The organism is Vibrio sp. M260121 (assembly GCF_036533715.1).
In the GTDB taxonomy this organism is placed as follows: Bacteria; Pseudomonadota; Gammaproteobacteria; order Enterobacterales; family Vibrionaceae; genus Vibrio.
Genome location: NZ_JATABF010000010.1, coordinates 1 through 57,671 on the forward strand (window position 1 = coordinate 1; position 57,671 = coordinate 57,671).

The 57,671-nt window shown below is 43.7% G+C and carries 55 protein-coding genes (1 of these 55 running past the window's edge); 25 read left to right on the forward strand and 30 right to left on the reverse strand.

Annotated features, from left to right (window positions below; genetic code table 11):
- Nucleotides 1-184: 184 nt before the first annotated feature.
- The 4 genes from QTO06_RS07900 to tesA form a co-directional block, all read right to left on the reverse strand.
- Entirely contained in the window at nt 185-1,840 is a 1,656-nt protein-coding gene (locus QTO06_RS07900) for an ABC-ATPase domain-containing protein (protein ID WP_331407362.1), read from the reverse strand.
- A gap of 72 nt (nt 1,841-1,912) precedes the next feature.
- Entirely contained in the window at nt 1,913-3,823 is a 1,911-nt protein-coding gene (locus QTO06_RS07905) for a bifunctional diguanylate cyclase/phosphodiesterase (RefSeq protein WP_331407363.1), read from the reverse strand.
- A gap of 189 nt (nt 3,824-4,012) precedes the next feature.
- A complete protein-coding gene (gene fabV, locus QTO06_RS07910; RefSeq protein ID WP_331407364.1) occupies nt 4,013-5,212 on the reverse strand; it encodes an enoyl-ACP reductase FabV in 1,200 nt (399 codons plus the stop codon).
- A gap of 83 nt (nt 5,213-5,295) precedes the next feature.
- Nucleotides 5,296-5,898, reverse strand: a complete 603-nt coding sequence (gene tesA, locus QTO06_RS07915; protein WP_032802023.1) for a multifunctional acyl-CoA thioesterase I/protease I/lysophospholipase L1 — start codon at nt 5,896-5,898, stop codon at nt 5,296-5,298.
- Between tesA and QTO06_RS07920 the strand changes: the two genes are divergently transcribed.
- From QTO06_RS07920 to QTO06_RS07930, 3 genes are all read left to right on the forward strand, one after another.
- Nucleotides 5,897-6,598: an ABC transporter ATP-binding protein gene (locus tag QTO06_RS07920; RefSeq protein ID WP_005435141.1), complete on the forward strand. Its 702-nt coding sequence runs from the start codon at nt 5,897-5,899 to the stop codon at nt 6,596-6,598. The genes tesA and QTO06_RS07920 overlap by 2 nt on opposite strands.
- Complete coding sequence (locus QTO06_RS07925) at nt 6,589-9,042, forward strand: ABC transporter permease (protein WP_331407365.1); 2,454 nt, start codon at nt 6,589-6,591, stop codon at nt 9,040-9,042. The genes QTO06_RS07920 and QTO06_RS07925 overlap by 10 nt, the downstream gene beginning before the upstream one ends.
- Nucleotides 9,043-9,395: 353 nt before the next feature.
- Nucleotides 9,396-10,829: an FAD-dependent oxidoreductase gene (locus QTO06_RS07930; RefSeq protein ID WP_331407366.1), complete on the forward strand. Its 1,434-nt coding sequence runs from the start codon at nt 9,396-9,398 to the stop codon at nt 10,827-10,829.
- A 32-nt stretch (nt 10,830-10,861) separates the two neighbouring features.
- Here QTO06_RS07930 and QTO06_RS07935 read toward each other — a convergent pair whose 3' ends face one another.
- From QTO06_RS07935 to QTO06_RS07945, 3 genes are read right to left on the reverse strand one after another with little or no spacing between them, the layout of a single operon-like run.
- On the reverse strand, nt 10,862-11,797 hold the full coding sequence (locus QTO06_RS07935; protein WP_331407367.1) for a biotin-dependent carboxyltransferase family protein: 936 nt from the start codon (nt 11,795-11,797) through the stop codon (nt 10,862-10,864).
- Nucleotides 11,794-12,477, reverse strand: coding sequence for a 5-oxoprolinase subunit B family protein (locus QTO06_RS07940; protein WP_331407368.1), 684 nt, complete (start codon nt 12,475-12,477; stop codon nt 11,794-11,796). Before QTO06_RS07940 ends, QTO06_RS07935 begins: the two co-directional genes overlap by 4 nt.
- The gene (locus tag QTO06_RS07945) at nt 12,477-13,232 is read right to left on the reverse strand and encodes a 5-oxoprolinase subunit PxpA (protein ID WP_039839311.1); all 756 of its coding nucleotides are present in this window, start codon (nt 13,230-13,232) and stop codon (nt 12,477-12,479) included. Before QTO06_RS07945 ends, QTO06_RS07940 begins: the two co-directional genes overlap by 1 nt.
- 286 nt (nt 13,233-13,518) lie before the next feature.
- Between QTO06_RS07945 and QTO06_RS07950 the strand changes: the two genes are divergently transcribed.
- Together QTO06_RS07950 and galE are read left to right on the forward strand one after the other, a co-directional pair.
- Nucleotides 13,519-15,477 (forward strand): sensor domain-containing diguanylate cyclase, encoded by a 1,959-nt coding sequence (locus QTO06_RS07950; RefSeq protein WP_331407427.1) that lies wholly within the window; start codon nt 13,519-13,521, stop codon nt 15,475-15,477.
- Nucleotides 15,478-15,531: 54 nt separating this feature from the next.
- Nucleotides 15,532-16,548 carry a UDP-glucose 4-epimerase GalE gene (gene galE, locus QTO06_RS07955; RefSeq protein ID WP_331407369.1) on the forward strand — a complete coding sequence of 339 codons (1,017 nt, stop codon included), beginning with the start codon at nt 15,532-15,534 and terminating at the stop codon, nt 16,546-16,548.
- Nucleotides 16,549-16,889: 341 nt separating this feature from the next.
- Here galE and QTO06_RS07960 read toward each other — a convergent pair whose 3' ends face one another.
- On the reverse strand, nt 16,890-19,028 hold the full coding sequence (locus QTO06_RS07960) for a TonB-dependent hemoglobin/transferrin/lactoferrin family receptor (protein ID WP_331407370.1): 2,139 nt from the start codon (nt 19,026-19,028) through the stop codon (nt 16,890-16,892).
- Between the two features lie 236 nt (nt 19,029-19,264).
- On the opposite strand from QTO06_RS07960, the gene QTO06_RS07965 reads away from it, so the two are divergent.
- The gene (locus tag QTO06_RS07965) at nt 19,265-20,152 is read left to right on the forward strand and encodes a LysR family transcriptional regulator (RefSeq protein ID WP_331407371.1); all 888 of its coding nucleotides are present in this window, start codon (nt 19,265-19,267) and stop codon (nt 20,150-20,152) included.
- 85 nt (nt 20,153-20,237) lie between these two features.
- On the opposite strand, the gene QTO06_RS07970 is transcribed toward QTO06_RS07965, so the two are convergent.
- Nucleotides 20,238-22,871, reverse strand: a complete 2,634-nt coding sequence (locus QTO06_RS07970) for a bifunctional acetate--CoA ligase family protein/GNAT family N-acetyltransferase (protein ID WP_331407372.1) — start codon at nt 22,869-22,871, stop codon at nt 20,238-20,240.
- Nucleotides 22,872-23,107: 236 nt separating this feature from the next.
- Here QTO06_RS07970 and QTO06_RS07975 point away from each other — a divergent pair, with 236 nt between their 5' ends.
- The 4 genes from QTO06_RS07975 to yciH all read left to right on the forward strand — a co-directional run bounded on the left by QTO06_RS07975 (nt 23,108) and on the right by yciH (nt 25,645).
- Nucleotides 23,108-23,677, forward strand: coding sequence for an SPOR domain-containing protein (locus QTO06_RS07975; protein ID WP_009704436.1), 570 nt, complete (start codon nt 23,108-23,110; stop codon nt 23,675-23,677).
- Nucleotides 23,678-23,827: 150 nt separating this feature from the next.
- A complete protein-coding gene (locus QTO06_RS07980) occupies nt 23,828-24,817 on the forward strand; it encodes a D-alanine--D-alanine ligase (RefSeq protein WP_331407373.1) in 990 nt (329 codons plus the stop codon).
- A gap of 128 nt (nt 24,818-24,945) precedes the next feature.
- Nucleotides 24,946-25,329 carry a DUF3319 domain-containing protein gene (locus QTO06_RS07985; RefSeq protein ID WP_331407374.1) on the forward strand — a complete coding sequence of 128 codons (384 nt, stop codon included), beginning with the start codon at nt 24,946-24,948 and terminating at the stop codon, nt 25,327-25,329.
- A gap of 4 nt (nt 25,330-25,333) precedes the next feature.
- Nucleotides 25,334-25,645, forward strand: a complete 312-nt coding sequence (gene yciH, locus QTO06_RS07990) for a stress response translation initiation inhibitor YciH (protein WP_005435166.1) — start codon at nt 25,334-25,336, stop codon at nt 25,643-25,645.
- 294 nt (nt 25,646-25,939) lie between these two features.
- On the opposite strand, the gene QTO06_RS07995 is transcribed toward yciH, so the two are convergent.
- Complete coding sequence (locus QTO06_RS07995) at nt 25,940-26,308, reverse strand: DUF3693 domain-containing protein (RefSeq protein WP_047477210.1); 369 nt, start codon at nt 26,306-26,308, stop codon at nt 25,940-25,942.
- 191 nt (nt 26,309-26,499) lie between these two features.
- On the opposite strand from QTO06_RS07995, the gene QTO06_RS08000 reads away from it, so the two are divergent.
- From QTO06_RS08000 to QTO06_RS08050, 11 genes are all read left to right on the forward strand, one after another.
- Nucleotides 26,500-27,120 carry a hypothetical protein gene (locus QTO06_RS08000; protein ID WP_331407375.1) on the forward strand — a complete coding sequence of 207 codons (621 nt, stop codon included), beginning with the start codon at nt 26,500-26,502 and terminating at the stop codon, nt 27,118-27,120.
- On the forward strand, nt 27,117-27,332 hold the full coding sequence (locus tag QTO06_RS08005; protein WP_045457082.1) for a hypothetical protein: 216 nt from the start codon (nt 27,117-27,119) through the stop codon (nt 27,330-27,332). The genes QTO06_RS08000 and QTO06_RS08005 overlap by 4 nt, the downstream gene beginning before the upstream one ends.
- Nucleotides 27,316-28,461: a replication initiation factor domain-containing protein gene (locus tag QTO06_RS08010; RefSeq protein WP_331407376.1), complete on the forward strand. Its 1,146-nt coding sequence runs from the start codon at nt 27,316-27,318 to the stop codon at nt 28,459-28,461. Before QTO06_RS08005 ends, QTO06_RS08010 begins: the two co-directional genes overlap by 17 nt.
- A 3-nt stretch (nt 28,462-28,464) precedes the next feature.
- Entirely contained in the window at nt 28,465-28,818 is a 354-nt protein-coding gene (locus QTO06_RS08015) for a DUF1293 family protein (protein ID WP_045373564.1), read from the forward strand.
- Between the two features lie 8 nt (nt 28,819-28,826).
- Nucleotides 28,827-29,057: a transcriptional regulator gene (locus tag QTO06_RS08020; RefSeq protein ID WP_331407377.1), complete on the forward strand. Its 231-nt coding sequence runs from the start codon at nt 28,827-28,829 to the stop codon at nt 29,055-29,057.
- Nucleotides 29,058-29,070: 13 nt separating this feature from the next.
- Entirely contained in the window at nt 29,071-29,301 is a 231-nt protein-coding gene (locus tag QTO06_RS08025) for a hypothetical protein (protein WP_042605493.1), read from the forward strand.
- A 127-nt stretch (nt 29,302-29,428) separates the two neighbouring features.
- On the forward strand, nt 29,429-31,093 hold the full coding sequence (locus QTO06_RS08030; protein ID WP_331407378.1) for a hypothetical protein: 1,665 nt from the start codon (nt 29,429-29,431) through the stop codon (nt 31,091-31,093).
- Nucleotide 31,094: 1 nt separating this feature from the next.
- Entirely contained in the window at nt 31,095-31,439 is a 345-nt protein-coding gene (locus tag QTO06_RS08035; protein WP_331407379.1) for a hypothetical protein, read from the forward strand.
- Nucleotides 31,440-31,441: 2 nt separating this feature from the next.
- A complete protein-coding gene (locus QTO06_RS08040; protein ID WP_331407380.1) occupies nt 31,442-32,842 on the forward strand; it encodes a zonular occludens toxin domain-containing protein in 1,401 nt (466 codons plus the stop codon).
- 498 nt (nt 32,843-33,340) lie between these two features.
- Nucleotides 33,341-33,889 carry a hypothetical protein gene (locus QTO06_RS08045; RefSeq protein ID WP_331407381.1) on the forward strand — a complete coding sequence of 183 codons (549 nt, stop codon included), beginning with the start codon at nt 33,341-33,343 and terminating at the stop codon, nt 33,887-33,889.
- Entirely contained in the window at nt 33,886-35,046 is a 1,161-nt protein-coding gene (locus QTO06_RS08050; protein ID WP_331407382.1) for a DGQHR domain-containing protein, read from the forward strand. The genes QTO06_RS08045 and QTO06_RS08050 overlap by 4 nt, the downstream gene beginning before the upstream one ends.
- Nucleotides 35,047-35,162: 116 nt before the next feature.
- On the opposite strand, the gene QTO06_RS08055 is transcribed toward QTO06_RS08050, so the two are convergent.
- Together QTO06_RS08055 and QTO06_RS08060 are read right to left on the reverse strand one after the other, a co-directional pair.
- Nucleotides 35,163-36,548 carry a class I SAM-dependent methyltransferase gene (locus tag QTO06_RS08055; RefSeq protein WP_331407383.1) on the reverse strand — a complete coding sequence of 462 codons (1,386 nt, stop codon included), beginning with the start codon at nt 36,546-36,548 and terminating at the stop codon, nt 35,163-35,165.
- Nucleotides 36,549-36,680: 132 nt separating this feature from the next.
- Nucleotides 36,681-37,046, reverse strand: a complete 366-nt coding sequence (locus QTO06_RS08060) for a regulator (protein WP_331407384.1) — start codon at nt 37,044-37,046, stop codon at nt 36,681-36,683.
- A gap of 238 nt (nt 37,047-37,284) precedes the next feature.
- On the opposite strand from QTO06_RS08060, the gene QTO06_RS08065 reads away from it, so the two are divergent.
- Nucleotides 37,285-37,707 (forward strand): phage protein, encoded by a 423-nt coding sequence (locus QTO06_RS08065; RefSeq protein ID WP_331407385.1) that lies wholly within the window; start codon nt 37,285-37,287, stop codon nt 37,705-37,707.
- Nucleotides 37,708-37,716: 9 nt separating this feature from the next.
- Here QTO06_RS08065 and QTO06_RS08070 read toward each other — a convergent pair whose 3' ends face one another.
- Both QTO06_RS08070 and QTO06_RS08075 read right to left on the reverse strand, forming a co-directional pair.
- Nucleotides 37,717-38,136, reverse strand: coding sequence for a hypothetical protein (locus tag QTO06_RS08070; RefSeq protein WP_331407386.1), 420 nt, complete (start codon nt 38,134-38,136; stop codon nt 37,717-37,719).
- Complete coding sequence (locus QTO06_RS08075; protein WP_331407387.1) at nt 38,121-38,720, reverse strand: TIR domain-containing protein; 600 nt, start codon at nt 38,718-38,720, stop codon at nt 38,121-38,123. Before QTO06_RS08075 ends, QTO06_RS08070 begins: the two co-directional genes overlap by 16 nt.
- A gap of 185 nt (nt 38,721-38,905) precedes the next feature.
- On the opposite strand from QTO06_RS08075, the gene QTO06_RS08080 reads away from it, so the two are divergent.
- Complete coding sequence (locus tag QTO06_RS08080) at nt 38,906-39,640, forward strand: hypothetical protein (protein WP_331407388.1); 735 nt, start codon at nt 38,906-38,908, stop codon at nt 39,638-39,640.
- Between the two features lie 1,020 nt (nt 39,641-40,660).
- Here the strand turns inward: QTO06_RS08080 and QTO06_RS08085 are convergent.
- The 9 genes from QTO06_RS08085 to QTO06_RS08125 form a co-directional block, all read right to left on the reverse strand.
- Nucleotides 40,661-40,816 (reverse strand): YoaH family protein, encoded by a 156-nt coding sequence (locus QTO06_RS08085; RefSeq protein ID WP_005427041.1) that lies wholly within the window; start codon nt 40,814-40,816, stop codon nt 40,661-40,663.
- A 42-nt stretch (nt 40,817-40,858) separates the two neighbouring features.
- Nucleotides 40,859-41,980, reverse strand: coding sequence for a conjugal transfer protein TraF (locus QTO06_RS08090; RefSeq protein ID WP_331407389.1), 1,122 nt, complete (start codon nt 41,978-41,980; stop codon nt 40,859-40,861).
- A gap of 59 nt (nt 41,981-42,039) precedes the next feature.
- Nucleotides 42,040-42,921, reverse strand: coding sequence for a DUF2861 family protein (locus tag QTO06_RS08095; protein WP_331407390.1), 882 nt, complete (start codon nt 42,919-42,921; stop codon nt 42,040-42,042).
- 8 nt (nt 42,922-42,929) lie between these two features.
- Nucleotides 42,930-43,592, reverse strand: coding sequence for a response regulator transcription factor VxrB (gene vxrB, locus QTO06_RS08100; RefSeq protein WP_005427102.1), 663 nt, complete (start codon nt 43,590-43,592; stop codon nt 42,930-42,932).
- The gene (vxrA, locus tag QTO06_RS08105) at nt 43,567-44,988 is read right to left on the reverse strand and encodes a sensor histidine kinase VxrA (protein WP_301335920.1); all 1,422 of its coding nucleotides are present in this window, start codon (nt 44,986-44,988) and stop codon (nt 43,567-43,569) included. The genes vxrB and vxrA overlap by 26 nt, the downstream gene beginning before the upstream one ends.
- A 188-nt stretch (nt 44,989-45,176) precedes the next feature.
- Nucleotides 45,177-46,571, reverse strand: coding sequence for a Re/Si-specific NAD(P)(+) transhydrogenase subunit beta (gene pntB, locus QTO06_RS08110; protein WP_005435174.1), 1,395 nt, complete (start codon nt 46,569-46,571; stop codon nt 45,177-45,179).
- A gap of 12 nt (nt 46,572-46,583) precedes the next feature.
- Nucleotides 46,584-48,140 carry a Re/Si-specific NAD(P)(+) transhydrogenase subunit alpha gene (locus tag QTO06_RS08115; RefSeq protein ID WP_331407391.1) on the reverse strand — a complete coding sequence of 519 codons (1,557 nt, stop codon included), beginning with the start codon at nt 48,138-48,140 and terminating at the stop codon, nt 46,584-46,586.
- 436 nt (nt 48,141-48,576) lie between these two features.
- Nucleotides 48,577-48,858: an HlyU family transcriptional regulator gene (locus QTO06_RS08120; RefSeq protein ID WP_331407392.1), complete on the reverse strand. Its 282-nt coding sequence runs from the start codon at nt 48,856-48,858 to the stop codon at nt 48,577-48,579.
- Between the two features lie 62 nt (nt 48,859-48,920).
- Nucleotides 48,921-49,289 (reverse strand): late competence development ComFB family protein, encoded by a 369-nt coding sequence (locus tag QTO06_RS08125; protein WP_009705391.1) that lies wholly within the window; start codon nt 49,287-49,289, stop codon nt 48,921-48,923.
- Between the two features lie 255 nt (nt 49,290-49,544).
- On the opposite strand from QTO06_RS08125, the gene QTO06_RS08130 reads away from it, so the two are divergent.
- Nucleotides 49,545-50,789 (forward strand): GGDEF domain-containing protein, encoded by a 1,245-nt coding sequence (locus tag QTO06_RS08130; RefSeq protein ID WP_331407393.1) that lies wholly within the window; start codon nt 49,545-49,547, stop codon nt 50,787-50,789.
- A 25-nt stretch (nt 50,790-50,814) separates the two neighbouring features.
- On the opposite strand, the gene QTO06_RS08135 is transcribed toward QTO06_RS08130, so the two are convergent.
- The 3 genes from QTO06_RS08135 to QTO06_RS08145 form a co-directional block, all read right to left on the reverse strand.
- Complete coding sequence (locus tag QTO06_RS08135; RefSeq protein WP_331407394.1) at nt 50,815-51,789, reverse strand: Solitary outer membrane autotransporter beta-barrel domain; 975 nt, start codon at nt 51,787-51,789, stop codon at nt 50,815-50,817.
- 278 nt (nt 51,790-52,067) lie between these two features.
- On the reverse strand, nt 52,068-53,039 hold the full coding sequence (locus QTO06_RS08140; protein WP_331407395.1) for a Solitary outer membrane autotransporter beta-barrel domain: 972 nt from the start codon (nt 53,037-53,039) through the stop codon (nt 52,068-52,070).
- A 14-nt stretch (nt 53,040-53,053) separates the two neighbouring features.
- Entirely contained in the window at nt 53,054-54,013 is a 960-nt protein-coding gene (locus tag QTO06_RS08145) for a diguanylate cyclase (protein ID WP_331407396.1), read from the reverse strand.
- A gap of 245 nt (nt 54,014-54,258) precedes the next feature.
- Between QTO06_RS08145 and QTO06_RS08150 the strand changes: the two genes are divergently transcribed.
- On the forward strand, nt 54,259-54,696 hold the full coding sequence (locus QTO06_RS08150; protein ID WP_045367757.1) for a DUF3069 domain-containing protein: 438 nt from the start codon (nt 54,259-54,261) through the stop codon (nt 54,694-54,696).
- A gap of 67 nt (nt 54,697-54,763) precedes the next feature.
- Here the strand turns inward: QTO06_RS08150 and modC are convergent, their stop codons facing one another.
- The 4 genes from modC to QTO06_RS08170 all read right to left on the reverse strand — a co-directional run.
- Complete coding sequence (gene modC, locus QTO06_RS08155) at nt 54,764-55,870, reverse strand: molybdenum ABC transporter ATP-binding protein ModC (protein WP_331407397.1); 1,107 nt, start codon at nt 55,868-55,870, stop codon at nt 54,764-54,766.
- Complete coding sequence (gene modB, locus QTO06_RS08160) at nt 55,867-56,556, reverse strand: molybdate ABC transporter permease subunit (RefSeq protein ID WP_331407398.1); 690 nt, start codon at nt 56,554-56,556, stop codon at nt 55,867-55,869. The genes modC and modB overlap by 4 nt, the downstream gene beginning before the upstream one ends.
- A gap of 12 nt (nt 56,557-56,568) precedes the next feature.
- The gene (gene modA, locus QTO06_RS08165) at nt 56,569-57,321 is read right to left on the reverse strand and encodes a molybdate ABC transporter substrate-binding protein (RefSeq protein WP_005435200.1); all 753 of its coding nucleotides are present in this window, start codon (nt 57,319-57,321) and stop codon (nt 56,569-56,571) included.
- A gap of 90 nt (nt 57,322-57,411) precedes the next feature.
- Nucleotides 57,412-57,671, reverse strand: partial view of a cobyric acid synthase gene (locus tag QTO06_RS08170; protein WP_331407399.1) — the end only. It continues 1,192 nt past the right edge of the window; only the last 260 of its 1,452 coding nucleotides appear in the window; its start codon lies off the right edge, out of view — the gene reads right to left on this strand; its stop codon occupies nt 57,412-57,414.

Consider the following 57,671-nt stretch of genomic DNA (forward strand, 5'->3'; position numbering starts at 1 on the left):
GAGGCAACTCCAACACTTCTACTCAATGAGTGAGAGCTTAATACTTGAACCTAGGAGAGAAAGATCCTTCCCTAGAGTCGTTAAGAAAAAGCCAAGCCGATACCCTAGAAAAAACAATGCCGATCACCTTAAGTGAACGGCATTAGCGTTCATCGCTGCCTTTTGCTATTTGTCTTGTACAGTACTAACGAGAAGGTTTGAACTGAGACTTACGCATGCGGTTTAGGGCTGCCATTACATCCAATGTGCGTGGTTTTGCTAAGTCACCTTGTTTAGGTAGTGTCGCGTGCCATTCGCCAGAAAGCATATCTTCGATTTCTTTTGCTGGGTGGTTACACCAACCCGGAAGTTGGGCAATTTGGAACCACAACCAACCAATCGCGTTTACTTCATCCGCGGATTCTAGTTGTTCAAGTGCACTTAGGTCCGCGAACTCTTTACCAAATCGAAGAGAATCTTTGCCTTTCGCGTTCACGCGGAACTTACCGTCTGTCAGAATGTTCATCAGTGCTACTCGGTTCAATGCACGAGGGCGGAACGTTTGCAGACTCTCTTCAGATTCGTTATGACGCTGAGTAGGGTGTTGAGCAATCACTTGTTTTGCTTTTTCCGTTACATCAACCGCTTGGTAGTCGTGCATTTGGATTACGGTATCCGCAACGTCTAGGTAGTCACCTGAACCGCCCATAACGATGATGGTCGAGATCTCTAGTTCATCACGTAACTGGCCGATACGATCAACTAACGGTGTAATTGGCTCATCACCTTTTGCTACCAACGCCTGCATGCGCTCATCACGGATCATAAAGTTGGTTGCTGAAGTATCTTCATCGATAAGTAACGAACTTGCGCCTGCTTCAATAGACTCTTGTAGCCAAGCCGCTTGAGAGGTAGAACCTGATGCGTCTTGTGTAGAGAAATCAGCCGTGTCTTTGTCCATTGGCAAGTGATTGATGTAGTTCGATAGGTTCAAGTGATGAACACAACGACCATCTTCCGCACGAATCTTCATCGCATTTCCATCTGTCACGATGTATTCGCGGCCATCGCCTGGAATGTGATCGTAGATAGAGCGTTCAACGGCGTTCAACAACGTCGATTTACCATGGAAACCACCACCAACAATCAAAGTGATACCTTTAGGGATGCCCAAGCCCGTTACGTAGCCTTTGTTAGGCGCGTGTAGTGTAACTTGAAGTGATTCTGGCGCTTTGAACTCAACCGCGTCTTTCATCGGCAAGTCACAGTTACCTGCAATGCGTGGAAGGATGCTGCCATTCGCTACAAAAGCAACCAAGTTGTTTGCTTCTAGCTGCTCACGCAGAGATGCTTGGTCTTCAATCACTTTACAGTGCTCAATCAACGCATCTTTATTCAGCTCACGCTCTAGCGTCGCGCGACGGATAAACTTCGGCAAGTAGAAAGTAAGGATGTTGTTGGCTTTCTTACCAAGAACAGAACGACCTTCAGCTGGCAAGTTAACGCGGAAGCGAAGTTCAATGCCTTCTTCAGTGAAAAGCACAGCTGTGTTGTCTAGAACGGTTTGGCCGCTTAAAGAGATAGATACAGCGTTCTCTTGTTTCGCAAACTCGTCAAAGCTTCGAGCAATAAAGTCACGAGCCGCACGCTGATATGCAGGTGATTCATCTTTTAGCCATTCAAGACCGGTTAAAGACCAAGCGCGCGTTGCACGTAGGCGAGAAGCAGATGCGTATGGGTCGCCTTGAACGTAATCAATGTACAAGTCGAAATCACCGAAGTCGTATTGACCCTTGATTTGTTGGTATGCGCGGTAGTTCTGCTTTTCGATTTTCTTAAGCGTGGCAGTCAACTGATCCATGAAGATAATGGCCTTTTTATTGGAAGCGGGCGGCGATTATAGAAACCACCGCTTGCAGAGTAAAGGAAATGCTTAGGAAGAATAGGTGTATTGACCACCTAAAAGGTTTTGATTAAACAAACTTTGTTCAAATTCATTGCACGGCATAGGTTTACCATACAAAAAGCCTTGTCCAATATCGCAGCCTTCATTGATCAAAAACTGCTCTTGTTGGGCTGATTCAATGCCTTCTATGACCACTTGTAGATCGAGCTTTTTCGCAATGTGTATGATAGAACAAATGATGGCTCTGTCGTCGTCAGATTTCTCCATTTGTTGAACAAAGCTTTTATCGATTTTAATCGCGTCAAAAGGGTATTTCTTCAGATAACTGAATGATGCGTACCCTGTGCCAAAGTCATCGAGTGACAGTGTCACTCCAAGGTTGTGCAATTTATTCAATGTGTTACGAGCCACGACTTCATCTGCAATCAACGCACTTTCCGTCACCTCTAACTCTAGGAAGTGTGCCGGCAAATGGAAGGTTTCAAGTAGGTGTTCTATCTGTTCAGCGAAATTAACGTTTTGTAATTGAATAGGAGACACGTTGACAGCAATCTTGAAATTGTCCACCAGCTCAGACCACTGTTTGGCTTTATCAATCGCGGTTCGCAAGACAAAAGAGCCGACTTCAAAAATCAATCCGTTTTGTTCTGCCATGTGAATTAATGCTTCGTTGGATACATCACCCAAGACAGGATGACGCCATCGCAGTAGTGCTTCGGCACCTATCCATTTGTGCGTATGTGGAAGTACCTTAGGTTGGAAGTACAGCATTAAGTCATCATTGCGAACGGCTTGTAATAGGTAGCTTTCAAGCTGATTGTGATTGTTCAGTTCTTGAGTGTGGCTCTCACAGAAGTAGTTGTACGATTCACCAGACTCTTTACATAGCAACATGGCATAACAGGCGTTTTGCAGCAGTTGTTTGGCGTGACTGCTTCTGTGCGCTTGAACGACGCCAATATAAGAGTGAAGGTGGACTTCGTTTTCATCAATGTGGAAGTTGCCGACGCTAACATGGGTGATGTCTTCAAGTAAGTGCTGGACTTTTGATTCGATGTCTTCACCAGAGACAACAATCACCAAGTCGTTTGAACTTGGACGACCAGTCACAAAATAACTGGATTCGTTGTGGCCTAGGCGGAAGCGAAACTCTTTCAATACCTCGTCAAAGGCTTCAAATCCGTATTTTGTTTCGATACTGCGCGCGTTACTAAAACCCACGTTAATCACCATCAAAGATTGTTGGTCATGGTCCATGGTTTCTAAGATGTGGTTTAACACTTCTTCAAGTGCTACGCGGTTTAAGAAGCCCGTCCCATGATCGTGGGTCTGTTGATAACTTACTTGCTTTTCTGCGGCCTTACGTCGGTCGATTTCTTTTGTTAGCGAGTAGCTAAGTTGGGCGAGGTCAGTCGTTCTATTCTCGACTCTATTTTTCAGTTCGTTATTTAAGCGCAGTAACTTATGTTGTTGGAAAACGACGGCTAGTTGCGCCTCTATGGATTCTTTAAATGTGCTCAGTAGTTCTCGGTAGGTGTCATTGTACTGATTCTCTTTGGTATCGAGCATACAGATGGTGCCGAACGTCTCCCCGTTTGGCCAATAGAGTGGTAAGCCACAATACGAGATCATGCCGAGCTTAATATCAGGATTGTCTTTCCACTTTTCATCAATGAGCGCGTTAGGAACGATGAGTTCACGTTTGTTTTTAATGACATGCTCACAGTAAAGTCCATGACCAAGTTCTTCTTTGTCAACGACTTTATAAGGGTTGTTATCAGTCTCGCTGGAGGTATTTACTTCAATATGGTTTGGGTGGATACGCATGATCAGCGTCGTTGGGACATCCGCGATGCGCGCGAGCAGGTTGACGATATTTTGCCAGCTTTTCCGCATGGATTCGGGTATTTCATAATCTAGTGTTTGCAATGTACCCATATAGGTCATCCTTTCCCGTAATTTCACGTCCTGTGAAAGAATATCGTTTTTGTTTTTACACGAGCTTGTTATTTAACCACTCGTTTATTTAAAGTATAGGGGGGGCGGATTCGGAAACAAAAAAAAGTCCCGAAAACCTTTCAGGACTTTGAATTACTTGGCACTATCTCAATAGTGAGACGTTTTAAATTAAGGCTTTAATGCTTTCAGAGTCTTCATTGAGATGTCTTGAGCATAATCGACACCCTCAAAGTTAAAGCCGTTCAGTTTCATAAACTCGTCTTTAAAGCCGTCGTAATCACCGATATCAGCGAAGTTGTCTGCGTTCATTTGCTCTAAAAGTGCAGAAACTTCTTCTTGTACTTGAGGATCTAACTCAAGATCATCGATACGAATCAAACGTTCGCCATCAACGGGTACTTTGTTTTGGTCGTAAAGCTTTGTCGTGAACAGACGTTGCATTTGCTCGATACAACGCTCGTGAGTACCTTTCTCTTTCATTACGCGGTATAGCGCAAGTAGATAAGGGCTTAGAGCAGGGATGAACACACTTGCCTTGGTGACGAGCGCTTTACACACTGTTGCGTACGCAGCTCCGCCAAAGTTCGCCATCTTCATGTTCAATGCATGGCTGGTTTGGTGAAGGTCGACTTTTGCTCGGCCTAACGTACCGTCTAGGTATATAGGGTGTGTAACTTCTGGGCCCATGTAAGAAAAGGCAATCGTCTTACAACCCTTGGCAACAGATTCTGAGTTGATCAGTGTGTCTATCCAGCTTTCCCAGTCTTCACCACCCATTACTTTAATTGTGGCTTCAGCTTCTTCTTCCGTTGCTGGCGCCAATGTAGATTCTACCCATTGGTCGTTTTCCAACATTATTGAAGCGCCCGTTACCGATTCTCCAATTGGCTTAATGACACTACGCCAAAATTCTTCAGATTCAGGCTTAGGGCGAACGCCTGTTGCTAAGCTGTAAATCACTAAATCTACTTCACCCTCAAAGTAGGTTTCAATGGCTTCAATGACTTGGTTACGAACTGAGTCTGAGAAAGCATCACCAACGATATTTACTGCAGTGCGGCCGTGATGAATGGCTTCTTCTTTAAAAAAGATGTTGTTGTACCAACCAGCACTACCGACACCTTTGTCTGATGGACCGCGTTCAAATGACACGCCAATGGTGTCTGCTTCAGCACCACCAAATGTGAGGGCGATACGGGCGGCCAAGCCAAAACCTGAAGAAGCACCGATGATCAAAACACGCTTGGGGCCATTTTTGATCTGCGGTGCTTGTTTAACGTATTCAATTTGCTCTTTGATGGAAGCGCGGCACCCATACGGATGTGCCGAACGAGCTACAACACCTTGAATTAACGGTTCTATTTGCATTTTTATTATCTAACCTTGGTGAATAATACTTTCGACAGGGTAACGTAAAGTTAGGTAAAACTTATTGAGCTAGACCAGTAAAATTAGAGATGTTTAACCAATTCTTCGGCGACGAAGTCGGCAATGAAAGGTTGAGCTTCTGGTTTTGGGTGCAGGCCATCGTCCATCATCCATTCTGGTTTGACGATGACGTGCTCTAAAAAGAATGGCATTAGCGCGACTTGTTGATGCTCGGCGAGTTTCGGATAGATATCGTAGAACATATCACTGTATCGCTTACCATAGTTCGGTGGGACACGGATTTGCATCATGACAACATCCGCACCAGAATCTTTGATCATGGTAATCATTTTCGATAAGTTCGACGTAATAACATTAGGTGGAAAACCACGAAGGCCATCGTTAGCGCCGAGTTCAATAAGAACAAGGTCCGGCGTGTGTTGCTCAAGAAGAGAGGGTAAACGAGCTAAGCCATTGCCTGTGGTGTCTCCGGAGATGCTGCCGTTTACAACTTTTACATCTTGGCCGTGTTCTAATAAGGCATCAGGGAGTAAGCTAGGCCAGCTCTTCTCAATTGGCATCTGATAACCAGCGCTCAAGCTGTCGCCCAAAACAAGTAACTTTTCGCTCGCATGTGCGGTGGCGGAAAGGCAGAAAAATAGAACTAAGGAAAGTATACGAATCATGCAAACACCTGTACTTAAAGCACCTATTGTTCAAGCTAATTTAGTTTCTAAACAAGTCTCTACTAATCAAGAACAATTAACAATCCTTAAAAATGTAAATGTTGACATTAGAAAGGGTGAGAAGATTGCTATTGTTGGCACCTCTGGTGCCGGTAAATCGACGCTCATGACGTTGCTTGCTGGGCTAGACACGCCGACGTCTGGTGAAATCACGTTACTTGGACAAGAGCTATCTAAACTGGACGATGAAGCTCGCGCTAAAATCCGCGCAGATTCACTGGGATTTGTGTTTCAAAGCTTCTTGTTAATCCCGAGTTTGAGCGCACTGCGTAACGTTACTCTTCCTTGTCTTTTACGTGGTGAATCTGAAGATGACGCACGAGCGACAGAACTACTGACAGCGGTAGGGCTTGAGAAGCGTCTTGACCATTTGCCAAGTCAATTATCCGGTGGTGAACAACAACGAGTTGCTCTGGCTCGTGCATTCATGACTCAGCCAGAACTGTTATTCGCCGATGAACCAACGGGCAACCTTGATCATCAAACGGCAGAGAAAGTCATTGAGCTTCTGTTCGACCTTAATGAGCAGCATGGCACGACGCTGATCTTAGTTACGCATGACAGTCATTTAGCAAGTCGCTGTGACCGTGTCTATCGCATGGAAGCAGGTGAGTTAAAAGAGGAGGTGCTATGTCCGTGATCTCCTCAAGTGAACAAAGCTCTGCATCAAACAAAAAAGCTCATCAGTCGCCGAATAAAAGCTTGATTCGTTGGAGCTTTGGGGAAATACGTCAAGGTAACTTGTGGCCGATAAGCGTCGCACTCATTCTTGTTATAGCCAGTATTTTTGCTTTGTCTGCGTTGGCAGAACGAATGGAGCAGGTCATCGTTAAGCAAGGCAAAGACGCGTTAACAGCCGATGCCGTGTTTGTTTCAGCAAACCCCATTCCGGACACGCTTCTCACTTCAACTAAAGATCTTGAACGCTCGACCATGACGCGCTTTGCAACCATGGCGTTTAGCGATAATGGTATGCAGCTTGTCTCGGTACGCGGAGTCGATGAGCAATACCCATTGATGGGTGACTTAGTCTTGGACAATGACTCATCAGGGCACATCAAGCCCAATCAGTTGTGGTTGGACGAGCGAATCATGGCACAATTGGACGTTGATAAAGGTGACACTGTCACTATAGGCAGCGCCGATTTCACGGTTTCCGGTGCCGTTTTGATGGAGCCAGGATTGAGTTTCAACCCTTTCCAACAAATGCCTTCGGCATACATCCACAACAGCGACGTTGATAAAACAGGCGCGATTCAGGTTGGTAGCCGAGTGCAATATCGCTTATTCCTTAAAGGGGATGATGCAACACTGACGCAACTGCAAGACAGCACTGAGCTTTCGCCAAGCGACCGTTGGCGTACGCAAGATACGGCAAGTCGAAGTAATGAGGTGTTCGAACGTACGACGCAATACCTTTCTTTGACCGTAGCGATTGTCATCATCATGGCGGCAACGACGTTGGTTTTGACGTGCCAAAGCTACGTAAACAGTCGAACGCAAACCATCGCGATGTTGAAAAGCTTGGGCGCAAGTCGCCGTTGGATTGAAAAGTGGTTATTGATTCAAGTTACCATTTTGCTGGTCAGTGCAAGTATTGTGGGCTTGTTACTGGGTAGTGGTTTGGAGTATTTGTTACGAATTCCACTCAAGAACTTGCTGCCAAATCCATTACCTAGTTACGGTGTCACTACATTTTTAGTTTCTGTTGTTTCAGCGGTTCTCATTACGGTTCCTGCGCTGGGGATTCCGTTACTTGGCTTGATCAAAACGCCGGCTCTAGAAGTTCTGCAGCAAGGCTCAGGTAAACGTTCATGGAAGCGTATGTGGTTAGTGTTGGTTCCTGTGGTGCCATTGCTTACCCTTTACGCGAACAACACACTTGTTTGGATTGTACTTGCGGGAATCGCCGCATTGTTTGTTGTACTCGCAATGATGAGTGTGATGTTGACCAAGTTGTTCGCTCGGGTTTCAACTCGACCTGCAATGAAACTAGCGTTAAGTCGCATCAACCGTACGCCCGTGACAAGTGGATTGCAGTTTGGTGCGTTATCACTGTCCTTGATGTTGCTTTCAATCATCTGGCTTGTACGTAGTGACATACTTGCCGATTGGGCGAGAACACTCCCAGCGGATGCGCCTAACGTTTTTGCGCTGAACATTGCTGATTACGAACTTGATAGCTACGTGGAAACGTTGGATAAAAATGGCGTGACGCGGTCAGAAGCTTTCCCGATTATTCGAGGACGGTTGGCTGAGATTAATGACGTGAGCGTCAAAGAGATCAAATCTGAAGGTCAGGGCTCTGATGCGGTGAGTCGTGAACTCAACCTTACTTGGGGAGATTCTCTACCAGAGTACAATGACATTCTTTCCGGAGAGTGGACCAACAAAGGTAGCGTATCGGTAGAAGCAGAAGTGGCAAGTGAGCTTGGCATTGAGTTGGGCGACAAATTACGATTTGTGATTAACAGTCAGAACTTCGATGCTACCGTCGACAGCATTCGTCATGTCGAGTGGCGAGATATGAAGCCAAACTTTTACTTCATATTCTCTTCAGATGTTATGGCAAGCTTACCGGGTTCTTATTTGATCAGCTATCGAATCGACGATGGTAACGACGCTCTGCTGACTTCGATGTCTCGGGCTCATCCTACGGTTTCAGTACTCGATATTCGAACCATGGGCGACAAAATCCAACAACTTATCCAACAAATAGTATCAGCGATTACCATTCTGGCGCTTCTCGGTGTCGTTGCGGGTTTGTTGTTGATATTTACACTATTACGTTTGAGCTTATCTCAGCGTCAGCAAGAGATTCGACTTTATCGAACTCTGGGGTCTAGCAAAAAACGGATTAACACGACATTGTGGGCGGAATACGGAATTATGGCTCTTGTCGCAAGTGGTGTGGCGGTATTTGCTGCCGAGCTTTGTGTCGCTGCGGTGATGAAGTATGGCTTCGAGTTGAATGCGCAAATCCACCCAGAACTGTGGATAGCTTTACCATTTGCTACGTTTGCCGTTCTCGCCTTGGTCGTTATGAGTCTTTTGAAAAGATTGTTAACGCCAGTAAACACTTAATTAGCTTGTGATAAGGCAAAACGGAAGCATTCCATGACAGTTTTATTTTAGTTATCCACAAAAACAGTGGATAACTTTTGGGATAACTGAAGTATTGATAAAGTGGGGTGTTTCCGCAGGCTTTACGCCATGGGTGTTAGCGTTAAATTATTATTCACAAAGGGGCAAAATTGGGCTTTCCCAACAACCTCGTCAAGCACTTTTTTCGGAAATTTTTTGCTCTCGAAAGTAACTTTTCGCGTATACCTTTAACAAATGCAAACCCATGAACTTTTTGTGATTTTAATCATAGTCAAACCCGAGTAGAATCCACATTAAGTAAAGATTTCTCCTTATAAAATTTCAGTGAAGCAATGAAGCCTGAGTTTCAAAATCGTAAAGATAAACACATCGCTATTGTTGGTGGTGGTGTCGCTGGCTCTACCGCGGCAATCCACTTTGCCGAGTTAGGTTTTAAAGTCTCCATTCTCGAGAAAGGGGTCTCATTAGTAAATGGACCTCCGATCTGCCACCTACACGCTGGCGGAAACCTTTATCGTGAGATTTCCGAACAACAGTGTTTGGATCTTCTGACTCAATCGATCGACACAATTCGTTTGTATCCACATTCACTGAACATTCGTCCTACCATCATTGCTGTGCCTTATTCAGATGGAGGAGACCCAGAAGCATTATTGCCTCGACTAGAAGTAATTAAACGTGCTTATCAATCTCTGGTTGAACAAGACACAAGTAATCAGGTGTTGGGAGAACCAGACGAGTATTACAAGTTGTACTCCAAAGAGGAGCTCATAGCGCTTTCTAAGCTTGTACAGCCACAACATCCGCAAAGCATTGACGAGTGGACTATCCCGTTTGCTCAGCACGCAGACCTTGAGGCGCTTAAATATCCAGTTGTTGCTGTTCAGGAATACGGATGGAGTGTATTTAGGCTTGCAGCGGTAGCGAACATGACACTAGAACAACTTCCTAATGTTGATGTGTTGACGCAAGCAGAGCTAAAACACACCCATTGGAGTGGCTCTGATTGGGAATTGGCTTACCTTCAAGCTGATGAACAAAAGACACTACGTTGTGATTACTTAGTTAATGCTTGTGGCTTTGAGACCGGCGTAGTTGATGATGCGATTGGTGTAAAGCGCGAGCGACTTGTCGAATTCAAAGCGGCGTACGTTACCCGTTGGAATGAATGTTCTCAGCAATGGCCAGAGGTGATCTTCCATGGTCCTCGCGGTACAGACAAAGGCATGGCTCAATTAACGCCCTACGGTGATGGTTACTTCCAGTTACATGGAATGACGAAAGGCATCACGCTGTTTGATGATGGTTTGGTAGAAAGCTCAAAAATTTCTGCACAACCAGAGTTACCAACCAGTTTGCTGTCAAAAATACGCAACGGTTGGCGACAAGAGATCCTCGATGAGCGCACTGATAATGCGATTAAGCATATGTCTCAATTCATTCCGGATTACCAAAGTGCAATGAAAGGCGGGAAAGCACTGTTCGGTGCGCAGCAAATCCCAGGTACTGACCCTGTATTGCGTGCAGCAGACGTGACATTTGAAGAGAACAACTATGCTCGAGTTGAAGTAGTTAAAGCTTCTTCAACGCTACTAGCAGCTCAGAAAATGGCGCAATATTGGTTTGATATAGCTCCAAATGACAATGTGGAGCTTGAACATCCTGTAACGGTGCATTGGAGTGAAGAAGACGTAGAGCAGTTTGCGGTAAAACTCACTCAAGAGCGCGGTTATCCAAAAGCATTGGCAGAGCGCTACGGGATGTAGCGCTCACAAATTAATGACTACTTTAGATGGGCTTAGTATCCAAAAAACTGAGCCCATTGGCACCACACATCTTGTAGGCCTTGTCTGTCTCCTCTGACGAAACTGACTTGTTGCCCAGGTTTAGCTTGCGCTAAACGTGGCAGATCAATTCTTGCGACACAACCAAACTTCGGATAACCACCAATGGTCTGGTGATCGTTCAATAAGACGATTGGGTTGCCATCGTTTGGAATCTGAATAGAGCCCAATGCAATACCTTCTGAAAGCACGCCATCATAGGGCGACTGTATCGCTTCGCCTTCAAGACGATAGCCCATGCGGTTTGAATTGGGTGATATCGTAAAGCTAGCAGAATAGAAATCATCAATAGACTGCTGGGAAAAATCTTCAAACTGGTAGCCTTCGATCACTCTTAGTTTTAATGGCAAGTTGTAATCTGGTTTGAATCGGAACGTCATCTGCTTGGTTTTTGACGTTGGAAGCGAATGTGGCTCAAAGCCAATGATATCTCCGGCTTTCAAAGGCTCACCATCTTTTGTTATACCACCGAGAGATTCTCTCACTACCGTAGACGTGCTCCCTAGGTGTCTCTCAACACTAAATCCGCCTTTAACAGCAAGATACGCTCGTAAACCATTCTTTGGCATTCCGAACTTAAGTGTTTGGCCTTTTCTGAGACAAAAGTCAGACCAATTAGAGATAGGCTCACCGTTTACTGATGCATTAAGATCACCGCCACAAAGCGCCAAATGACAATCGGCTAGGGCTTTAAAGCTCGCATTACCCAATGTGATTTCGATAACAGAGCAGTTAACGGGATTGCCTAAGAGATGATTCGACCAACTGTAAGCATAATCATCGACAGGGCCGCTTTGAGTTATCCCGATATGAGCAAGACCAAAACGACCGAAATCTTGAATCAAAGAGAGTGGGCCAGGCTTTTCTACTAACAATCCTACGAAGCTCATAAAACGCCTCCTAAACTGACAAACTCTTGTTGGGATATTGAACCAAACGTGACCTTGTCACCAACTTCAAATGGGATGAAGGGAGGAGTATCAGTGAATAACGAGATTGGTGTACGGCCTATGATGTTCCACCCACCAGGGCTGTCGGATGGATAGACTGCGGTTTTACTGTCGGCAATCGCCACACTTCCGGCAGGTACATTGGTACGAGGTGTATGGTGTCTTGGCATGTGAAGTTCTGGACTTACATCCGACAGAAAAGCAAAGCCCGGAGCGAACCCAATGGCTGAAACGGTATAAACAGGCTTGGTATGCAGTTCAATAAGCTTATCCATTGATAGCCCATTTTGTTGAAATCGATCCAAATCGAGAGCCGTTTCATTCGAATAGTAAACGGGAATAGAAATGTAGTTCGGCTGTTTGTTGTACATAGACTGAACATCAAAGCGACTTACGATCTCATTGAGCGTTTGTAGTATCACAGACTCTTGAATTCTAAAGGGCAGGTAGTCAATCAAAATGGTTCGGTAAGAAGGAACCACATTCATTACGATGAGATTGAGTTTATCTACAATTTGATGTGCTAACTCGCCTATGTGCTCAACAGTAATGGTGTCATCAAAGCGAATTAGAATGCTGCATTCAGATATAGGAGAGATCGAAAACTGCCCTTGATTCATTAATTTCCTCCGGTGTAGAGACTCTGACGAATTTTTTGAATCAACGCTATAGATTCATCATTATCGCCATGTACACAAATCGTGTCGGCCTCTAACAAAATATATTGCCCCGATGTCGTTTTTACTCGACCTGATTCTGCCAGCATTCTGACTTGCTCTAGTATTGCATGTTCGCTGTTTAGTACCGCATTAGCTTGTGTTCTTGGCGTTAGTAACCCGTCATCTTGATAAAGGCGGTCCGCGAATGCTTCGAAGAGTAGAGGTACATCAAAATCATCGGCAATTTCTAGGTATTTTTCGTTTTCTTGGGACGCCAATATCATAAGAGGCACTTTAAACAGGGCTGCCGCTTTAACGACTGCTAAGAAAACACCATCACTTAGCATCATATCGTTGTAGAGCGCTCCGTGAGGCTTGATGTAACCAATATCAGTATATTGTGCCTTACACAGAGCTTGGAGTGCGCCAACTTGGTAAATCACCATATTAGTGATTTCTTCGTAGGTCATCTTTAAGCTACGGCGTCCAAACCCCTGTAAGTCTGGATAACCAGGATGCGCACCAATTTCCACGTCATGTTGATTAGCGAGGGTAATAGTATCGTGCATGACATTAGGATCAGACGCGTGGAAGCCACAAGCAATGTTCGCCATGTCTATGAAAGGCATTACGCTTTCATCTGCACCCATGGTCCATGCGCCAAAGCTTTCGCCCATATCGCAGTTTAGTGTTAGTTGCTGGTTGTTCAATGTCATACGTTTATTGTGTCCAAAGTATGCTTAAAAATGCAGGATATTACGTTTTGGTTCAGTGACTAGCGTCATTTTTTATGCCGGTGTCCGAAAAAATACGCCATAAATGATCGACTGGGAATTTGAAATGATCCGAATTTTCAAGAAAATCATGATTAATCAGTCTAATATCTGAGAATTTCAGGTTCATTTCAGTGCCTGTCGTGTTAGTCTTGACTCTTCTTTTTGTGTGATAGTTTGCATAGCAACCCTTTTGTTCTTTTGGTTGCTTTCTGCGACAGGAATATATATGTCATTAAGAGCAAAGCTAATATGGCCGATTCTCGTTTTCATCACGGTCATCTTTGTTACATCTCAAAGTTACACATCGTACATCACCTACCAGTCAGCAAAACATGAGCTTGTTGAACAAACAAAAGTGCTCATCAATGATGTGTCTCACTCAATTAAAGATGCGCTGGCCACAAAGAACAAGCAAAAAGCTCAATCTATTTTGGCTGATTTTCTGAAGGAGCCAAACGTATCACGCGTTAAGCTTTACGACAAAGAAAATCAACCATTTGCGATTTTTGCTCTCGACGGTTTTTCAGCGCCTTCGCCAACAAAACATGAGCGTAGCCATCTCCATACTATGGGGTACGCGTTATCTGCTCACTTTCTTTATGTACTTGAACCAATAATCCATGACGGACAAGTGATTGGAACGATTAGAGTCACATTGTCTCAACGTCCTTTGATGCAAGTAAAAGATGCGCTATTGCAAGATGGGCTTCTGTTCCTAATCATTCTTCTTGCTGGTGGTGTGACCTTCTATATCGGTGTCGAGCGTCGTGTTCTTCGCCCTCTACTGGAAGTCAATCAAGCACTCCAAGACTTTGCAAACGGCCATCATTTGAGTGGTCGCATTAGTCACCGTTCAAAAGATGAAGTAGGGCAACTCGTCGCTTCGCTTAATCTGATGGTAGACAAGCAAAAAAGACTTGAGAAACAACGTAAACACAGTTTGGAAGTGCTGGAACGTCGTAAAGCGTTTGCTGAAGAAGTAGTAGATTCGATTCAAGATGCGCTTATCGTAACGGATAACTTGGGTCGCGTAATTCACTGTAATAAGGCGACGCAGAGGATCTTTGAAAAGACTTTTCATGGATTAGAAACGGCAAATATCTGCGACTTGATCCAAACTAAAGCACCGAATGAGTTAGGACAAATTTTAAGTCGAGGCTTAGAGTGTGACGACATCCATCTACAATATGCTGAAGATGAACAGCAATTAAGTTTAACCAGTCGTCGATTAGCAAAGCACGGCTATCTTCTTTTTGTGATTCAGGATATCACCGAGATTGAAGAAGCCATGAACCGACAACGAGTTGCCGGGCGTGTATTTGAAAGCAGCCAAGATGGCTTAGTGGTTCTCAACCATCTTGGTGTTATTACGATGGTAAACCCAGCGGTGACAAAGTTGATTGGTTTAACTGCCGAACAACTGGTTGGACAGCCGTTTATAAAATCAATTCGTTGGCGGAAACTGCAAGCAATGATGCCAAGTATCATCGAATCGATTGAAAACTATGGAATGTGGCAAGGTGAAGTAATAGAAAAAAACCACCTAGGCCAGCTTATACCAATGTTTGCGAGAGTGAATCGTATCATTAAGAGTGAAGATCAGAACTCGTTCGATATGGTGATAATCCTAACGGATCTATCAAGTGCAAAAGAGATGGAGCGTTTAGAATATTTAGCGCATCACGATCCGTTGACGGGACTTGCTAACCGTTCAAAGTTCCATTTCGAATTGGAAGAGTTAGTACAAAGATCAGGCTATCTGCGTGACGAGTTTGCGGTACTTTATCTCGACTTGGACGGTTTTAAAGGTATCAACGATACTTATGGCCATGATGCTGGGGATGAAGTGCTTAAGATTGTCGCTAAACGTATGACTGGAGCCACAAGACACAGTGATTTGATTGCTCGTTTGTCTGGTGATGAATTTGTCATGTTAGTGAATCCAGCCAATCAAAAAGTGGTGACTAGGATTGCAGAGCAGTTATTACAAACAATTTGTGCTCCAATAGAATATCGTGGTTCTTTGTTAAAAGTTGGGGTTAGTATCGGTGTGAAATTGGTGGGTGTTAACGAACGTGACGCCACCCGAATTCTTAAAAGTGCAGATACTGCCATGTATCAAGCAAAGAAAGCCGGCAAAGGCCAAGCAATTTTAATGGGTTGCGAATCCCCAGATACAGTTTAAAAACGGGCTAGAAACCTTTAGACTAGCCCGATTCGCGTCAGAAGGAATGATAAAATGAAAGTACTTGTTACGGGTGGTATGGGCTACATTGGCAGCCACACTTGTATTCAAATGATCGAAGCTGGTATGACACCAGTTATCCTCGATAACCTTTACAATAGTAAACCAACTGTGCTTGAGCGCATTGAAAAGGTTTGTGGCGTAAAACCAGTATTCATTGAAGCAGACATTCGCGACAAAGCAGCGCTTGTTAATGCAATGACGACACACAATATTGAAGCCGTTATCCATTTTGCTGGTCTTAAAGCGGTTGGTGAGTCGGTAGAAAAGCCACTCGAATATTACGATAACAACGTGAACGGTACGCTTGTTCTTGTTGATGCTATGCGCGAAGCCGGCGTTAAATCGATCGTATTTAGCTCTTCAGCAACGGTTTACGGTGATCCAGCTTCTGTGCCAATTATGGAAGACTTCCCAACAAGTGCGACCAACCCATATGGTCGCAGTAAGTTGATGGTAGAAGAGTGTCTAACGGATTTCCAAAAAGCGAACCCAGATTGGAGCATCACACTTCTGCGTTACTTCAATCCTGTTGGTTCACACCCAACCGGTGAGCTTGGCGAAGATCCGCAAGGCATTCCTAATAACTTGATGCCGTTCGTTTCTCAAGTTGCGGTCGGTCGTCGTGAATTCCTGTCGGTATTTGGTAGTGATTACCCAACTAAAGATGGTACAGGTGTCCGTGATTACATCCACGTAATGGATCTTTCCGATGGCCACGTTGCTGCTCTTGATAAAGTGGGCAACAAAGCAGGCCTACATATCTATAACTTGGGTACAGGTAATGGCTACAGCGTATTGGAAATGGTGAAAGCGTTTGAAGCTGCTTCTGGCAAAGAAGTTCCGTTTAAGCTGGTGGATCGCCGCCCTGGTGATATCGCAGAGTGTTGGGCAGATCCTTCAAAAGCAGCAAACGAACTCGGTTGGAAGGCGACCCGTACACTTGAAGAGATGACGAGTGATACTTGGCGCTGGCAGTCAAATAACCCTCAAGGTTATCCAGACGTTTAAAACTTCAAGTTTTACACTTTTGTAACAAAAAGGCGCGCCTCTGCGCCTTTTTTGATCTAAATCGGAAAAATTCGTAAATTACTGGTTAAAAGGTAGCTTCGATAAATAGAAATGCTAAACTATGTGCGAATCTTAATTTAGGTCGTAAATTTTCATTAAACTATTCGGGGTAGTTCATGGAACTTGGTTTAATCATCGCATTCATCGTTGCAGCAGCAATAATGGTGAAAAAAGAGATGGCAAAACAATAGTCTTTCATTTTTCATTCTTTTCTTAACATTTTTGAAATGAAAGCACATAAAAAAGCCAGCATAATGCTGGCTTTTTTGTGTTTGTAACACTTAGAACTCGTATTTGACACTAATGTTGTAGTTACGCTCTGCTTGCGTGATATCACGGCTTAGCTCAGTTTCACCACGTACATCGTTCCACAAGTAGTACTCTTCATTCGTCAAGTTCATCACACCTGCACGAACGGTTAGGTCTTTCATTGGCTTGTAGTAAGCCGTTAGATCAACAACTGTTGCTGATGGTAGTGCAACTTGGTCTTTAGTTCCGCCATTGTCACCATCTGAGTTGATATCACTGTCAGACTTCTTCGCAGTGTAGTTAACTTTTAAACTTGTACCCCAAAGCGCGTTTGGTGAATCGTAGTTTACCGCAGCAACCGCATTCCAAGGGTTCACACTATTAAGCGGGTTACCTTCACCATCTTCACCTTCAGTGTACGCTGCAGCTAGACGAGTCGTTACACCTTTAGGAAGGCTAGCAATAGCGTGCCAGTCAAGGCTATTAGACAGCTCGACACCTTTTACTGTCGCTTCTTTGATGTTGATGAAGGTGTATTCAGTTAGACCACCATTACTCGTTGATGTTTGATCAATGAAGTCGGTGAAATCACTGTAGTAAAGAGCGAACTCTGTTGCCGACGCTGCTGTGTTGTGACGGTAACCTAATTCGTAAGACAAGCTCTTTTCAGATTCTAGGTCTGGGTTAGGGCGGTTAGTGTAACCGTGTCCTGGGTTGTCGTACGTGTAGTAAAGTTCATCAAATGATGGCGCACGGAAACCTTGGCTTACTTGAGCGAAGACCGTACCTGGCTGAGACAGCTTGTATGTTGCACCTAGACGACCAGTGAACGCAGAGTCGCTGAACTTCTTGAATGACTCTTCAGAGGTATCTGATGGATCAGTAGAGAAGTAATCGTAACGTACACCAGGAGTTAAGATTAACTTGTCGTTAAGTAGTGCGATTTCATCTTGCAAGAACAAACCAAAGCTTTGTTCTTTAGCATCTGGTGTGTAAATGTAAACCGTGTCAGGCGTGCCTGGATCAGAGTTAAACTCGCGGTTTGTGTTGCTGATGTCGCTGTGTTTGTAAGACAGGCCGTAAACCAAGTAGTGGTTTTGAATCTCTTTGTCTAACTGAGTTTCAAACTCGATCTTGTCTTCAGTGTATTCGTAGTCTTTTTTCTGCTGGTTATCACCATTAGGCGGAACCCACGGTGGGAAGCCAGGACTTGCTTCTTTAAAGCGGTTTGTTACACCGTTTTCTTCTTTACTTGTCCAAGTTAGCTGAGAAGTGATGGTGTCTGAGATAGCTAAATCAGCAAACCAAATGTGTTTCAAACCAAGACGGTTTTGCTTAGTTTGGTCTTCAGCATTAAAGTTTTTGTATGAAGAGCTCGCGATGTCTGAATCCCTTTGGTTGTAGATTACTTCGCCCAAAAACTCCAAACGGTGATCGTCATTAAGTTGCGACTGCAGTTTTACCAACAAATCGTTCTTGTAGTAATCTTGGTCTGTTACTGAATAATCGTCATAAGGGGCTTTTGCGAAATTTTGTAGTTCAGAGCCATCACGGCGTGTGTAAGCGACCAACGCTTCAACATTGTCAAACTGCTTTGCCAAAGCAACATGCTCACTAAATGAGTTGTCTTCAGAAGAGTAAGAGAGCTTAGCTTGACCACCGAAGTCTTTGCCATCTTTTAAGAAGTCACTTGGATCTTTGGTTTCAAATGCAACAACGCCACCAATAGCATCGCTACCATGCAAACTAGAAGCAGCACCTTTTACGATCTCAACGCTCTTTAGCATGTCTGGATCTACAGTAACCGCACTAGAGTTGATGAAAGAGTATGGGCCGCCATCGAAAACACCTGGTTGAGATGCACCATCCACCAAGATTTTCACTCGTTTACCTTCCATGCCACGAATGTTAATGCTTTGAACACCTTGGCGTTGAGTGCCATTCACCGTAACACCAGGGGTGTACTCGAATACATCATTGAGATCTTTTGCCATGTTCTCTTCGAGATCTTTCTCAGAAACAACGGCAACAGAAGCTGCTACAGTATCCATAGTTTGGTTAGTACGAGTGGCAGAAACAACGACTTCATTGAACTTTGATGTTTCTTCAGCGTAAGCGCCTTGGGAGAGGGCGATGACAATAGAGGCTGATAAAATTGATTTTTTATACATTGGCTTCAATACCTTAAATCCATAATAGGCAATAACAACGTGCGGTATCTTAGTGGATCTAAATGGTAATTACTATCATTACCATTGTTGTTTGATATTGTTTTTATCAATGGAAATTTGTACTACGCACCGCCTAGTCTTTGATAATCAATGTGTTATATTGTCTAAAATCGTTTTTTTGAGTGATTTTTCAAATACCACTACTGTGATAGCTATCACATAAATAGGGAGTTATTGTGCAGAGTCCAATCACGTTAGAAGCACTTCATATCTTGGATGCCATTGATAGAAGAGGAAGTTTTGCTGCTGCAGCCAACGAGTTAGACCGCGCACCGTCTTCGTTGAGTTATCAGATTCAAAAGCTAGAGCAAGACCTTGATATCATCATTTTCGACCGTTCTGGTCATAAAGCACATTTCACTGAAGCCGGTAAGTTAATACTTGAGCGTGGCAGAGCGATCCTTCAAGCAAGCGAGAAACTCGTCAATGATGCCACCTTGTTAGCGAATGGTTGGGAGTTGGATCTTACTGTTGCGTTCGACGGCATTATTCCTATCGCAAATTTCTTCCCTATGGTTGATGCGTTGTCTAATGTGAGTAGTACACGAATCCGACTCCAAGAAGAGATTCTTGCTGGCAGCTGGGAATCATTGAATACAGGGCGTTCAGATTTATTGGTTTGTCCGGCGTTAGATACGCTCCCGCAAGATGTAAAAGCAGAAAAAATTGGCAAACTAAGTATGGTTTGGGTAGCAGCGGCTGATCATTATGTTCATAAGCGCAGTGGGGAATTTGATGACGCGGCAAGGGAAAAGTATCGAGTCATCGCGATTGCAGATACTGCGAGAGAACAACCAGCGCTGTCGATCAATGTTATGCAAAAACAACCCCGTCTGACCGTTACTAATTTTTCAGCAAAGGTTGAAGCTTTATTGTCGGGACTAGGGATCGGTACCTTGCCAACGCAAGTTGCACAGCCTTTGGTAGAAAGCGGTCAGCTCAAGTACATTGATGGCGCAGAAAGTAAGCCGATAGATATCATCCTAGCTTGGCGTAGAAATACGATGGGTGAAGCGAAGTCTTGGTGCGTACAATACCTAAAGAAAAACTGGAAAATGAAGTGACCTTGTCACTAATTTGTACAGGAATAAAGAAAAGGACGCGGCGATGCGTCCTTTCTTTTGTTACTTCATTAGTAGATGAACACAATTAATTCAAAGGTAAAACCATATCGGCAGTGCCATCTGCAAACTGAACATCCAATTCGAAACCTAAACTTTGCGCAAGTGACAGCATCCCGCGGTTAGTGGGCATCGTCATACCAGACATCTGTTTGGTCCCTTTGATTTGGCAGTAACTGATGATCTTTTGCATCAACAGTTTACCCAATCCTTTTCCTTTCAAATCTGAACGAACTAAAATCGCAAATTCTGCGTCGCTATTATCCGGTGTTATTAAAGCTCTCGCCACCCCGATGATTGATGGGCCATTTTCATCGAATGCGACAGCGACAAAAGCCATTTCACGGTCATAATCAATTTGTGTCAGGTTTGCGAGTGCCTCATGGTTGAACTCGCCGACGTCAGAGAAGAATCGGTTATATAGATCTTCCTTAGATACACTATTGATGAACTGCGCATGGATTGGTTCGTCTTCTGGCAAGATTGGACGAAGCAAAATAGGTTGGCCATCTCGCAAGGTCACCGTCTCCACGAACTCGGCAGGGAAAGGGCGGATAGCTAATCGTTCTTGCGCGTCGCCTTCGTATTTCTTCAGCGTAACGTCTGCATCGATGATGGTTAAATCGCTACCAGATACCAATACTGGATGAATATCCAGTCTTTCTATTTCTGGTAGTTCAACGGCCATCTGGGAGATTCGCACCAAGAATTTTGACAGCTCTGTGATGTCTAGAGCGTCTTTGTGTTTCTGCAGGCGCACCTTGCCTGATTTGAGCGCTATTACGATCAGATAGCGCGCCAGATTCATGTTGAGTGGTGGCAGGGCTGCAACGGCATCTTGAGTAATGTTCCAGTCTGAACCACCTTGTCCAAGTAAGATTACAGGGCCAAAAACCTTATCCACTGCAATACTGACACGCAACTCCTCTGCGCTACCAAGCTTTGCCATCCCTTGTACTAAAAGGCCTTGAAGGTTGGCTGCAGGGTAACTGAGCTTAGCGGTATCTAAAATGGCTTGCGCGGCGCTAGATACTTCTTGGCTATTGCGCAGGTTAAGCGCGACACCATGTACATCTGATTTATGAGCAATATCTGGAGACCGAAGCTTTACTGCAACCGGATAGCCAATATTCTCTGCCATATGAACGGCTTCTGTGACTTCTGAGGCAATCCAAGTTGGGAGAATATCAAAACCAAACTGCTCAAATAGGGGGCTTGTTTGGTGTGTATCTAATGTGACTGTGTTTTTATCCAGTAGTTGCTCATTCACCCATTCGCGAGCAGAACTCACACTGCCGGAATGGAGCGGTTCCGCCGTAGTCGGTGTTTCCATCAGTTGTTTCTGGTTTCGTCTGTACTCGACTAAGTGCATGTAAGCAACGACTGCACTCTCTGGTGTTCGGTAGGTTGGAATGCCTGCTTGAGTGAATGCTAAGCGTGCTTCGCGAGAAGTCTGTTCGCCAGACCAATTGGTGAGAATATTAAAATGCTTGTGTCTTGGATGTGCTTGTATGGCTTCGATTACTGCGTTTGCTGTCTCTAACGAATCTGAGACAGCCGAAGGGCTGTGCATAATCAAAATCGCATCAGCGCAGTCATTGTTCATCAATGCGTTGATGGTATCGACGTATCGCTTTTTCGTCGCGTCACCGGCTAAGTCGATTGGATTCACACCTCGCCAACTATCCGGCAATTGACCACGCAGATTAGCAATAGAATCTTCATCTAACGTTGCTAGCTTGCCACCTCTATCTAATAAGGTGTCAACGGCCATCACTGCTGGGCCACCGCCATTGGTTACTATCGCGAGACGTTCACCTCGTAGCGGGACTGAATGTGTGAGCGTTTCTACTGCGGCGAATAATTCGTGTGTATTACCAACACGCAGCATACCGGTTCTTCTGATTGCTGAATCATAGATAACGTCGAGAGAATCTATATCTTTTTCTCCAAGCGTACGAGCTTGAGTCGAACGTCCTGCTTTAAGCACTAAGATGCGTCGATTACGAGAAGCTGCTCGTGCTGCAGACATAAATCGTCGTGCATCTTTAATCGAGTCGACATAAAGCAAAATCGCTTCTGTTTTGCCATCCATACTCAAATAGTCAAGCAGCTCAGCAAAATCGATATCTTGGCCTTGCCCAATAGAGATGAATGAAGAGAAACCGATGTTTTTATCATTCGCCCAATCCAACACGGTCGTACACACCGCTGCGGACTGTGAAATAAAGGCGATCTTTCCTGGTTTCGCCGCAACAGGAGAAAAGGAACAGTTAAAGTGATGCCAAGGTAGAATGATGCCGAGACTGTTAGGGCCAAGCACACGAATGTTCAAGTCTGAGAGATCTAAGCTTTCTGCATCGTCAGAGATGACAATCGCAAATTCAGTCCCGCGTTCATCAAGCTCTTTCAACAGCTGTTTATTGCGAGAAACATTGGTGCAGAGTATGGCAATATCAGGCGTATAGGGCAGGGAAGCCACGTTTGGATAAGCAATCACGCCGGAGACTGATTTGTATTTCGGTGTGACGGGCATGATAGCGCCACCAAAGCCACTCTGTAGTAAATTTCGCATTACGATTTGGCCGGCGCGCAGTTCTTTTTGAGAAGCACCAATCACTGCAACAGAATTCGGTTTAAAGAGTTTTTGTAGTTTGTTCAATGTGACTCCTTGGCCATTGACACCGAGAACGGTTGGTCATTCCTCATACAATCATAAACGAATAAGTCACTGTTGAAATATGAACAGGCCAGACATTGGCTTAAAACTGAGCCAAGCGTACAGAGTTTGTGTCACTCATCACATCAAAATCACAGTTTATTGTGTTTGGTGCTTGATAAAATAGCCTGCTATCGGCATGATTTATCGTAATATTTATCCAGAGCGTTTGTTACTTCATGAAAAAAATCGCAATCATCGGCTTGTCTGTACTGCTTTCTGCTTGTGCATCGGAAACTTACATCACTGACGTAACGTCAGAAAGCTACCGAGAAGACTACCAATCTCAGTCAATTTCTAAACCAATTATGTCGTCTGAGAACGCAGTGGTTGAGAAAGACGTAGAACCAACAGTTGTAAAAATGACTGCGAAGCCTGAAGAGAAAAAGGTGGTGAAACTAACCCCTAAAGATCAGGCGAAACCAGTTAAGATCATTCCGCCTAGCAAGAAACAAGCGGGTATCCAGCGCTTTGGTTACACCATTCAAGTTGTTGCTGTAGGTAGTCAAGCGAAAGTTGACCAGTTTGCACGTCAACTTCCTCAAAACGGCCAGCCAATCTGGGAAAACTACAAAGTGGTAAACGGCACGAAATGGTTCTCAGTGCTTTACGGTGATTACGCAACAAGCGCAGAAGCGAAGAATGCGATCTCAACATTGCCGGGTCATTTCCAGCAACTTAAGCCTTTCGTTAAGAGCATTGATGCCATTAAAAACTCGGCATATCCAACGCTTAACAAGCTAAACTAATTTAACAAGAGAAGGGAGCAAATTGCTCCCTTCTTTCTTTGGTTAATTCCTATTCGAACAGTATTCCTCACAGTAAAATTACTGTACGTTACTACTCAAAGGTTTATCATACTGAATAGTATCTTTTGGAAATCACGGAAAGATTGATTCATGATCAAAAATATCCTTTTACTATGCGGTGGCGGCTCATCTGAGCACGAGATTTCACTGCTTTCTGCAAACTTTGTAGAGCAACAGTTAAATCTGATCGAAAACGTAAGCGTGACGCGCGTAGAAATCAAAAATGAAGGTTGGGTGACAAACCAAGGTGAACTGGTTTATTTGGACCTTAATACCAAAAAGCTGTGTTCAGACAACCTTAACCTAGATATCGATTTCATTGTCCCTTGTATCCACGGTTTCCCGGGTGAAACTGGTGATATCCAATCCATGTTTGAAATCGCGGGTATTCCTTACCTAGGTTGTGGCCCTGAAGCGAGCAGCAACAGCTTCAATAAGATCACATCAAAGCTTTGGTACGATGCGATTGGTATCCCAAACACACCATACCTTTTCTTAACGCGTAATGATGAACAAGCCCATGAACAAGCGTCACAAGCGTTTGATAAGTGGGGGAAAGTGTTTGTTAAAGCGGCTCGTCAAGGTTCTTCAGTTGGCTGTTACAGCGTCACTGAAAAGGAAGCTTTATCGCAAGCCGTTAACGATGCATTTGGTTTCTCAGAGCAAGTATTGGTAGAAAAATCAGTCAAGCCTCGTGAACTGGAAGTCGCAGCTTATGAGATGAATGGTCAGCTATTCATTACTAAGCCTGGCGAAGTGATTGCACCTGATGGTGCTTTCTACTCGTACGATGAAAAGTACAGCAGCTCGAGCCATTCATTGACTGAAGTAGAAGCGAAAAACCTAACGGAAGAACAGATAGAAGCGATTCGCGTGGCTTCAGAAACTGTGTTTAAGCAAATGAATTTACGTCATTTATCGCGCATCGACTTCTTTTTAACAGAAGATGATGAAATCTACCTAAACGAAGTAAACACGTTCCCGGGTATGACGCCGATTTCGATGTTCCCTAAAATGCTGCAAAACAACGGTCACAAATTCCACGAATTCCTAGCAGATTGTATTCATACTGCAATCTAACTAACGTTACCGTCATTCATTTTGTGGTAAACCTAAGCATAACTGAGTAATATCACAGCGTTAAAGTTTGAATATTACTCAGTTGCATTTATGATTGTATCAAAGCATTAAATAGATGGCTCAGTGGTATGGCAATTTCAAATTATAGAGGTTTTAACCTGCAATCGGGCGGACCTGACGGTAGCGTTTGGAAGGTAAAGATCAAAAACCACGTTTTACAAGGCAGTTTGACGGCGGTAAAAAAGAGCATAGATTGGTGGTGTGACACTGCTTCTATTATTGACCCAAAAGAGTTCGCAACTCTGGGGCAAAGAGCGCAAAGCACTAACAGTCCTCAATCTGAAGTATTTAACGGCTACTCGATAAAGAACGATACAGGCGAGCCTAACGCTTGGTACTGTATGTTCAATGGCAAATTGATCAAGGGTGCGAAGCCTGCGATTCAACGCCATATCGAAGCGTATTTGGTTGCGAAACAGAAAGCGCTACAAGCACAACAACAAAAGAAATAAGAGTATGACTCTCGTATATTCAACAGAAACTGGTCGAATCAAACCAGAAGAAGAAAAAGTCGAACGTCCTAAAGGCGACGGTATTGTCCGTATCCAAAAGCAAACTAAAGGCCGCAAAGGCAAAGGCGTTTGTATCGTAACTGGTTTGGATATGGATGACGCGCCACTTAAATTACTAGCAGCTGAACTTAAGAAAGTCTGCGGTTGTGGTGGTTCTGTAAAAGATGGCAACATCGAAATTCAAGGTGATGCTCGTGACAAGATCAAAGCACACCTTGAGAAGAAAGGCATGACCGTAAAATTAGCCGGTGGTTAATTCAAACTGTTCAGTAGATTTTATAGAGCGTCTCAATTGACGCTCTTTTTGTATCTGTAGTTTGTGTAGCTAAACCGAAGGTAACAATCAGTACGAAGCGACAAACACAGAAAGTCTATTGAGGAAACTCAGCTAATAGCAGAGCAAGCAATCGTAGATTGATAGATCCATATTAGCTATTTTATGGTAAATAACGGTTATGTTTAATGACACCAACCCAAAGCGCTGTATTTTAAAATCTGAGAGGGATAGGAGACCAAACTAGAGAAGAATTGGCGTACGTGGATATTTTATTTAACATAATATACATAATGCGCACTGAATCGAGGATTCCACTGGGCTTGAAAACGCTACGGCAAATCCTGCACAAGCCATTGAAATACTTGGTAATCCAAGCCCGTTAAACTTTTTTGCTATGCTCGTCCACAGCGTCTGCGCTTCGTACGTTTTTGCTTTATCTAATGCTAATCCAACAAGTGCCTTTTCTTTATCTTCACCTATAGCTTCTGCAAGCATAAGTATCTGATTTTCCTTCAAGTATGTTCTTCCTTTTCGCACGTCAGTAAGCATTTGAGGACTGATGCCTAAATCTGGGGCGATTTGCTTGTATTGCACATACTTCATTTGCTCTTTGTAAGCGTCAATGAGTTTGTTTGTATACATTTTTGAATCCTGCCTTTAGATCGTTATTAATGATTCTAGCTCATTTGTACGGAATTTATCGTATTTACACTATGAAGAATCTCGTATTAACTATACGAAATATTTCGTATTGACCGCCTTGGTTTAGGCGTTTGCCCTTGACGCTTGCGTCTGGTCTTGGTGGTCACTCTCAACGGTCAAGGTGTTTGGTTATGCTTACGGAACAAGTTAAATCTCTTATAGAAAAAGAATCAGAACTTAGTCCTCGTCTATCTGGCGTGTTCTTCCGTAAGCACCTGAACCAATCCATGTATGCTGACGACGGCCAACTAACTCCGTTCGCTATCGAGTGTCATCGTTACTTTCAAGAATTGAAACGTTCTGCTGAGAAAAAAGCGTTTGCCGCTCGCCTTCAACAAGAACGCGTTCAACACGAACAGCACCAAACTTCGATTAAGAAAGCTAACCAATCCGTTTCGAAATCTGTGAACCAGTCACGTGCCCGCTTCATTGGCTCCTTAAGGTTTGAGCTAAACGCTGGCGTTCTAGTCGTTCGCTCAGCTTCTCATTACATGCAGTATCCAGCTAAGTTAATCCGTCGCTACTTGAAAAAACTCGGTGTATCCAAACTTGGTAAGTCTTTGTCTGATGGTGTTTCTTTTAAAGGTGACGCTGTCACTCAAATTATAGAAACTCTTCAGACTAAGCATGCTACGAACCTAACAGTTCCCACTGATGTTGATTTCAAGCAGCAATCTGTTTTCGAGTATATCCGTTCTTCTCTAAACGAATTATCAGCTCTTGGGCGTAATCACTTGGAGGCTCAGCCATGAGCCTAGCTCAAATCATCTATTACGACTTGCTGCCTGATTACACGGTTTCCGTGTTGGTCAAAGGCTGTGATGAATGGGATTTGCTTAAGTCGATGTCTCATCTTGAGTCTTGGGCTTCGTCTGAATTTGTCTCTTATGAGTTGGTGTCTATCACCAACACCACTTACCAAGAACGCGTTGATTTAGGGGTCTTCGATGACTACTGCAACTAACATCCTTAAGAAATTCGATGAGCAGTCTGTTCATATTGACTACCTATGTTTTACATTTGCAGTCAAGGACTTACGCCATTGTCACAACGCGATTCAACGTCTTCACAAGCATGAGGAATACAAAGGTTTAGCGCCTAAATCTCTGTTACAGCGTAACTGTAAGGCGCCTAAGTTCCCTGCTCCACCTAAGTTTAATGCGACCATCGCAGGCACTGCTGAAGAGATTGAAGCGTACAACAACGCCTTTGATATCTGTTACCGCAATTACCTAGAAGATTGCCTGCGCATCTTCACCAATCAGGTGCTTGGCTTGTCGCTTTCTGCACCTCGTGGCCTTGGCTTTCAGTTCTATTCTGAGTCTATGAAGTTGACCTCACCAGACGGTGAAGACTTCTGTGGTTTCGTGGGTATTGGTGGCAACAATGACACGGTGCATTTCCAAATTAATGGCACTGGTTGTAAGCATGTGTTTGCTCGTCGCGCGCCTTGGTCGCTGCATGATTGGCTGACAAACGTTCTTGGTGTTCAAACACTCGCGCGTGTCGATCTCGCTTACGATGATTACGACGGTATCTTTGATTGTGAATACGCACGTAAAGCTTGGAACGACAACGCATTTCGAACGGCTGAACGTGGTCGTAATCCGGTTCTGCATGTTGACCATACGATTGCGGGCTTTCGTGATGGCCGTCCTGATTACACCAAAGAGCAATACTCGATTGGCTCTCGTACTTCTCGCATTTACTGGCGTATCTACAACAAGGCTCTTGAGCAGAAACTCGCGAACACGGGTCTTGTTTGGTACCGCTCAGAAGTTGAACTTAAAAAATGGAACATCGATGTGCTGTTGAATCCTGCTGGCGCATTCGCGGCCATCAACGACTTCGCAGCGTCGATTTCTACTGCAAAACAATTCAATACAAAACCTGTCCCGACTAAACGTGCGGCGTTAGACCTGTTGGCCTCGGCTCACTGGATGCGTCGCCAGTACGGGAAAATCCTGAACTCTTTAATCGAATTCCATGAGGGCGACATTGAAACCGTTGTCGGCTCGCTCGTCCGTGATGGAACAAAATTCACCTTCCCCGATACCTACGGCAAGTTGGTGACTCACATATTGGAGACCTAACAAATGGCTAAATCTGTTTTTGTCCTAGGCATGGACATTACTTGGAACTCGGCACGTGGTGACAGTGCTCAACTGAACATCTCGCGTCCACTACGTGAAATTAACTCGGAGAAATTCAAGCGTCGCACCATCGGCGAATCTGGTGACGTAAACCCACAATGGGATCAACCTTTGATGATTGATCATGAATACGCCCTGCTTCTTGAGCGCACCGGTGCTTTGGTTCCTCGTCGTGAGTACCAATTGCAACTTGAAATCAACCCAGAAGATCCTTTGGCGGGTGCCATCGTGACAGCGCTTATTCCTGTCGACGCAGAAATTAAGAAGCACTTCGAAGCTTCAATGAAGGCTAACTAAGAAATTCTATGTCTATTTGCGTAACGGTTATTGATGGTGTTTTGCAGCAAGCAACTAATGGCAGTTGTGAGCTCATTTTGATGTCAAAAGAACAAGTTACGCAGTTAGTTGATGGTCAATTTGATTGGTCATTACTCGAATTTGACGAGGAACTGTACGAATACGTTTTAGGCCAGTCCCTTGTCACTTTCATCGGCGGTCATGTCTTAGGCCGCGTACTTAAATACTTTGGAAAATAATAGGAAAATCAGCATGAAATACATGAATCAAGTACAGAGCTTTTTCACTAACAAATACACACAAGCGGGTGTAGCAATGTCGCTTTCTGTTCCGGCTTTTGCTGAAGGTAACGCTAACGTTGAAGCCATTAACGGCGCTATCGATGGTGGTAAACAGATGGTGTCTTTGACCACTTCTGGTGTTATCGGTATCGCGGCTCTTGGCTTCGGTTTGGGGATGGTTGTTGCGTGGCTACGTAAATAATGATCCTCTCTATCGCTTTGGCCTCGTTAATATCTCTGTCCTTTTTATACGGGGTCTATACAGGCGTTATATCTGGTTAAGGGGAGCTTAAAGCTCCCTTTTTTCTTCTCAGTAATAAGGTGATTTCATGCGTTTTATAGCTCCCTTCTTATTACTTCTTTCACCGCTGGCCTTTTCTGATGAGTGTCCTGACGGTGAGCAAATGTATCAAGGCCAATGCCGAACCACTTGCGAAATCTTAGCGCTCGATTCTAGTCCTCGTGCTATGCGTTGGGATGCTACGGTTTGGGGTGATGCGCCTACTGGTTATTGTCGAGGCTCTGGCTCATCAGGTTGTGAACTTCAACGTACAGCGGTAACCATTCAAGTTAATGGTTCAGTTTTCTGGCAAGGTGACTTTAAGTATACAGGTGCAACTTGTTCTAATGTTGGTGAGTACACCGGAGATTCTCCTTGGACCGAACCCGACGATGGTAATTCTAACGATGGCTCAGGTAATGATTCTGGTGGTGATACTGGAACCGATACTGGTGACGGTTCAGATGGTAGTACTGATAACAGTGATGACCTCGATCATGGTGGCGGTGGTAATGGTGGTAACTCTGGTTCTGCTTATCCAGACAGTAATCATCCAATAAATCACTTACGCTCTATCCAAGAAAAACAGGTTATCTCTAACAACCTTTTGGATCGGAATACCAATGAAATTATTCAACTGAATGCTTCCATAACTGACAGGTTGACCGATATCTCCTCTCATTTGAACACAGAGCAAGTCAATACCAATAACTATCGAAACGAGCTCAAGACTAGTGTTCGTGGGATCACTTTCGCGTTCCAAGACGCCAATTCCACGCTCACAGACTTGCTCCAAACAATGAACTCTATAGACCGAAAAACAACGGGTGGCAATGTTGACCTTTCGCCGTTAATTGCGAGTGCCGCTGAAATCGAGAAGCACACATCCGGTACTTACTGGTTCTTAGATGCTATGCGTAAGCAAGTTGATTCGGTTGCGGACAATACTGGAGCAATCAAATACCAAGTCACTCCAATCTTAGAGAACATTGAGCAACGTATGGCGAGTGGCTCTCAAAACACTCGTATCTTTCGTGATGGCATTCGTAGCGATACAAGGAGCATCAAAGCCAACACTAATAACATTAAGAAAGAAGTGACCAACACAAAGAAAGCCGTTCAGGCAAATAAGGAATCAGTTGACGCTGTTAAGACGGCTATTGAAACCCAAACTACTTCACTAGAAGGTTCGCTTAATCAAATTGAAGAAGCCATTGAGAATGCTGGCGGCTCAGGTTCAGACTCTACTGGCGGGGATAATTCTGATGTTGTTAGCAAGCTTGGAGAACTTCAAGGCTCCACTGAACAACTAGGGGATCAACTAGGTCAATCCTTAGAAGGTATTCAAGATGCGATTAACGGATTGAATGACGGTGGCCTATTCCATGCGCCACCAACTAGTGATGGTTGGTCACACGGTACAGTTATTGGTGAGGCGGTTGAAGGTCTTATTGATGACATCGACAAACTCAAAGCAACTCTCAAGGACATGCAATCAACATCCCCTATTAATCTCGGCACAATGAGCTTCAACGATGGCAGTTATTCAGGTGAAACCTTCACTCTTTCACGCGCATCTTGGAATGTGGATGTGCGCTTTAACCTATTCAACACACTCGGCACGAACACAAGCACCATTCGCAACGTGATCATCTTTGCCGCTATGTTGATGGCTGCTTTTATCATCTTATCGTCGGGACGCAAAGGAAGCTAATATGGATTTCATTTTCGAAGCCTTTCAATACATAGCAAATGTGTTCGGCTCTATCTCTGACTTCTTTAGGTCTATTCCCGACTTAGTAATGGAAATCTTTACCTATGCTTGGTACTGGGGTATCAAACTTTATCTGTCCATCAAAATCTCTATGGTTGAGATGGCCTACGAAATTGCCTCAATGATACTAACAGACTATGAAGTCTATACGGTTCTTAACGCGGCGTTTAACAACCTAGCGCCAGACCTTAGACACGCGGCCTATCAACTCGGTGTCGTCGAAGCCATTCGAATCGTTATCGATGGATTGGCTACCGCCTTTGTTCTTCGAATTATGGGGTGGTGATTATGGCTGTTATCTTTCGTCACGGCTCTAATGGTTCTTACAAGTCTGCCTATGCGACTTGGTTTGAAATCCTCCCTGCACTTCGTGAAGGACGCTTGGTTGTCACCAACATTGAAGGCTTGCGCCCTAAAGAATCTATCGAGAAAATTCTTGGGGAAACCTTTCCGGCCAGTGCCAAGCTTATAAGGATCTTCACACGATCAAGTGAAGGTGTTCACCTTTGGCAGAACTGGTTTAACTGGATGCCAACGGGTGCATTGGTTGTTATCGATGAGTGCCAGGACTTGTACTGTCCAGAAGCAGGTTTTAAACGTGAGAAGTTCTTAGCTCGTCCTTTCTCAGAGTTCGAAGACATCTTACCAAAGGGCTTTGGTGAGCTGTTCCATTCTCGTTGGCTACCCATTGACCCTGATTCACTCGATGAGAGTGACTTAGACGATTGTGAACGTACACAGCTGGACGAGAACAACCGTCTGCTCTACCCGTTCGATTTCTATGGTGCTTTCATGCGTCACCGTAAATACCAGTGGGATGTGATCATGCTGACACCAGATTACAGCGCAATCCCAACATGGCTAAAAGGTTGTGCGGGTGAAGCCTACTCACATCGTTCTACGGATACCTTCTTTCGTAAGCGTAAACCGCGTATCTATAACCATCGTCCTAAAGCTACTAAGACAGACCCGACGACCAAAGCAGACTACGCCAGCTGCAGCAGTAAGAAGATTCCGGTGGATGTTTTCGCACTGTATCAATCCACAGGTACGGGTGGGTTCAATGAGACTAAATCAGATATCTCTATCTTAAAGTCGCCAAAGTTCCTTCTGGCCATGCTCATTGGTGTGTTGGCCATTCTAAAATTTTTCTGGGATTTGTATGTATTATCTAATAGTGATGTGGATTCGGCTCAAACAGTTCCTGCGCAAGTTGAAACTGCTTCAGCGTCCTCTGTACCTACTTCGCTTACTCTATCAATACCTCAAGCCGATACTGGTTTGGCTCGGTCGAACGCTTCTGGGTTGGATACTAGCAATGCTCATACTCAAGCTAGTCATACGACTGTTCCTCATGGTGTAAACCCGTTCTTTGAAGCACTTCCAATGTACAACGATGCGAAGTCTTTCTATCTCACGGGCATAAACACAGTAGCTAACACGCACGACTATCTGTTTCGCATCGATAGAGGTAGAGATACCTATTATTTGCGTTCACAGACTTTAGCTAAGTTTGGATATGAGTTTGAGTTAATTGATGAATGCTTAGTGATGGTGAAATCCAACACCATCAACGCACTGCTAACTTGTCCACCAAGCATCAACCTCGATGCGAATGAACCTGAAAAAGAGATTCAGTTAACTGGCGTTCAAAGTGGCGTGGATATCTTCAATTTAAACAAGAGCTAAAGGTGGCGATGCCCCGCAGGGATAAGCAAAGCACGAAGTGCAAGCGAAGCACCAAGCCGCCCACGGAACCCAATTTTTGCATGAATAGTTAATCGGCGCGGTTAGCAGCTGCAGCCGATTGGCTACCCACTCCCCACTTCCTGCTAAGCATCCCTTCCAGAGAATCAAAGCAAAAAAAGGGGCGGATTGCCACTGCAACCCACCCTAACCTTACCGCGTCTAATCAATCGAGTGTCGAGATTGATTAGTGAGATTGTTGTGCTCGATGCGTCCCGCATGAGTCGCGAGGACTGAGCAGCGATTGCGGGACGCAACGAGAAACCCCCGTATCTGTATTACGGGGGTAAATTCAACGCTCTAACGTAGCTTAGTGTCTTTAATTCGAATTAGCGGTCACACTAATTGAAATTAGCTGTCATACCGTATCCACAAATCATTGATTTATCAGAATGAAAACTATATACATACGCCCAGTGTTTTATATTGAGGAGCTTATCCTTGTCGGTACGAATCAATCATGAATATAGCCAAGAAGACTTGGAGAGAATGCCAGATGTTGCACTCCAAAGAACAATGCTTCTTAGGGCGTATACTCAGGACTTTACGTTGATCCCTCACTACTATAATGAGTATATAGACGAGCTGCCTACGTTAGAATGGACAAGTTGTAAATTCAAAGACCCAGATGTTGATGTACCAGATGAAAAAGGAGTCTATGCCTTTTCTATAGCGTTTGACAATGGGATCTTGCCTAACAACTCTTATGTGATGTATATCGGTAAGGGGGGTGAACTGGGTAATGATAGTTCGATTTCAAAGCGTTATAGTACTTACTTCAAATATGAAAATGCGCCTTATGATAGGCCAAGACTTCATACATTGTTTAGTATGTGGAAAGATCATATAACGTATAGCTTTGCACGTACCCCTGCTGGCGTATCGCCGGGTGAAGTAGAGCAAAAACTTAATAATATTTTACAACCACCTTTCAGCTTTATGGACTTTACCGCAGAAGTTAGGTTCGACCGAAGAGGCGCAAACTTATGAAAAACCTAATGATTCCTTGCTTAAAAGGTAAAATAGGTTCTTGGTTTACATATACATCTCTAATGACCTTTGAAGATATTGATAGGTTAATTAACTTTGCTGATGACCTTCATAAAATTAAAAAACTCTCGGATATGATACAGAGAGATATTGAAACTAATCGAGCTGAGGATATAGCTGACTATATCAATTCTAATATTGACCACTTTTTCAATGCATTAGTTATTGGTATATATGAAGGAGATCCTCGATGGCATCAATTTGATGGTATCAATCAAAATTCTAATCAATCAGATTCAGTAACTATTCCCTCTTATGCACAAGAATGTTTTGGATTTCTTTCACTAACTGAAAAAGAAAGGATGTTTGCACTTGATGGACAACATCGCCTAGCAGGAATCAAGGAAGCATTGAAAAAGGATGATAAACATAAAGGCGATACACTGCCTGTTATAATTGTATCTCATAAAAACACACCTGAAGGCTTACGAAAATCTAGAAGACTTTTTACAACTTTAAATAAGAAAGCAAAACTGGTTAAAACTGAATCTATAATAGCCTTAGACGAAGATGATTTAGCTGCTTGTGTAACTAGGGATATAATTGAAACGGGAGGTTACTTTACTGAAGATAATATTTCATTTTCTACTAGAAACCTTTCAGATCGACGTCATGTAACGACTCTAGGTTCTATATATAAATGTGTTCAAGAGCTAGGAGCATACTACTTTAATACCGAAGTAAGTAAATTAGAAGACGTAAAATACACCGATACTAAGCGACAAGAATTTTTTGATTTTTCGAATGAGTTCTACAAAAAGACGATACTTTACTCCCCTGAGTTAAAAGCCGCTGTCGAAGCTAAAAATTTTGCGAGCGTAGTAGCGAAGTATAGAGCAAATGATAATTCAGATCATCTGTTGTTTAGACCCCTAGGTTGGCACCTTTATACACAAGCTTTTGTTTTACTAAAGCAGGATGGCTTAACAACAACTGAAGCTGTCATACGTCTTGTAAAAGACAAAAGCTTGCTTCTTTCAGAAAAGCCATTTGTGGGTAGGATTTGGAACAAAAATAAGTCTACAATTAACGAACCGAGTGCTAGTGGTAAAATAAAACTAATTAAAGAAATGTCTTTACCGACAGTTAAAGAATAACTTAAAACAGTTAATAAAAGCCGGGCTTTTTAGCCGGGCTTTTATTTATGAATTTATTTTATCTCAATTCATTAAACTCTAGTAAATCATAGGCTTTTAGAATATGAGGTGAAAAACTAAGAAATTCTCTTCCAAATATAAGATTCAAAAGCCTCTTTAGATGGATCATCATTCTTATGGGCTTTCCATGATTCTAACAATTGTAATCCCAAGTTCTGTTTTTCTATTATGTCGGATATTTCATCATATGTGTGGAAGTAGAACTCTCTTTTATCTGCCTTTATATAGTTATCCGTTGTTTTAAAAGAAGCGAATAGCACGCCATTTATTGTTAATGCTCTAACTAGCCGTCTCAGAGAGTCGGCCAATTCAGTTTTATTTAAATGTAACAAGGAAGCATTAGCCCATACACCATCGAACTCTTCATAATAGTCGACATCTAAAAATGACATCTGTTTACAAAATGAAAATGGATAACTATTAGTAATCTTGCACATGTTTTCTGAAATATCGAAAGATTGGACCTTATATCCCTTTGAAAGGAAGTATCTTGTGTCACGACCAACACCACAACCGGCATCTAATATACGCCCACTTGGCTTAACATATTCTCTATATCTTTTATATGTGGCAGACATATCTATATGGTTAGTCTGCAAATAATAAGCGTCGGCGTTTTCATTGTAGAAAGCTGTAGTTGGGCTAACCTTATTCATAAATCGACTCCACATTGATTTTTGGCTAAGTTGAGAAAGTTCTTGAATTTTATGTTGGATCCGATTTATTTCGTTATCAATTGCGCCATCTGTTTCCAAAGGAAATACGATTTCATCAAGTTCGTCCGGTGCACCGATTAACTTTCCTGTAGCAGCAACCTCCATAACGCGAAAATGAGCACACAATTTGCCGAGTAATGTCGACAATGCAGGAGACTCTATCGCCCAGCCATTTTGCTCAATAAACTCAACGTTTTTCTTCGAAATCTCTACTATGTGGTTTAGTATTTCTCGGTCGTGCTCAGGCAAATCTTTAGGGGAGTGTGACCTTAAATAGGTTAAGGTACGGAACCTTTCCCCAAAAGTCTCCAAGTGCTCTTCTTTCAAGTCCAAAGCAAATACTTCGTATAGTCTCTTGGACTCCTCTCTCAGTTCTTTCAACGGACCATAAAGAGTCTTTAAGCTGTCTTCTAACTTCGACTTTTCGAGTTTGCGGTTTTCCTCTCTTCGATCAGAGAGATATTTATATGCAACGAAAGCTAAGGATAAAATCGCCGTAACAGCAGTTACGTCACTGGCCTTAAAATTTGCAAAGCTTAAACCGTCATTGGTTTTCTTGTTAGGAACCTCAATAACAACCTTAATCTCAGGGTTTTGAGGAGTGTGGTTTTGTGCTTCAAGTATAAAAGTGCATTCTTTTGTAATTTCTTGGATTGTAGCCATTTCGCAGAACAGAGGCCCCTCTGATTCAACAGCAACAATGTTCGGATCGTTATTTTCTGTCATATGGTTTATAGCTCGGAACTTTGACAAGAATGGTACCACAAATGGTGATTGAAAGGCCTAATAGACTTGGCATTAATGACATGCACAGTATTGCAAACAGCTAGTAATAAGGCTCCAATCGGAGCCTTTTTATTACACCATATTCTTCAGCACTCTCGCATACTTCAGTATTCGGTGAGCGACTTCACTATCATTTGAAGCGCCTAACTCTAACAATGCTACACCAATTAACACTTGTTGAGCCGTAACCCGCTGGCCAGTCGGAAGTTCTAAGCGATCATGCCTCATTACGAAGTTTTCCCACTCATCGCAGATGCTCAGTTCCCTGCCCTTGTTCATGCGCATCAGCCGTCTACACTCTGGCGGAATGGCTTTTCCCTTATCCCACTGTTTGACCGTCCTCACACTTTTTAAACAAAGTTCAGCTGCTTCCTCAACGCTTAAACCACATTCAAATTCACGAAAAATATAGTTTTTTGTCATTTCGTGATACTTCATTGAACTGTCCCTCAAAAGCGGGACATTTTATAAATAAGCGATATGCAACTGCATTAAACATAAGGGCCCATAATGCGCACTTAGATTGTTGGAGCAATTTAGTAATGTCCGGCTTGAGCCACTTTAAAATGTCCTCCTAAGATTAACAGCATTCTTTGCTTTTAAGACTTTAACCGTTGCTCATTACCTTTAGTGAAAAAGACAATTATCGCGTCACTGTTCTAAGACTAGCGTTGTCATGTTTCACGAATCATTCCGCACACTCTTTTGGCGTGAGCTTAAATCCACCAAGCAAGGTGCAGAATATTTTCACGTGCCCAAACCGACGATTACCCGTTGGCTTGATGGCACGGTTCCAATCAATCCCATGGCAGAAAAACTCATGTTGATTAAGTCGCTTGGTTACTTGCCTAACGATTTACGTTGGTCTGGCTTTCGTGTTTGTGAGAAACGCGCCATCATCATCACGCCGTCTGGTCGTGAGTTCAGCCCGAAAGAATTGGAAAGTTTTGTGTTCTGGCGTGACGAACATCGTCAGCTTGTTGAGAAATTTGGGCACATAGACCAACCAAAGACCTACCCAGCAAAAGAAAACGTTTTACCTTTTCGTGGCGGCCATCGAATGAAAGCCGCCAAATGGATACCTAGCAAGACAAAATAGCTAATGTGTCTATGTAAGAATACAGAACATGGCGAACAAATTTACTAGGATAATCAACCCATAAAATGGAAGTAATGTCTTTGATAGTATTACGCTTGCGTACCCTTCAACCGAGTCCTTGACTACGCTGGTATTTAACGTGAATTTTGAGCTGTCGATTATCTCCTCAGCAACCTGCTCGTATAATTTTCGATAGAGCTTTTCTTGGTGTAAGAAGAATGCATCTAGTAACCAAAAAACAACGGTTGGTATGTATGCGATCAGAGCGAACTGTTCGTTAGCATCCTTAGCTGCTAACGCAAAAAGAGCAGCTACCAAAGTTATACTCCATCCTTTTAATAAGAAAGAGTTTTGCCCCATTCGATTAATCACACCTTGGATAAAACCAAGGTGTGCAATCTTTATTTCTATTTTTAGATTCGTTTCCATGTTATTTGGTTTCTTTGAACTTCAAGCCAAGCGTCAAAACTTAAGTATAAGTCTTTGTCCTTATGAATCCAAAGTCTTGGTCTACCAGCGTTATCATCTTGTTTAAGGCAGTATGGATATAAGCCTAGGTATTCTTGTCCTTCAAACTCATTACTCCAAGAGTAAGTCGCGATAGGCGCGATGGCTACTTTTTCTTTGATTCCATCAAAATACCCACATTCCCAAGGCATCCACTTTGATGTAGTGGCGTTCTCTGTAGTGACGTATAACAGAGATTTCGATGCACTCATACGTTTTCTTAATAACTCGGCTGTATCAGCATCAACGTTAGAGCGATCTAGCTGAGGGTCATCAACCCAATCAACATAAACGCTATAACCTAAATCTTCCAGCGTCGCTTTGACACCAAGAATCAACTCTGCATCTTTTGAGCTATGCGAAAGGAAGATATCGTATCTTGCATATTGACTGAATGACTCAAATGATTCGTTTAGTATTTGGCGGCTTGTTTTATATATGTTTGTTGATTTGTTTCTTTCTGTTTGTGCTCTCGCACGTATTTCACTTTCTCGAAAAAGAGCCATTTTATTACATCCTTAATGGTTACAACTTTAAATCTGATATTAAAGTAGTTTCATTTCAACTCCCACTGTTCTATGCGATACGGCGTCAAAAAAAAACTATCGCAACAATCAAAAATCTATCTATCTTGTGTGTTGTAAAATATCATTCTTGAGTAGTAACATTTGGTATTTTGTGGTGGAAATGCATGTCGGAAAATAAAGAAAAAACAAGGTCGTACAAAGATAACTCTATGACTGCTACGGTCGGAAGAAATCTCGTAATCGCGTCTCTGGTTCTCTTCCTTCAAACTGAAGGTTTGCTCAAATTAGACAAATTGCCTTTTATTGGAGCGAGCATTCAAGGGGATAGAGATACTATATCATCATTGCTTTTGTTAATGAGTGTCTACTTTTGTTATAAGTTTTACGTATATAGAAAGAGTGAAGATAACTTTTCTCGCGTTACCGAGCTCACCGAAACGTTAAGACAGTCTTATTTCAACAGGATAGGCAAGAATATTCAGAATAAAGCAAGGTCTGCTATCTTTGCGAACAAAGATTCAATCGGCCGTGTTGATTTGACCCCTCTACTTGACTTAGCAAAAAGAAACGAGTGGACAAGGTATGAGTTAGCTTACGTCAAATTCAAGCATTGTCATTTCAGTTCAATTAGTGATTTAGATGCTCAATTGCAATACCGCAATGCAGAGGAAATCACTACAAATGTGACATTTGAAATGAGTGTCGTGTACCAGAGTAAAAATGGCTTTAAATCAAGTACTACATCCAGTTATCTGCAATATGTTATGACATACAAAGAGCTTTTGAGAGTCATCAGAATAATGCGCGTAATTAGTTCGTTGCAGTTACCTGATTTCCTTGAGGCAAACTTTCCATATTTAATTTTCGCGCTAAGTATCGTATATCACTTACTTTCATAAGAAAAAGCCGAACCCCATCGCTAAGGTTCGGCTTTTTTGTAGGCTTCTTGATTTTGGTGGACGTCGATGAAAACGAATTGGAAGCCTGTCGAGGTCAGTCGACCTGCCAAATGTATTGGTTCACTGCCCGCTGTGTAAATCGTCATTAGTATGGGTCTGAACTCGCTCGAAAGGTTTAAGCGTTTTGCAGATCCTCATTACACAATGATTAGACCCACCATACATAACTCAACCCTACTTACACTCTTCTATTTTCTTTCGAGAACTTACCACTGAGCTTCTGCATTGAAGCAAAATTAGGTCGTGAAACCAAACCTCCCTTCGCAGATCACTATTAGTGGTGCAAGCGTGTTGCACTCCATTTCTTTTGTTACGCCCTACGTTACGATGTAACACGTAAGTAAAACTGCTCTCTAAAGTGCTATGGCTCGCTATGTAGCCCAGTGATCATTTTCTCTCACATAACGGTTCTAACTGGACGTCCAACCAATCTCAATTCGTACGATTTAGGCCTTTAGATTTTCTGTTTTCCTCGAGTATTTCTGATTCGATGGAGTTTAATCCGCAAGTACTTACTGCCATCAAAAGTCCCTATACAACTAACATAAATTATTATCACTCAAAGTGACGGTGTCTCTTTTAGATTTTTACAGGATATTCCACTACTCAGAAATGCCTTTTAATTTGACTTTGTAATTTAATTACAACTTCAGGTGGTGAGTGAGTGTGCGTTAGTTCTTTGTATTGAGTTAAGTTGCTGTATTTAAACAAGTTAACGCTTGAGGTGAATTTTTGCAGGGTTTTCGACTACTTGGAAAAGGTGACAGTTAATTGCAATTAGTAAAATTTTACCAATGCATTATGGCAGTGTTTTCCACTCTACCTTTGGTCTATGACTGTGACGCGGTAACTAAATATTTTGTCAGATGAACGTGGCGGAAAGGTGGTGAGTTGTTTGTTTTCGAGGGCTATACAACGGGCGTAAAAAAGCAGGGTCTGTGCCCTGCTCTTTGTAATTTCTTAGTCTTGTTTCTTTGCGGCGTATTCTGCTCGAATTTGCTCTGCAACGATCTTAATCGCTTCTGCGGTACTAGTGCCCTTTTGCATTAGTTCTTGAATACGTTCTACAGCTTGTTGCTGTTCTTGATGGGACAGAGGTGGTAAATCGTCAAACATAAAATAGCTCCTCAATGTGAGGAGCTGACTATAACGATTCGCTTAATAGGTCGCAAGAAAATTAATTGAAGCGCCCATTGCATCTGCGTTGGTGTATCGGGCAGCAATGTCTATTTCAATTAAGTTAAGTGGCGATAAGCCAAGACCGGCAGTGATCGTCCCCTCGTCATCTGAACGAGCTAGGTTTGTCATATAACCGCCACGAAGTGCAAGCTGGCGAAGTACGTCAATCTCAAAACCGGCACGTAGCATTTGTGTGTTGTCATCAAATGTAGAGAACTTCTTCTCTTCGTTTAAATCGTAATCGACACTAAAGCTAAAGTAATCCGCTACGTAACCCGCACCAACGGTGTAAACTGGTCGCATGCTGTACTCATAGGATTGGATCGTGTCGCCGTTGTATGTGAATGATTTGGTTTTCACGTCGCGGCCAATCAAGTTCTTGGCAGAGATACCCAAGCGATATGGTCCAAAGAACCAAAGTGCGCCAGCATCTAAGTTGAACATGGTTTCTGCGGTTTCATTTTCACGCAGGTCTTTAGTGTCAAATGCGGCAAAGCTGGTCGCGTATGAATAGGTGTAGATGCGTTGTAGTTTTGGTGTGATACCAAATGACAGGTGCTGGTTCATGAAGTTGGTGTACTTCGCCAGTGAGATACCCGCTTCCGCTACGCCAATAGATACACCGCGCACGTAACTGTCATTTAACGGGTCGCCGCTTGCAGTATCGATGGTCGGCTCTACGAAAGATTCAGTATACAGTTTGCCGTATGCGGTCGCAGATAAGAACTTGTTTGGGATACCAACTGCAACAACGCCACCTAAATCGAAGTCCATCTTCTGCCCATTAATGGCGTTCAATGAATTGACGATATCTGTAGGGTCAGTAAGTTTACCAATGCGCTCAATCTCATCGATTAAGCCATCTTGGTCGTTATAGTTGATACCAAAGCTCGGTACGATCATACCTGCGTCGTCATTACGGCGGTAAATGGCGGTAAGCGCTGGGTTAAAGAATGGTGCGGTTAGGTAAGAGGCAGATACGGTGCCCACGCCACCCATTGCATCACTGCGGGCTTCAATTGCGTAAGTGGCAGCAGAAGCAGCGCCTGAGAATAGCGCTGCAGTCATCGTGGTGGCTAAAATTTTGTATTGTGTCTTCATACTACACTTGTGTTTTCGTTCTTCCTGAACTTATATCGGCACAAGTGTAATTTCTTTAGCTATTCTTCGAGAGAAACATCATAAGTTCGGCTAATAGTTTGAGCTTGCTCCACAATTATGTCCCCTTGCCAACGGCGACTGTTAATGCTGACAGCTAAAACGTAGCGATCGTTTGGAATACCGTCGAGTTCGAGTGCATTTGGGTAGTTCGATTCGTAGGTCTTTTTCCACACTTGATCGTATTGGCCTTCGATGTAGTCGTATAAGCCTACTTCCAATTGCGGTAAAGGACAGTGCGGGTTACGAAGTGCGCTCTTTTCTACTTTCCAATTCTCTTTTGATGTCCAACGAACGTATTGCGATGAGTTTGAATTCCCCAAAATCACCCAAGTGCGATATGTACGCTTGTCTTTTGTGGTAATAGAGAGATGGTACAACCCCGCGTCTAACTTACCGGTTAAGTTATAGCGTTTAAGGAAGTTGCGTTCGTTAGCCAGTTCGGTTCCCTCTTGCGGCTCTTCATAATTGAAGGAGCTATCAGCAGAGATTGAGCTATCAACCCAACGACGAAATGAGATGTCTTCGATATCGGTTGTCGCGCGCAGCTTAACCACGAGTCGATAGGTATCTCGCCCTGGGCTTTGAATGGTTTGGCGGATAACGTTAATACCGCTGATCCAATCTGGAAGCGTAACGCCTGTGAGAGACTTACCACAGTCTTTTGATAATGATTGAGCGAGCAAGTCATTAAGATGCGGTCTGGTTTCTTTGTTGGGTTCGCTTTGCCAAAGTTCAACAAGGGAGTTGAACATGCCACCAAGGTCATCTTCTAGCAGATGTTGGTGTGCTTGAGTTAAAGGCGTATTGGACTGAAACCAGTCCGTTGCATGGACTGGTTTCACTAACAGTAATGATAGAACTACAGGAAGTAGTGTTTTCATTCTTGCGATTACGCTTTCATCTTGTAGCCAACGCCACGAAGCGTTTCGATTTCAAGACCTGGCAGTTTTTGACGAAGCTGCAGGACGTGTGTGTCTACTGTACGAGTTGTAGGGAAATGGTTGTAACCCCAAACGTGGTCTAGTAGTTCATCACGCGTAAACACGCGGCCAAGGTTTGATGCCAAGAACAACAGCAGATCAAACTCAGTACGAGTCAGTGTGATCATTTCGCCTTTGAATACAACTTCGCGTGTCGCGCGGTCGATTTCTAGGTCTTTGGTCATCACTTTGTCAGCGTTGCCCTGCTCTGCTGCATCTGGTGCACGAAGTTGTGCACGAATACGAGCAAATAGCTCGGCTTCAGCAAAAGGTTTAGTTAAGTAGTCGTTCGCGCCAGAATCTAGACCAGCAACTTTATCTTTAACAGTAACAAGTGCAGTAAGCAGAATTACTGGAACATCTTTAATTTTTTTCCATTCAGGAAGAGATTGTACTGAATCGCCATCTGGAAGTTGGCGGTCCAGAATGACTAAGTCAGCCTTTTTCCATTGTGGCTCAACGTCTGAAATACGCTCCACATGTAAACACTCATATCCTGCTTGTTCCAGGCTTACTAACAGGCCGTCAGCCAAGTTTTTATCGTCCTCAACGAGAAGCAGTGTCTGTTTCACAAGGTATCTCCAATATAAAGGTTGTAGGTGGTCCCATTAGGGACATTTTTCCGCCCATGCGGCCTACCATTGATTCAACTATTGTTAATCCAAGCCCTAGTCCGCTCTTACTTACGAACGGTTTTCTTAGGTTTGCCCAATCTTTTGCAGTCAAGCTGCCGGCATCTATGACTTGGATAATGATCTTATCTGCACTGGTTTCTACACGTAGTTCTACCGGTGCTTCACCATACTTCAGTGCGTTTCGTAGCAAGTTGTCGATACAGGTCCCAAGCCAGTACACGTTAACTTTAGCAGCTACATCTTCGTTTATTTTGAATAGTACAGCGTTATCAAATTCTTCTTCAATCTTATATTCTAGCCATTCTGCAACCGATGGAACCCAGTCTGTTGCAAGCATTTGGTTATCAGATTGCAAATAATCTTTACTTGCCTCCGCTAACTGGCGTAATCGGCGCGTATCTTCGCACAATCGGCGAAATTCGTCGTAAACACTTTCAGGAAGATGTTCAAACTCGCGACGGAATCCCTCAACGGTTAAAGACAACGATGCAATTGGCGTTCTGAGCTCGTGCGTTAGAATCTGCAGTACCAGCATACGGCTGCGCATTTCTTCACGCTTGCTGTTCCAACGATACACTGCCCAGCCTATTACCAGCAAGATGTTGGCAATCACAAGGATGATCATACTGATCCGCAACACTTGTGAGTGATCTTCTACATCCCAGCAGATATTGCCGCGTTTTACGAAACAGCTTCGGCTTTCTGATGCTAATCCGTAAGACAGACCCGCGTTTGCAACGTTTTCCTGCCATACGTTTTTGGCGAATACAAAATAATGGTCGCCACGGCGTAGCCACAGCTCTTTGCCTTCAATAAACATGCTCGCGCCGGCGATGAGTGCGTTGATCGCGTCATCATCCATATTTTGCAGACTTGCGAGTAGTTCGTCCCCTTCATCGTTAGTTCGCTCTTTGATATGCATGTATTGAGCAAGTTTAGGACGAAGCTCTGGATACTTTTCTGCATAACGCGCTGCATAGGTTCCCCCTCCTGGGTGGATCAAACCGCTACGCGAGAACCAACGCGGTGTCAGTTGCGTCCCCTTACATATGGCACGCGTAAAGACTAAAGGTTCAGTAATTAAAGGGCTTAACGGTAATTTTCCGCGACACGTGTTGGCTAAACGGTACAACTGCTGAATATCTTTCAGCGGGTAGTCTGCCGTTTGCGGCAACATTGAGTCCGGCGAGAGCAATTTGGTTGGGTAGTTAGATTGCAGTATGCGTATATCATACGATTTAAGGGCTACTTCGTAATTAAATAGCTCTGTAAACGTATCTATTCGTTCTGGTAATGAATCTGCAAATGCGGGTGCCGAGAAAATTGGCAGCATTAAAGCAGAACGGAGCAAAAACTGTTTAATCAAACTGTTACCGTTACTTGTTATATTAGCCAGAACTATACATCAATAAACAAGCGAATGACATTAGGCGGCTCAAGGATTTGCAGTACTATAACATTGAAAGCGCACAAAAAAAGGCCCGCGAATGCTGGCCTTGATTAGTTTTAAAGCAAATTATATTAAAGTGCTTTGAAAATTGCCTCGACGCTTTCTTTCGCATCGCCGAACAGCATTGAGGTGTTTTCTTTAAAGAACAGTGGGTTCTGAACACCTGCGTAACCCGTATTCATTGAACGCTTGAATACGACTACGTTTTGCGCGTTCCAAACTTCTAGTACAGGCATGCCTGCAATTGGGCTGTTTGGATCTTCAAGAGCTGCTGGGTTAACCGTGTCGTTTGCACCGATTACAAGAACGGTATCTGTTTCTGGGAAGTCATCGTTGATTTCGTCCATTTCTAGCACGATATCGTAAGGCACTTTTGCTTCCGCTAGCAGCACGTTCATGTGACCAGGTAGACGGCCCGCTACTGGGTGAATACCGAAGCGAACTTCAATACCTTGCGCGCGTAGCTTCTCAGTAATCTCATGCACTGGGTATTGCGCTTGAGCTACTGCCATACCGTATCCCGGAGTGATGATCACTGATTTCGAGTTCTTCAGCATTTCTGCTACTTCTTCTGCTGAAGTTTCGCGATGCTCGCCCTGCTCTTCGTCACTTGAAATCACAACTTCTTGACCGAAGCCGCCAGCGATAACGCTGATGAACGAGCGGTTCATTGCTTTACACATGATGTAAGAAAGGATCGCACCAGAAGAACCTACCAATGCACCTGTCACGATCAATAGGTCGTTTGCAAGCATGAAACCTGCTGCCGCTGCTGCCCAACCTGAGTATGAGTTCAGCATTGAAACCACAACCGGCATATCTGCACCACCGATAGATGCTACCAAGTGGTAACCGAATGCAAAAGCAATCAGCGTCATTACGATCAATGCGAACATGCTGCCGTCTGCTTTTACGAAGTAAATCATAAGAAGCGTAGAAACGACGATCGCAGCAAGGTTCATTTTGTGTTTGTGAGGCAAGTTAAGTGGCGAAGAAGAGATAGTGCCACGTAGCTTACCAAACGCTACGACTGAACCTGTGAAGGTTACCGCGCCGATGAACACGCCAAGGAATACTTCCACTAGGTGAATCACATGCTCAGCGTGCATACCAGCAAGGTCAGTTGAAACTGGCGCTGGTGGCTCTAGGTAGCTGTTGTAACCTACCAATACTGCTGCCATACCTACAAAGCTGTGTAGGATAGCAACCAGTTCCGGCATTTGAGTCATTTCTACTTTTTTCGCGTAGTGGATACCGATGCTACCACCGATGACCATCGCGATGATGACCCAAACGAATCCTTCCGCATTTGGGCTGAAGATCGTCGCAATAAGCGCAATCGCCATACCCGCAATACCGTAGTAGTTACCGTTTCTTGCCGATTCTTGTTTAGAAAGTCCCGCGAGACTTAAGATGAAAAATAGCGCAGCAATGATATATGCCGCTTGTACTAATCCTGCAGACATTGGTCACTCCTATTATTTATCTTTGCGGAACATTTCAAGCATACGTTTGGTTACGGTAAAGCCACCAAAGATGTTTATGCTCGCAATGAGTACAGCAATGAATGATAGGAAGGTAACGACACCATTACCCTGACCAATTTGCAGCAGTGCACCTACTACGATGATGCCTGAAATCGCGTTGGTTACAGACATAAGTGGAGTGTGCAGTGCATGCGTTACGTTCCAAACTACGTAGTAACCTACTACACACGCCAGTACGAATACGGTGAAATGAGATAGGAATGCAGCTGGAGCAACAGAGGCAACCCAAGCAAAAGCACCTAAACCAACAGCTAAAGCACCGAATTTCTTCACTGGTGACGTTGGTTCTTCAACTTTTGGTTGTGGTTTAACGGGTTCTTGCGGTTTGGCTTGTGGCTGTGCTGAAACCTGAATCGGTGGCGCAGGCCATGTAATTTCGCCTTCTTTTACTACTGTTACGCCACGAAGTACCACGTCTTCGAAGTCGATATTGATGTTGCCATCTTTCTCTTTGCAAAGCAGTTTCAGAAGGTTTACAAGGTTGGTTGCGTAAAGCTGAGAAGATTGTGTTGGCAGTCGACCTACCATATCGGTATAACCAACGATTTTCACGCCGTTAGCCGTGGTGATTACTTGATCTTTTACCGTGTATTCACAGTTACCACCGTTTGCGGCAGCAAGGTCAACGATCACGCTACCCGCTTTCATGCTATCCACCATTTCTTTGGTGATAAGCGTTGGCGCAGGTTTACCAGGAATCAGTGCCGTTGTGATGATGATATCAACGTCTTTCGCTTGCTCAGCGTATAGCTCTGCCGCTTTTTTGTTGAATTCATCCGACATTTCTTTCGCGTAGCCGTCACCTGAACCAGAGTCTTCTTTAAAGTCTACCGTTAGGAACTCTGCGCCCATCGATTCAACTTGCTCTTTTACTTCAGGACGAACGTCAAAAGAACGAACGATAGCACCGAGGCTACCTGCAGCGCCGATAGCAGCAAGACCTGCTACACCTGCACCTGCAACCAATACTTTGGCAGGCGGTACTTTACCAGCAGCGGTGATTTGACCTGTGAAGAATCGACCGAATTCATGAGCGGCTTCAACCACTGCGCGGTAACCGGCAATGTTCGCCATAGAAGAGAGTGCGTCTAATGCTTGAGCTCGAGAAATACGAGGAACCGCGTCCATTGCGAGAACGTTGATGTTCTTGCTAGAGAGTTGTTCCATTAACTCTGCATTTTGAGCAGGCCAGATGAAGCTAACCAATGTTGCGCCATCTTGCAGTAATGCGATTTCGTCGATGCCTTTTTCTTCATCTACGAGTGGCGCATTGACTTTAAGGATTAAGCCAGATGTCCATACTTCTTCACTAGATACAATTTTCGCCCCAGCAGCTTCATAAGCGGCATCATCGAAACTGGCTAGCACCCCCGCTTGTGATTCGATTGCGACATCGAACCCCAACTTAATTAACTGCTCAACCGACTTTGGTGATGCAGCTACTCGCGATTCACCCGCGAGTATTTCTCTAGGTACACCGATTTGCAAAACGCATACTCCTTGTATACATATCAATAAATTAGTCCCAAAACAGAGCGTCGCTCTACTCTAATTCTTTTTTATTTCTATCTGTTTACTACGCAAGATAAATACAAACGAATGATGGTGTTTGGGGTCACCCATTTGCACAGTCACTTCTTGACTAACAGTCCTGTTATTATTCTGTTTTTATCTAACGTCAATCGTGACTTCAAGTGTTTTGTAATAAAAATACTAAATTTCATTACATATAACGCCACGTAATGAATGATTCTCCACTTCACGCTGAAAAATAACAACGATTTGCATCACTAAGCAGAGGTCTAACCAGACGCCCGCTAACTGTTTGTTTTACAGATATTTAAGCCTAAAAAAGAAAGAGAGCCATCAGCATATACACTAATGGCTCTCTTTAAGATGATTCGAATCAAGTTGCAGTGATTTCTTAATCGAAGATCTTTTCACCCATTTGGTCGATAAACATCTGCGATTTTTTTAGCATCAGTTCGTTGGCGTCTTGCTCTGAACCTAGCAAATCTGAACGGATAAAACGGTGTGATTTCACTTCTCCGTTGAAATCTTTTTCGATGCGCCCTGCGATGCGGTATTGGCCACCTTCTGAAAGGCTTTCTTGGTAAATTAAGTAGCCCTTGTATTCTACTGGTTCAACGGTTTTTACTTCGGCAGCTTTGTCACTGCCACCAAACAAGCGCGAAAAGAATCCCACGGTTCCTCCTTGGGCATGCCCACTTTCTTACAGGTAGTTTCCTATACAGTAGTGAGCATTAGTTACTTTATGTTGACGTTGAGGATCGGTTTCTCGAACCAATCCAGTTCTTTGTCTTCATCATAACTGGTATGCGACAAAATTACAGGCACATCATTGTTACGATTTTTGCGTCTGTCTTCCCGAATCATCACTGCTGCGTTCTCAACCGCCACATCGACACTTTGTTTGAATTGAGCCAGTTTACGCTCTGGAAGTGCAGACAAAAAATCGATGTCATGACGAATGTACACTGGCTTTAGTTGAATGAGCGCTAAACATGCAATATCCGCCAATTGTTCATTGTCAAACTGCTCCACGTACTGCTCTGAGGCAAGCACCTGCCCAACCAGTGTTTCCATGTAATTGTGTACGTCTGAACTGATCTGCATCGATTTTTCTCCTTTGTTCAACACTTTGAAAGTATAGCAGTCCGGACTAACGTGCAACTCGTTGATTGCTCTTAATTTAATCAACCTCTCTCTTTTTGTAAGCGTTCGCTGTAAAACACTTGGAAAATTCCCAAATACACGTATTCTTGTTAGTTTTGAAAGTTACAGAATTTATACTGTTTGCACACGGTATTAATTGAATGCTTAATGTAACTCACTAGATATATTCAACTATTTTCAGGTAATTTGCAGTAGATGGTTTCATCTTTAATGACCTCCCCAGGCTTTCGATTCCTATTCCCAATCTTGTTGTTGGGCGTAGTCAGTTTGGGTATGGATAACATCATTCAGATGACGCAATCTAACTGGGGAATTGCTGCGAATTTGCCGTACATTTTGCTCGGTTGTGCGTTGTTGATGTGCTATTCGTTTAAGCAGGGTCGCGAGTCCATGGTTTGTATCGCCATGCTTTTTGCCTACTTTGTGATTCAACATCGCCTTCAAGTTCCTCTCCAAACGGGAACTGCACTGTTAGAGCTCACGATACTAGCGAGCTTGTTACCCGTTTCATTTCTTGCGGTGTTCATCTTCAATAAAGAAGGTTTTGATTCAAGAGCGACGTTGACTTACGTGTTCATGCTGATCATGTTCGTATTTTGGTCCTACGTGACTTTGACGTATTACGTCGAAGGTGGATTTGACGAATGGACTAACGGTATTCTGTTCATCGTGCCGACTCTCTCTAAGTTACCACTCGTCTTGGTGTTGTATTGCATTGGCATCGTGTGTTTTCTGGGCATCTTGGTCTTAAAGAAAAACAAGATCATTCATGCCATGACCTACTCTGCGATGGTGCTAGCATCAGCAACGTTTATCTTCTTTGACGTTCAGTATATTTCGAGCACGATGTTTACGCTGACAGGTCTTTTGATCATCATCTACTCAACTTCGGCTAGTCATCAATTGGCTTTTACCGATAGTTTGACGTTGATTCCAAGCCGCCGCGCGCTGGATCTTGAGCTCAAACACATGGGACGTAAATTTACTATTGCGATGCTAGACGTTGACCACTTTAAAAAGTTCAACGATACCTATGGTCATGACACAGGCGATGACGTGTTAAAGATGGTTGCATCACGCCTAATGAAGACACAAGGTGGCGCGAAAGTTTACCGTTTTGGTGGCGAAGAGTTCACCATTGTGTTCAAAGGTAAATATACGGAAGACTGTGAAGCGCATTTGGAAGAAGTTCGTGAATTGATAGCGCAATATGAAATGATTCTTCGTGACCAAGACACCCGCCCTGACGACAACAAGCAAGGTCGTAAAAAACGCGGTAGTGCAGATTCTAAGAAGAAAACGGTGTCAGTTACGGCAAGCTTTGGTGTGGCAGACAGTCGCAGTGCACGAAACCCTGCAGATGTCATTAAGCTTGCGGATGAAGCTTTGTATAAAGCCAAAAAAGCAGGCAGAAACTGCGTTAGGTTCTGCCACGCTTAATCCGTCTTACATCAATGTACGGACATTATGCTTGGTTGAAGAAAAGCACCAAGCTTCCCCCCTTGAATGCACTACCATAGTTCAGGCTCATCCCCACACCTATGTTAACGACAAACGGAATTTTGACTGGAGGAGTCATCAGCCAGCCCATACTTGCTTCGTAGTAGTGGTCAGTGTTTAACGGTTTTTTCGTGTCTCCACCAATGTCTACACGATTAAAACTGGTATAAAACGATTGAACCATATTTTGCCAAATAGCCAATCGATGGAAGATTTTCACGCCATTGACCCAGTACCAACCTTCGGGATTAATAGCATCATCTCCCTTCCCTAGATTGATACCAAAACCATTGAAATAGTGCGGTGAGGACCAAAAGTACCACTGTCCAAAATGGCCATAAGGACTGTATTTGATAGTCGCGTTAAGTTCACCAACCATAGCAACAGAGCTCGTGTTGACATAAACGCCATCAATCTGGTCTCTATAGTCTTCTAATGTATCACTCCGGTACGCATAATTATTTTGGTAATACATAACGTGTGTGCCTGCCGCTGCGCTTAACGTTACATTTCGGTTGAGGTACGCTTCCTGTTCGACTTCCAAGTATCCACCAAAAGTCAACTCATCCATTTCGTCGGGTGTAGTCGACTCAAATGCTGATACTTTTTGTTGAGCTGACAGTAAATACCCCCTTCCATTTACTTTAGTTTGATAAGGTGAATAACGATAATGGTTAACAGGAACACTGAATGGCAAAGACATCACAGAGACTTTTTTTCGTAAATCGAGGGATTCATTGTCACCCAACGATTCATCATCAAGGTTAAGGAACTCATTAGGGTCGAAGTTTGAGAATCCAAACGTGAAAACGTCGCTGTCAGAAAGCACAATGCTGGATGCAAAGTTATAATCGAACTCTTTTTGAAGTTGTTTTTGAACCGTGCCGGAATAAGAAGAAGTAGAGGCGAAAACCATCGCCAGACAAGCCAACTTACGCATAACTCTTATGTGTTTGTTATCGCCGTTCCATGACTTGGGTTATGTGCTTATGTTCCTATTAAGCAAAATGGGGCGCGATTTTGGCTTGGAGAAGAAATAAATGCAAATGTTTTCTTTATGCTCAGGAGCGGTTGTGTTTTCAAGCGTTTTTTTGCTGGATTTTATTAAGCAGTATTTATTTACAATGCTAGGCGACACATTCCTTGCCTCGGTTAAAATGATTTTGACTAGGCTTTCCTCATCCGAGCAAAAATTAAACCGCGAGAGATACACTGACTCTACTCTTGGTTAAAGAACAACACTAAACTGCCGCCTTTTAGCGCGCTGCCATAGTTAATGGTCAGCCCGAGCCCAACGTTATCGATCCAATCGGATTTAAATGGTGGTGTCATCAACCAACCTACACTTGCTTCATAATAATGCGAAGTGTTCATCGGTTCGCTCGTGTCCCCACCTACATCAACTCGGTTAAAACTGGTATAAACGGACTGGACGGTTCGGCCTACCTTGGTAAAGTCATAGAATAGCTTTACACCGTTGACCCAATACCAGCCTTCTGGGTTGCCGACATCCCCGTTATTGCCTTCTCCCCATCCTTTGCCGTAGAAGTAATGTGGAGACGACCAAACATACCATTTCCCCCAATGCTCGTTTTCTAAATACTTCAGTTCGGCGTTCACTTCGCCAACAATAGCCCACGCATCTGTATTCAGAAATACGCCATCTAAAAAGGGCCTCAAGTCATTGATAGCATCACTTCGGTATTGGTACTCGTTGCGATAATACATAAGGTGAGCACCTGCGGCGGTACTCAACGTGAGATGTTCTGTCAGTTTGTTTTGGCGTTCGAGTTCGGTATAAGAGCCTAGAATAAGCTCTTTGTTTCGATCAGGGGTTTTGTCTTCATTTATATTAACGTCTTGATCGATTCCCAGTGCGTACAAGCGCCCTTTTACATTGTATTTTGTTGGGGATTGCTCGTCGTCAGTGAGGGAGAGATGATAAGGAAGTGTGGAAATAGCAACTTGTTTCCTTAAGTCAACGGAGTCTTGCGTTCCTATGTCTTCGTTGTCTATGTCGAGATATTTGTTAGGGTCAAAGTCGTGAAAGCCAAGGGTGAACACATCACTGTCTGATAGGACGATACCGATGGCAAAGTTACGCTCAAACTCTTTCTGCAAACTTTGTTGAACAGGATTAGCGTGAGCTGCCATTGAAATGAGTGACATTGTCACCAAAGCATATTTCATCTTATTCTTTTGATTTAACTAGCATTTACCACCGTGTACGTGTTTCTTCCAAGCGATTTGGACGTATATAGCGCCCTATCTGCTGTCGCGTACAATTCGGCGACATTATCCTTACCTGTAGGTTGAAATGCAAATACTCCTTGTGACACTGTCACTCTGTTCGCAACACTTGAATACGCATGAGGATAATCTAGGAAGTACATTGCTTCTTGGACACGTTCAGCTTCTTTTTCGGCGGTCTGCGCATCTGTACTATTAAGCAAGATGACAAACTCTTCCCCTCCATAACGCCCCACATATTCACCCGAACGACAGAAGGTTGCTTTTAACTGATTTGCGATGGCTTGCAGACAGCGATCCCCCTCTATGTGGCCGTAGTTGTCGTTAAACGGCTTAAAGAAGTCGACATCAAGAAGAATTAACGCCATCGGCATGTGGTGACGACCGTGCCATGCAATCATGGTTTCAAGCTTCTGATCAATATAGCGACGGTTGTAGAGTTTAGTTAAGCCATCTTCATTTGCCTGTTGTTGCAAACGTGAATTCATCTCTTCGAGTTGCGCGGTGGCTTGCTTTAATTCACGACGCATGTGTGCAATTCGCTGCATTGCCATTAACTTAGAGTTGAGAACCAGCTTATCTACAGGCTTAATCAAATAGTCATCACCCCCTGCCTCGATTGCTTTCGCGATCATTTCTGGCTCTTCATGACTGCTTAAGAAGATGATTGGGATCCAGTCTGGAAAGGTTTCTCTGATATGAAGTGAGACTTCGAAGCCATTCATGTCTGGCATCGCAATATCCAGCAGCACGAGTTCAGGGTCGAAACTCTCATAGGTATTGAGTGCTTCCAACCCGCTGCCAACGGCTTTAACAATGTGACCTTGTTGTTTTAATCGGATTGCCAACTGCATTCGGTCTAGCTGAACGTCATCAACTAAGAGAATGCGCATCGATGTCCCTGTCGGTTGCATAGCGCGTTCCATTCTTTTTATCAGTCTTTATTAAACATATATCATACACACGAGGTTGTTGCATTACGCGACAAATTTCGTGCTATATTTTTTTGTTGAACGGTCACGTAATCAAATAGTTCTTATGGTAGCTATTTGATGCATTTGGTATTAATATTCCCGCCTTTTGTAGCAAGAGCCACTCGAATCTCGTTACAACATGCACTATAAATAATGTGCGCTTTTATGTACTAACAGGACTCACCATGTCAGAAGCAACTAACAACGAAAGCAAAAAAATCGATCTAGAAACTATTTCTCCAGAACTACGTAAAGTTATCGAATTTGACGAAGTTCCTGAGCAAATGTTTGAGATGGTTACCTCTATCCATGAAGTGTCTGAAGAAGCTGTTCGTGAATCTTGGAATGAAATGCCAGCAAGTGCACAAAACATTCTGGACAACTTCGAGCAATTCCACGCTCTAGTATCTGTAGGCCAAGCTTTTGCTGGTCTAAACGTAATGGAAGAATTTCCGACTCTTAACCTGCCAGAAAACATGACAGATGAAGATAAAGAAGACTACCGTGCTCAACTGCTAGACAATGTTCTACACAACTGTGTAAAAGACATGGTTAAGCAACTTAAGAAAGCACGTCGTGACCCTCTTCTTAAGCGTGAATTCAAAGAAGTTTTCGCGAAGTAATTTCGACACTTTCTTTAATAATAAAGGCCGCACCCTGCGGCCTTTTGTGTATCTAAGGTTTAGAAACTTAATGGTGCGCCAAAGCAATATCGCGTTGCGTGACACTCACACCTTTAACTTGCGCATAAACCTTATCACCAACTTTTAAGTTCAAGTCATCCAATGCCCACGGTGTTATCGTCGCCCATAAGTGGCACTCTTCATCTAACTTAAGTGAAACGGTGATACTTTGCTTGTCGTCGCCCGTAGTCAGCTCTTCTATAGATGCAACGGTCGCTGGTAGCACGTTACGAATCGACGTAGACACTGGCTTTTCTAACGCGATAGAAACATCGTTTGCACGCACTTGAAGCCGGATTGGCGTATCTGGCTCGCCATCGACTTTTTGCACCCACAGACAAGCGCTTGGTGCGAGCTTCACACACGTCAACGCGTATTTCTCGTGATGAGTCGCGATCTTTCCTTCAAACAAGCTACTGTGGTCCGAGAATGACTGCCAAGGGCGCATGGCATGAGAAGCCCACACCTCTTCTAATTTACCTGACGTCATGATTCTGCCTTTATCAAGAATCGACAGGTGCTGTGCCAGGCGAAGGATCTCTTGCAAGCTATGGGTAACGTAGACGATTGGAATGTTGACCTGCTCAGACAACTCCTCCAAAAATGGCATCACTTCGCGCTTACGTGGCATATCTAATGATGCCAATGGTTCATCCATCAGTAGCAGATTAGGTTTTGAGAGCAAGGCTCGAGCGATGGCGACACGTTGCTTCTCACCACCGGATAAAGAGATTGGGAAGCGCTTCAATAGTGGCTTAATAGCGAGTAGCTCTGTCACTTTATCGAAATAATCATCATCTTTTTCGACTACGCCGTAGAGTAAGTTGCCTTTGACGGAGTAATGCGGGAACAAGCGCGAGTCTTGAAATACATAGCCGATTTTGCGTTTGTGCGTGGGTAAATTAATACCCGCATTACTATCGAAAAGGACATGATCACCAATTGAGACTTTACCTTCTTTTGGCGTGACCAATCCGCTGATAACGTTGATTAACGTGGTCTTTCCGGCACCAGAACGGCCAAATAGCGCGCTTATTCCGTTACCCGGTAACAACAAGTCAATATCAAAATTAGTTTCACCAAGTGATTGTTTAAATTGAATTTCTATACTCATCGCTTAGCTCCAAGACGCGCTGCAGCTTTGCGATTTAACCACTCTGAAATCATTAACGTCGACAGAGCCAAGATAATAGAAATGATGCATAAGCGTGCGGCTTCCATCTCTGCTCCGGGGGTTTCTATGAAGTTGTACATCGCTAAAGGAATGGTTTGGGTCTCGCCGGGAATGTTAGAAACAAAGCTGATCGTTGCTCCAAATTCGCCCAAGCTGCGAGCGAAAGAAAGCATAGTGCCAGTGATAATGCCTGGGATCGTTAAAGGCAACGTGATGGTAAGGAATACCTTTAAAGGTGATGCGCCTAACGTTGAAGCGGCGTGTTCTAGTTTAGGATCAACATTATCTAAGCTAAGGCGAACGGAACGCACCATCAAAGGCAGCGCAACAACGATACAAGCGATAACCGCCCCCTTCCAGTTGAAGCTGAACACCAAACCAAAGTGTTCATAAAGCCAACTGCCAAGAACCCCCTGTCGGCCTAATGAGATCAGCAATAGATAACCAATCACCACTGGCGGCAATACCAATGGTAAATGGATTAGACTATCGAGAATGGATTTGCCGATAAACTCTTTTCGTGAAAGCAACCAAGCAAGAGCGACGCCCAATGGAATAAGCCAAACGACGGCATACGCGCCAACTTTTAGGCTTAACATTAAGGCTTGGTATTCAAGTTCTGTCACTCTGTGCCCTTTTTATTGAAAACCGTACTGCGCAAACACTTGTTTGGCATCGTCAGATTTCAAATATTCGAAGAATTGTTCTGATTGTGTCGAGTCTTTAACGATAGCCGCTGGATAGACGATATCAGCGTGGGTGTTATTGGCAAATTCACCGACCACTTTTACTTTATCTGTTAAAAGCGCATCCGTTTTGTAAACCACACCAAGTGGCGCTTCACCGCGTTCAACTAATGCTAAGGCGAGTCGAACGTTTTTCGCTGGCGCTACTTGTCGCTCAAGTTGTTTCCAAACACCAAGGTTAGTAAGAGATTCTCGCGCATACATGCCCGCAGGAACCGAGACTGGGTTACCAAGTGCAAGGCGATTGCCCTCTAGAGCTTGGCTCCATGCATTGGCGTCTGAAAAGTTAAATGAAGCGACGGTTGAAGCTTTAGGAGCAATAAGAACCAGACTATTACGAACTAGTTCGGTGACATTGTCACTCTTCACCGCTTTTGATTTTACCAAGTAGTTCATCCACTTAGTGTTTGCAGAGATAAACACATCAGCTGGTGCGCCGTTTAGAATTTGGCGAGCAATGGATGAAGACCCGCCGTATACTGGTGTGACTTTTACGTCGTATTGTTGTTCAAATTTTTGCGCGATATCGTCAATCGCATTGGTCATTGACGAAGCCGCATAGACTTTTAAATCGGTCGTTGCGTTTGCTGCTGATGAAACGCTCAGTATTGCCGCTAGGCAAGCATGAATCTTCCATGCTTTCATAAAAACACTCCAGTGCTAGACAGGCAGAAAAAGATATTGTGGAACAACGTGCCCACTTTTATTTATGCTTCAAACAGTTAAAAACTGGATTTATTTGAACAGAAAGTCAAGATTCATATGTTGTTCTATCGCATCCGCAATGCGATTAATGCCCTGTTCTTTTAACTCTTCAAAGTCTTGTTGTTTGATTTGAGTGCCGTTTACCCATTCAGACACGAGGCTTAGCACATCGGCCTCATCGAAGAACCCGTGTAGGTAGGTTCCCATAATTTGGCCACTCTCACTGATCGCACCCTCAGATTCGCCAGAACTTAACTTCAAAGGTTGAGCGCCCTGCACTTCACTTCGTC

Excerpts from the sequence above, each read along its gene's own strand:
- QTO06_RS07900 (WP_331407362.1), bottom strand. The coding sequence starts at position 1,840 with ATGGATCAGTTGACTGCCACGCTTAAGAAAATCGAAAAGCAGAACTAC.
- QTO06_RS07905 (WP_331407363.1), bottom strand. The coding sequence starts at position 3,823 with ATGGGTACATTGCAAACACTAGATTATGAAATACCCGAATCCATGCGG.
- fabV (WP_331407364.1), bottom strand. The coding sequence starts at position 5,212 with ATGCAAATAGAACCGTTAATTCAAGGTGTTGTAGCTCGTTCGGCACAT.
- QTO06_RS07920 (WP_005435141.1), top strand. The coding sequence starts at position 5,897 with ATGCAAACACCTGTACTTAAAGCACCTATTGTTCAAGCTAATTTAGTT.
- tesA (WP_032802023.1), bottom strand. The coding sequence starts at position 5,898 with ATGATTCGTATACTTTCCTTAGTTCTATTTTTCTGCCTTTCCGCCACC.
- QTO06_RS07925 (WP_331407365.1), top strand. The coding sequence starts at position 6,589 with ATGTCCGTGATCTCCTCAAGTGAACAAAGCTCTGCATCAAACAAAAAA.
- QTO06_RS07930 (WP_331407366.1), top strand. The coding sequence starts at position 9,396 with ATGAAGCCTGAGTTTCAAAATCGTAAAGATAAACACATCGCTATTGTT.
- QTO06_RS07935 (WP_331407367.1), bottom strand. The coding sequence starts at position 11,797 with ATGAGCTTCGTAGGATTGTTAGTAGAAAAGCCTGGCCCACTCTCTTTG.
- QTO06_RS07940 (WP_331407368.1), bottom strand. The coding sequence starts at position 12,477 with ATGAATCAAGGGCAGTTTTCGATCTCTCCTATATCTGAATGCAGCATT.
- QTO06_RS07945 (WP_039839311.1), bottom strand. The coding sequence starts at position 13,232 with ATGACATTGAACAACCAGCAACTAACACTAAACTGCGATATGGGCGAA.
- QTO06_RS07950 (WP_331407427.1), top strand. The coding sequence starts at position 13,519 with ATGTCATTAAGAGCAAAGCTAATATGGCCGATTCTCGTTTTCATCACG.
- galE (WP_331407369.1), top strand. The coding sequence starts at position 15,532 with ATGAAAGTACTTGTTACGGGTGGTATGGGCTACATTGGCAGCCACACT.
- QTO06_RS07960 (WP_331407370.1), bottom strand. The coding sequence starts at position 19,028 with ATGTATAAAAAATCAATTTTATCAGCCTCTATTGTCATCGCCCTCTCC.
- QTO06_RS07975 (WP_009704436.1), top strand. The coding sequence starts at position 23,108 with ATGAAAAAAATCGCAATCATCGGCTTGTCTGTACTGCTTTCTGCTTGT.
- QTO06_RS07980 (WP_331407373.1), top strand. The coding sequence starts at position 23,828 with ATGATCAAAAATATCCTTTTACTATGCGGTGGCGGCTCATCTGAGCAC.
- QTO06_RS07985 (WP_331407374.1), top strand. The coding sequence starts at position 24,946 with ATGGCAATTTCAAATTATAGAGGTTTTAACCTGCAATCGGGCGGACCT.
- yciH (WP_005435166.1), top strand. The coding sequence starts at position 25,334 with ATGACTCTCGTATATTCAACAGAAACTGGTCGAATCAAACCAGAAGAA.
- QTO06_RS07995 (WP_047477210.1), bottom strand. The coding sequence starts at position 26,308 with ATGTATACAAACAAACTCATTGACGCTTACAAAGAGCAAATGAAGTAT.
- QTO06_RS08000 (WP_331407375.1), top strand. The coding sequence starts at position 26,500 with ATGCTTACGGAACAAGTTAAATCTCTTATAGAAAAAGAATCAGAACTT.
- QTO06_RS08005 (WP_045457082.1), top strand. The coding sequence starts at position 27,117 with ATGAGCCTAGCTCAAATCATCTATTACGACTTGCTGCCTGATTACACG.
- QTO06_RS08010 (WP_331407376.1), top strand. The coding sequence starts at position 27,316 with ATGACTACTGCAACTAACATCCTTAAGAAATTCGATGAGCAGTCTGTT.
- QTO06_RS08015 (WP_045373564.1), top strand. The coding sequence starts at position 28,465 with ATGGCTAAATCTGTTTTTGTCCTAGGCATGGACATTACTTGGAACTCG.
- QTO06_RS08020 (WP_331407377.1), top strand. The coding sequence starts at position 28,827 with ATGTCTATTTGCGTAACGGTTATTGATGGTGTTTTGCAGCAAGCAACT.
- QTO06_RS08025 (WP_042605493.1), top strand. The coding sequence starts at position 29,071 with ATGAAATACATGAATCAAGTACAGAGCTTTTTCACTAACAAATACACA.
- QTO06_RS08030 (WP_331407378.1), top strand. The coding sequence starts at position 29,429 with ATGCGTTTTATAGCTCCCTTCTTATTACTTCTTTCACCGCTGGCCTTT.
- QTO06_RS08035 (WP_331407379.1), top strand. The coding sequence starts at position 31,095 with ATGGATTTCATTTTCGAAGCCTTTCAATACATAGCAAATGTGTTCGGC.
- QTO06_RS08040 (WP_331407380.1), top strand. The coding sequence starts at position 31,442 with ATGGCTGTTATCTTTCGTCACGGCTCTAATGGTTCTTACAAGTCTGCC.
- QTO06_RS08050 (WP_331407382.1), top strand. The coding sequence starts at position 33,886 with ATGAAAAACCTAATGATTCCTTGCTTAAAAGGTAAAATAGGTTCTTGG.
- QTO06_RS08055 (WP_331407383.1), bottom strand. The coding sequence starts at position 36,548 with ATGACAGAAAATAACGATCCGAACATTGTTGCTGTTGAATCAGAGGGG.
- QTO06_RS08060 (WP_331407384.1), bottom strand. The coding sequence starts at position 37,046 with ATGAAGTATCACGAAATGACAAAAAACTATATTTTTCGTGAATTTGAA.
- QTO06_RS08065 (WP_331407385.1), top strand. The coding sequence starts at position 37,285 with ATGTTTCACGAATCATTCCGCACACTCTTTTGGCGTGAGCTTAAATCC.
- QTO06_RS08070 (WP_331407386.1), bottom strand. The coding sequence starts at position 38,136 with ATGGAAACGAATCTAAAAATAGAAATAAAGATTGCACACCTTGGTTTT.
- QTO06_RS08075 (WP_331407387.1), bottom strand. The coding sequence starts at position 38,720 with ATGGCTCTTTTTCGAGAAAGTGAAATACGTGCGAGAGCACAAACAGAA.
- QTO06_RS08080 (WP_331407388.1), top strand. The coding sequence starts at position 38,906 with ATGTCGGAAAATAAAGAAAAAACAAGGTCGTACAAAGATAACTCTATG.
- QTO06_RS08085 (WP_005427041.1), bottom strand. The coding sequence starts at position 40,816 with ATGTTTGACGATTTACCACCTCTGTCCCATCAAGAACAGCAACAAGCT.
- QTO06_RS08090 (WP_331407389.1), bottom strand. The coding sequence starts at position 41,980 with ATGAAGACACAATACAAAATTTTAGCCACCACGATGACTGCAGCGCTA.
- QTO06_RS08095 (WP_331407390.1), bottom strand. The coding sequence starts at position 42,921 with ATGAAAACACTACTTCCTGTAGTTCTATCATTACTGTTAGTGAAACCA.
- vxrA (WP_301335920.1), bottom strand. The coding sequence starts at position 44,988 with ATGCTGCCAATTTTCTCGGCACCCGCATTTGCAGATTCATTACCAGAA.
- pntB (WP_005435174.1), bottom strand. The coding sequence starts at position 46,571 with ATGTCTGCAGGATTAGTACAAGCGGCATATATCATTGCTGCGCTATTT.
- QTO06_RS08125 (WP_009705391.1), bottom strand. The coding sequence starts at position 49,289 with ATGCAGATCAGTTCAGACGTACACAATTACATGGAAACACTGGTTGGG.
- QTO06_RS08130 (WP_331407393.1), top strand. The coding sequence starts at position 49,545 with ATGGTTTCATCTTTAATGACCTCCCCAGGCTTTCGATTCCTATTCCCA.
- QTO06_RS08135 (WP_331407394.1), bottom strand. The coding sequence starts at position 51,789 with ATGCGTAAGTTGGCTTGTCTGGCGATGGTTTTCGCCTCTACTTCTTCT.
- QTO06_RS08140 (WP_331407395.1), bottom strand. The coding sequence starts at position 53,039 with ATGAAATATGCTTTGGTGACAATGTCACTCATTTCAATGGCAGCTCAC.
- QTO06_RS08145 (WP_331407396.1), bottom strand. The coding sequence starts at position 54,013 with ATGCAACCGACAGGGACATCGATGCGCATTCTCTTAGTTGATGACGTT.
- QTO06_RS08150 (WP_045367757.1), top strand. The coding sequence starts at position 54,259 with ATGTCAGAAGCAACTAACAACGAAAGCAAAAAAATCGATCTAGAAACT.
- modC (WP_331407397.1), bottom strand. The coding sequence starts at position 55,870 with ATGAGTATAGAAATTCAATTTAAACAATCACTTGGTGAAACTAATTTT.
- modA (WP_005435200.1), bottom strand. The coding sequence starts at position 57,321 with ATGAAAGCATGGAAGATTCATGCTTGCCTAGCGGCAATACTGAGCGTT.